Raw genomic sequence first — 57091 nt, forward strand, 5'->3', positions numbered from 1 at the left:
TTCATGCCGGCCAGTTGCTTGGTCTGGTCGAAGCGGCCGCACATGATGGCTGGCTTGGCCAGCATGGCCTGGATCTGCGCCACCGGCGCGGCCGCCTGCGCGGGATTGAACAACGCCAGCGCGGCGGCCAGCAAAACGGTTTTCACATTCTTCATACAGGCTCGATTCCAAGTTTTTCAAACAGCACCGGCGGCGACACGAAGCACATTTCCCTGGTGGCGATATCGACGGCGACCATCGTGGTGCTGGCGCGGTTGAGGCGCTTGCCGGTTTCGGCGTCGGTGATCAGATAATTGATCTTTAAACGGTTTTCCCACTCGACGATATCGGCGCGCAGCTTGAGTTTCTGGCCGAAGGTGGCCGAGCCAACGTAGCGCAGCTGCATGTCGATCACCGGCCAGGCGTAGCCGGAGGCCTTCATCTGCGGGTAGTTGTAGTCTATCTTGTCCAGCAAAGCGCAGCGCACCACTTCGAGGTACTTGACGTAACGGCCGTGCCAGACGATCTCCATCGGGTCCAGGTCGAAGAACTGCACCTGCATCTCGACCTCGGCGAACCAGCGGCTTTCCCTATTAGGTTTGCGCATACAGCTCCCATGATTTGGCGCGAATGCGTTCGAGCAGCAGCCGCAGGTCCGGTTCCAGGCGGCGATCCTCCTCGACCGCCTCGATATCGGCCGCCAGCGCCTCCTGCATCGCCGCCAGCGCCGCGTGCGGCCGCAGCTCCGGGTTGGCCTGGCAGCGCAGCCAGACGCCCTGGCGCACGGTGATCAGCAGCGCCGCGACCACCTGCTCGGTCAGTTCCAGCACCCGCAGGCAGTCGCGCGCGGCGATGGTGCCCATGCTGACCTTGTCCTGGTTGTGGCATTCGGTCGAGCGGGAGAACACCGACGCCGGCATCGTCAGCTTCAACGCTTCGGCGGTCCACGCCGAGGCGCTAATCTGCAGCGCCTTCAGGCCATGGTTGATCGCCGCGCGCGGGCCGGTGGCGCCGGACAGGTTGGCCGGCAGGCCGTGGTTGTAGCGGCTGTCGACCAGCAGCGCCATCTGGCGGTCCAGCAGGTCGGCCAGGTTGGCGACGGCGTTCTTCATGCCGTCCATGGCGAAGGCGATATGGCCGCCGTAGAAGTGGCCGCCGTGCAGAACGCGCTCGTTGTCGGCGTCGATCAGCGGATTGTCGTTGGCGCTATTGAGTTCGTTTTCGATCGAGGTCCGGAAGAACGGCAGCGCGTCCGCCAGGACACCGATCACGTGCGGGGCGCAGCGGATCGAATAACGGTCCTGCAGGCGCTTGCCGTTGCGTTCCCACTGGTCGGTCGGCAGGTCGGCGCGCAGCCACGCGGCCACCTGCTGCATGCCGCCGTGCGGCTTGACCGAAAACAGCACCTCGTCGAAGTGGTGGGCGTTGCCGTCCAGCGCGAACGACGCCATCGCGGTGATGCGGGTACTTAACCTTGTCAGGTACTCGGCGCGGTCCCAGGCCATGCAGGCCAACGCCGTCATGACGGCGGTGCCGTTCATGATCGCCAGCCCCTCCTTCGGACGCAGGCGCAGCGGCGCGATGTCCGCTTCGCGCAGCGCCTGCGCCGCCGGGACCTGCACGCCTTCGCGCCACACCTCGCGCTCGCCGCACAGCACCGCCGCCACATACGACAGCGGGGTCAGGTCGCCGCTGGCGCCGACCGAGCCTTCGGACGGGATCAGCGGCAGCAGGCCGGCGTCCAGCAGGCGCGTGATCTGCAACAGCAGCTCGACGCTGACGCCGGAATAGCCTTTGCTCAGCGATGCCAGGCGCGAGGCCAGGATGGCGCGCGTCTGCTGCGGCGTGAAGTACTCGCCCAGGCCGACGCCATGGTAGGTGTAAAGATGGTGCGGCAACTCGGCCACCAGTTCCGGCGGCACGGTGACGGTGCAGGAATCGCCATAGCCGGTGGTCACGCCGTAAATAGTGCCGTCCTCGCGCAACAACCGGTCGAGGAAATCGGCGCCCCGCGCGATCGCGGCGCGGAAGGCGGGATCGCCGGACAGCGCGGCGGCCGCCCGTCCCTGCGCGATATCGACGATGTCTTCGATCGACAGGCGCTGCCGATCGAAGCTGACGACGCGCATGTCGCCGCGCGATTGGGGCGTATCAGCCATGTGCATTGGAACGCTCCACCTCGGGTAAATGCCAAAAATCGTAAAAATTAAACCACTGCAGCGGCGCGCGCACGCAGTGGTGCTCCAGCCGTTTCGCATAGTCGACGGCAAGCGCCGACAGCGCGGCGTCGCGCTCTTTGCGCGGAATTCGCACAACCTCGCGGAAGGCCTCGAAATACACGTCCGAGCGGCGCCCGCGTGTCGTCGAGAACAGCAGGTAGACCGGGCATTGCAGCACGCCGGCCAGCACGTAGGGGCCGACCGGAAAAGCGGCCGGCTCGCCGAGGAAATCGGTCACCGCGACCCGTGGATTGGGCGACACCGGCACGCGGTCGCCGGCGATGACGACGAATTCGCCGCGCGCCACCCGCTCTGACAGCAGCATCGCCGTGGCCGGGTTCATCTCCGTCACCTGCAGCAGGTTGAACTGGCTGGCCGGATTCAGGCTGCCCATCATCTGGTTGAAGGCCTGCGCGTGCTTGGTGTGCACCAGCACCGTGAGCTTGATGTCCTGCCTGCGGCGCGAGAGCACGCGGCACAGTTCCATGTTCCCCAGGTGCGAACAGATCAACAGGCCTCCGCGTCCCGCGCGCAGCGCCTCGGTCATCACTTCCTTGCCGTGTAGTTCGACGCTATCGAATTTGAACAGGCCTCCCCACAGCAGCATCTTGTCCAGGATGCTTTCGCCAAAGGCGCCGAAGTGGCGCATCACGCCAGGCTGGGCGTGGCCGGTGAAGCGCGCCATGCGGCGCAGGTAGTCGCGCGACGCCTTGCGCGGCAAAGGCTTGGTCAACGCATACCAGGCCAGCACCGGATACAGCACGATGCGGAACGGCCAGCGGCCGAACACCCGGCAGATCCAGAACATGAAACGCATGCCGGCGACGAAACTGAATTCGTTGATCGCGGCCCAGTGCAAAGCGCGCCCGCTCACGGTGTCCGCCACTTCCGCGCCAGCAGTTTGGGAATACGCGGCAGCATGCCGAAAAAGAGCTTGGTGTGCATCCACGTGATCAGCACATTGTCGCCCCACATGCGGAAATGCGAAACGCCGTCGGCCGGATACGATACCCGCGTTGGCAGGTTGACCACTTGCAGGCCGTTCCAGAACAGCCGCACCAGAATGTCGGTGTCGAAGTTCATGCGCGAGCCGATGGGCTGGCGCGCCGCCAGCGCCTGTACCGGCGCGACCGGATAGACGCGGAAGCCGCACATCGAGTCCCTGATGTCGAACGACAGCGTATTGATCCACACCCAGATGTGCGTCAGGTAGCGGCCGTACAGGCGCGCCTTCGGCACCGACTCGTCGTAGATCGGGCAGCCGGCGATGACGGCCTCCGGATGCGCCCGCGCGCGCGCCAGGAACAGCGGCACGTCGGCAGTCCGGTGCTGGCCGTCGGCATCGATTTGCAGCACGTGGCTGAAGCCCATGTCCGCCGCGCGGCGGAAGCCGGCCAGCACCGCCGCGCCCTTGCCCTGGTTGTGCGGCAAGCGCACCAGGGTGACGCGATCGGGATGGGCCAGCGCCAGCGCGTCGAGCGCGGCGGCGCACTCCGCGCTGCTGCCGTCATCGACCAGCATGCACGGCGCGTCGTGGCGCAGCAGGCCATCAACCACCGCGCCGATCGCGTGTTCGTGGTTGTATACCGGTACCACAATGCAGGGATTGAAGGCTTCAGTCATCGCCGCTCCCCGCCAGCAGCACCACGCGGCCGCTGGAATGCTGGCCGGCGTCGGACGAGAAGCGGAAATTCAGGGCGCCCTTGACCGTGTCGTGCAGCAGTTCCAGATGCACCGGCTGCTCCGGCAGTATCACCTGCTGGAACTTGAGCGCGTTGATGCCCTTGAAGACCGACGGCAGCGCGAAGTATTCACGACCGTAGTGGATCGCCCATTCGACCTGCACCACACCCGGCAGGATCGGCGCGACATCGAAGTGGCCGTCGAAGTAGCGCAATTCGATCGGCGCGGTCAGCTCCAACAGCACGCGCGTGGGCGCGCGTTCCAGCTCGCGCACGCGCGGAAGGCGCGGCCGCAGATCGGCATCGGCGGCATCGGCGGCATCGGCGGCATCGGCAGAATCGGCGTTCGCCACGCCATCCCTGTCCAACAGCGCCAGCAACGCCGCCACCGTGGTCTTGCCCTGCGCGTTCACCGGCAGTTGATCGAGGTAGCGCCAGCGACGCGGCAGCGCGACCGGTTCCACCGTGGCGCCCAGCGCCGCGCGCAGACGCGCATTCAGCGCTGCCTTGCCGTCGGACTCCAGCACGGCGCGCCCGGCGGCGGTCGGCACGACAAAGGCGGCCAGCCGCTGGCGTTCGCCCGCCACGGGATCGCAGACGACCACGCGCGCCTCGGCGGCCAGGCCGCCGGCGGTCAGCGCGGCTTCCATCGCCGTCAGCGAGACGCGTTTTTCCTCTATCTTGACGATACGGTCGCCGCGGCCGCGCAATAAGAAGCGCCCATCGCCGCTACGCTGCCCGCGGTCGGCAAGCGCGAACCAGCCATCATCGGGAAGGTGCGGCGAGCGCACTTCCAGTCCGTCGTCGCCGCCGAGGCGCCATTCCACCGTCGGGAAAGGCTGCCACGCGTCGTCGGTCGCATTGGCGCGCTGGCGCCAGGCCACGCCGCCGGTCTCGGAGCTGCCGTAGACTTCCACCGGCACCCTGCCCAACAAATCCCGCATCGCCAGCGCCGTTTCCGGCGCCAGCGGACCGCCGGACGAAAACACCACGCGCAGCATGTGCGCGGCGCCGCGCCAGTCCAGATGATCGGGGAGGCGTTTCAAATGCGCCGGGCTGGCGATCAGCACGCAGGGGCCGGCCGCCAGCGCCGGCGCCAGCGCCTCGGGAAACGCGATGCTCACCGCGTGGATGGCGAGACCGGACGTCAGCGGCCACAAGACCTTGAACAGCAGGCCATAGATATGCTGGTGCGACACCGTCGCCAGCACCGCCGCGCCGCCGGCCGCCGCGCCGAACAAGCGATCGAGCGTCGCCACCTCGCTGGCCAGCTGCGACAGCTTTTTCGGAATCGCCTGCGCCGCGCCGGTGCTGCCGGAGGTGAACACCACGAGCGCCGGGAGATCACCATCCAGCGCACCATCAAGCGTGCCATCCACCGCCGCGCCGGCGGCATCCATGACATTGGACACCGGCCACGCCGGCGCCAGCGACGCGGGGAACTCGCCAAGGAAGCCGTCGACCGAGGCTCGCAGCGAGTCGCACGTCGCCGCCAGCGTATCGGCGCTGAGCCAGATGGTTTTTCCGGCATGCCAGGCGCCCAGCAGGGCCGCGCCGAATTCGACGCTGTCCTCGAGATAGAGCGCGTAATCGCGCCCCGGCAGCGCGCGCAGCAGCCCATGCCATTCGCGCGCGCGGGCCATGAACCGCTCGTTGGAGACTTGCGCACCCTCTCTCCAGCCAACGATGCCGGCGGGCGGCCGCGCGCGCAGCGCGGCCCACAGATGTTCGAGGCGGTCAGGCATGGTGCAGCCGCTTGAAACGCATCCGCACCAGATACTCGGCACTGAACAGGATCGCCATCAAGGCATAGGAAACGACGCCGGTGTAGAGCGACCACACGGCCTCCGACGCCCACAGCGCGGTGGCCATCGCGATGGCGCCGTTGACCACGAAGAAACCACACCACACCTTGGTGACCGTGCGCATATAGGCCAGGGCCGGCGGCGGGAAATCGCCGCCGCGCAGGCGCGCCATGCGTTCGACCGCCGACACCGGCGTGCCCAGGCTCCAGGCGAAACCGGCCAGCAGCGCGGCGTTCACCAGCACCGGATAAAGCTTCAGCGGCAGCAGCAGATTGGCCCAGATGGCGCAGCCGGCCAGCGCCAGGCCGCCCGCCACCGACCAGCGCGCGATGCCGCTCATTTTCAACGAAGGCAGGCGCGTGGCCACCGTCAGCAACAGCAGACAAGCGAGCCAACGCGGCTCCACCCGGCCATGTCCGAACCAGATCACCAACGGATACAGCAGCGTCAACGCCGCCGTCAATACAGTCATCGGCATCGTGCTTAAGCCGCCTGCTCCGTCATGCCGGCCAGCGCGTCGACGACGTCGCCGACGGTGCGGATGTTCTTGAACACTTCCGGCAGCAGGCGCTTGCCGGTCAGCTGTTTGAGCTTTACGGCCAGGTCGACCGCGTCGATGCTGTCGATATCGAGGTCGGCGTACAAATTCGACTGGGCGCTCAGTTGCGCCTTATCGAGTTCGAACATCTCGGCCAGCAGGTCGATCACCCAGGCTTGCAGCTGGTCCTTGCTCATGGTGTTCAGATCAATCATGTCGCTCCCCTTATTTCTTGCGATGCGTCTCGATCATCGTCGCCAGCGCCTGCACCGACGCGAAATGGCGACGGGTGTCTTCCGAATCGGCCGACAGCGAAATGCCGTACTTCTTTTGCAAGGCGACGCCCAGTTCCAGCGCGTCGATCGAATCGAGGCCGAGGCCTTCGACGAACAACGGCGCGGCGCTGTCGATATCGTCCGGCGTGATGTCTTCCAGCTGCAGCACTTCGATGATCAGTTGTTTCACTTCCAGTTCAAGCATGGCGTTGGCACTTCCCGATAAAATAGTCTTGTAAAAATTCAGTCAAACGGCGCGCCGCCATCACATCGCTGGCGCTCCCGGTAAAGGGTTCGATCGCCAGGTCGTCCTGGACGTCGAGTTGTATCAGCACCCGGCGCGGCGGCACGCGCCACCACCTAGCGCCCTTGCCCAAGGTCGCCGGCTCGCAGCGGATCAGCACCGGCGTCATGGCGCGCAAACCGCGCACCGCGATGTTGGCGGCGCCGCGCTTCAGGCTGATGACGCCATCGGCCGGCGTACGGGTCCCTTCCGGGAAGACGATCAAATTGTTCCCGCGCCGCAGGGAGGCGATGCAATCGTCCACCAGCGCCGGCCCGCCCTGGTTATTGATATACCCCGCCGCCCGCACCGTGCCGCCGGTGAACGGGTTGTTCCACAATTCGCCCTTGACGATGCAGTCCGCGTTTTTGACGAACGCCATCAGAAACACGGTATCGATCAAGGTCGGATGGTTGGCCAATATCAGCAGGCCGTCCCGCTCCAGCTTATCGAGTCCGCGTATCTCGTAGCGCAGCACGCCCAACACGCGCATCATCTCCACATACATGCGAAACGCGCGGCGCAGCATTGCGCGCGTAGCCGCCTGCCGCCGTTCCCCATCCCGCACCACCACCTGCATCGCCGGCAACAGCACCAGGCGCATCGCCAGCCCGCCGACGCCGAACACCGCGAAACTCAGGCCCGTGGCGAACACGCGCCAGGCGCGCGATGCCGACCGCCACGCGGCCCGCGCCGCATCAAGCATCGCGGCTCCAATACCAGCGCATGCGGCCGTCGCAGCGTTCCAACGCGCTCGCGCCGCCCAGGTAAAACGCCGCCACGTCCAACGCGCCCGGCATGCGCGACGACGGCGCCTCGCCGCTGGCGCTCCAGCGCAGGGCGATGGCGTCGCCGGCGGCCGGTGTCATCAGCCAGGCCCACGCGTGCGGCTGTTCGTCGCGGTCCTGGTACGCCAGGAACAGGTCGGGTAGCCGGCAATCGGAGGCCACCAGCAATACCATCGGCGCGCCATCGTCGAGCAGGCCGCAGGCTTCGATCACTGCGTGCTCGATGGTCGACGCGCCGGCAGCCAGCGCGATGTGGTTGGCGCGGTCGGCGCGCGCGATGGTCAGCAGGCCGGCGGTGGCGTTATGCACCGACATGCTGAACGCGGTCGGCGACAGCGCCTCGCCTTGCGCCAAATCGCTCAGTAATTCCAGCGCGCGTGACACCTCGCCGTGGCGCGAACAAAAAACCGTCGGGATGTCCGCCCCGCCGTCCGCGCGACCGTCGAGGCACTGATAGGCCACCTCCAGCGCCATCTTGCCCAGGAAGCCAGCGCGCCGGCGCAGCATCGCCGGCATCGCCTTGACCCCCGGCTCGGCGCCTGCGACGATGGGGTGCGGCGCACGCGCCCATTGCGCCCAAGCGGCGGGCGTAGCCAGACCAGGCGCCCATTCGGCATGCCCAGCGATCGAAAAAGTAACGCCATGACTACGCATATTGACAAATAATCCAGAGCTTTGAGATGAGAAAAATGCGAACTCGCGCTCACGCGCTGCGAAAAATGCCAGCCGGCGTCCTTTTAAAATTATAAACGACAGCCGCTTGCATTCCACTCAAGTAATATCTTCGTGGCAACTATATTATCGATTGGGCCGGCATTTTGTGCATGCAAGCGCGGAATCTTATGCTAAATGCCACTATTCCGGCGCGACGGCAAAAGGGCGGGGCGCATCGCTGCGGCCCCGCCCTATCCTCATCGCAAAAACAATTTACATTATTGCCGCGCCGCTTAGAACACCCACAGCTTGTCGACAGGCAACTGCAACCAGTACCTCCCCGCCTCCAGCTTGTACTTGGAATAGGCGCGCAGGCCGAACTCGGGGCCGCCCGCCGGGCTCTTGAACAGGCATTCGAAGCGGTCGCCCAGGGACATGCAGGTCAGCAGCGGCAGCTCGATGGCGTTGTCCACCGGCGTCGGGCTGATCTTCACTTCCTCGACGCGGATGATGGTCGACGGCTCGCCGCCGCCGGCGCCACGCGCGGTGCCGGTTACTGCGGTGCCGTTGACGTCGAGCCGCACCAGCGCGCCGTCGCGCTGCACGACCTTGGCCGGCAGGCGGTTGTTACTGCCCATGAACTCCGCCGTGAACAGCGTCTCCGGCGTCTCGTACATGCTTTGCGGCGTTCCTTGCTGCTCGATCTTGCCGTTATTGAGCAGCAGGATGCGGTCCGAGATCGCCATGGCCTCGGCCTGGTCGTGGGTCACCATCAGCGCCGACAGGCCCAGTCGCACGATCAATTCGCGCAGGAAGGCGCGCGCCTCCTCGCGCAGCTTGGCGTCCAGGTTCGACAGCGGTTCGTCGAGCAGGATCACCGGCGGGTTGTAGACCAGCGCGCGGGCGATCGCCACGCGCTGCTGCTGGCCGCCGGACAACTGGTGCGGATAGCGCTCGGCCAGATGGCCCAGGCCCAGGTTTTTCAGCACGTCGGCGACTTTGTCCTTGATGTCGCTGGCGCCCATCTTGCGCAGCTTGAGGCCATAGGCGACGTTCTCGAACACCGTCTTGTGCGGCCACAGCGCGTAGGACTGGAACACCAGGCCCAGGTTGCGGTGCTCGGCCGGCATCTCGAAGTTCTTCGAGCCGTCGTAGACATTGCGGTCGCCGATGGCGATGGTGCCCTGCTTGGCGCTTTCCAGGCCGGCCACGGCGCGCAGCAAGGTGGTCTTGCCGCTGCCCGAAGGCCCGAGCAGCGCCACCACTTCGCCCTTCTGAAGGTGCATCGACACACCCTTCAGAATTTGATTGGCATGGGCGCCGGTGCCGTAGTCCAGGTGCAGATCGTTGACGGTAAGTTCATTCATGGTGGTGTCTCGTTTCATATTTTTTAATTAATTATGGAGCTTCACGCCGAAGCGCAAGGCGATGCCCAGGCCGATGGCCACCAGCGAGATATTGATGAACGATAGCGCCGCCACCAGATCCGTGGAGCCGCTCGCCCACAGCGACACGATCATCGCCCCGATCACCTCCGTGCCGGGCGTGAGCAGGTACACGCCGGTCGAGTATTCGCGTTCGAAGATCAGGAACACCATCAGCCAGGCGCCGAGCAAGCCGTATTTGACCAGCGGCAGCGTGACGTCGCGCGTGACCTGGCCGCGCCGTGCGCCGACCGCGCGCGCCGCCTCCTCCAGCTCCGGGCCCACCTGCAGCAGCGCGGTCGAGATCAGGCGCATGCCGTAGGCCAGCCACACCACCGAATACGCCAGCCACAGGGCGAAGATGGTCGAGCGCACGGAACGCAGCAGGGGTATCGCGTGCTCGCTGAGCCACAGCGCCACGCCGTTGTCCATGCCCTTCAACATGCCATCGAGCCAGCTCGGCACGAACAGGAACACCCACAGGAACGACAGGCCGGCCAGCAGGCCGGGCACGGCGCGCGGCACCAGCACGCTGTAGTCGAGGAAGCGGGTGATGGCGTCCGGCTTGCGGTGCATCGCCAGCGCGATGGCGCTGTAGCAGATCACCGCCAGCGCGCCGCCGATCACGCCGATCAGCACCGTGTTGACGATGCCGCGCACCAGCGCCGGCTGCTCGAGGATCTCGCGGAAGTGCTGCAAGGTCAGCACCTCGGCCAGCTTGACGCCCTCGCCCCAGTACTGGACGAAGGAGCGCAGCACGATGCCCGACAGCGGCATGATGATGGTGAACATCAGCCAGGCGAAGATCAGCGCGAAGGCCAGCCACTTCCAGCTACCGAGCGGCATCGGCTTCGAGCGCGCGCCCTTGCCCTTGATCGAGACGAACTTGTTGGCCGATTTGAGCAGGTGGCGCTGCACCATCACCAGCGGCATCGTCACCATCACCAGGCAGACGGCGACGGCGGCCATCAGGTGGTAGGACGGCGTGCCCATTTTGTTGGTCAACTTGTACAGGTAGGTGGCCAGCACCATGTGGCCCTCCGGGTCGCCCAGCACCAGCACCAGGCCGAACACCTCGAAGCCGAGGAAGAACACCAGCACGCCGGCATACGCCAGCGCCGGCGTGATCATCGGCAGCGAGACGTTGAACATCACCTGCAGCGGCGAGGCGCCGGCGACGCGCGCGGCTTCCTCCACGTCCGAGCCCAGGCTCTTGAGCGCGGACGAGGCGTACAGGTACACGTGCGGCACGTGGGTCAGGCCGGCGATCACCACGATGCTGGTGAACGAGTAGATATTCCACGGCACCATGCCGAGGATGTCCTTGGCCCACAGCGAATAGAAACCGACGGGTCCCATCGAGACGACGTAGCCGAAGCCCATCACCATCGGCGAGACGAAGATCGGCACCAGCAGCAGCGGCGCGATGAAGCCTTTGGCCGGCAGGTCGGTGCGGATCATCAGGAAGGCCAGCATGCCGCCCAGCGGCACGGCGATGGCGGCCAGGCCGACGGCCAGTAAGAAGGCGTTCTTGAACGCCATCGTGAAATCGGGATCGTCGAAGATGAAGCGGTAGGCGTCGAGGCCCAGCTCCTTGACCGGCATGAAGAACGGCGCGCTCAAAAAGCTTTGATAGAAGATCAGGAACAGCGGCAGGAAGATGGCGATGGAGGCGAGTACCACCACCACGCCGCGCGGCCAGTTCAGGCTGCGCCGGCCGGAGCCGGGGAGTGTCATAGTTTGCATAGGAATTCCGTTTTTCAGACGCGTGCGGGCACCCAACCCCGCCTCAATGCGGCGTTGGGTGGACCTAAGGTGACGCTTACTTCAGAGGTTTGCTTCGGCGGCTTACTTCTTACCGGCCGATTCTTTCCACTGCTTGAGGAAAGCCATGCGCTTGGCCGGTCCGAGGAACTGCAGCACCATCGGATGCACCGGCACCGGCTTGACGTTGTCCTTGCCGATTTGCTTGATCAGTTCCGCCGAGGTGGTCTCGCCGGTGACGTCGGCGCGGATCGCGAACAGCTTGGAATCGTTGGCGATGATGGTCTGGCCGCGGTGGGACAGCATGTAGTCCAGCCACAGCTTGGCGGCGTTCGGATTCTTGGCGGCCTTGTTGATGAACAGGACGCGCGACATCACCAGCGTATAGTCCTTCGGCAGCACCACGCCGAGCGACGGATCAGTCTTGGCGCGCACCAGCGCGTAGGAGCCGACCACGTTGTAGCCGATCAGGTTCTCGCCCGAGGAAATCCGCTCCATCATGGTGCCGGTCGACGACTGCACGCGCACCTTGGCGGCGCCGAAGGCGTTGAGCATGTCGAGGAACTTCGGATTCTCACGCGCGTCCTGCGTCATGAACATGAAGCCGACGCCCGATTTTTCGATATCGTAGGTGGTGACCTTGTCCTTGAACTTCGGCGTCTGAATCAGCTTGGCGAAGTCGGCGTGCGTGTACGGCACTTCCTTGGCGTCGACCAGGCGCTTGTTGTAGACGATGGCGGCCGGCTCGAAGGTGGTGCCGTAGGCCTGGTCGTCCCACATCGCCCATGCCGGCAGTTTGGGCGCCTCGACCGATTTGTACTTCATCGCGTAGCCGTCGGAGGCCAGGCGCATCTGCAGGTCCATCGCCGACGACCACACCGCGTCGGCGGTGTTGCCGCCTGCCGCCACCTCGGAGATGAAGCGGTTGTACACTTCGGTCGAATTCATGTCGTTGTATTCGACGGTGATGCCGGGGAACTGGGCGCTGAAGTCCTTGATCAGCGGCGCGGTGGCCTTGCTGTCGGTGGCACCGTAGACCACCAGCTTGCCCTCTTTCTTGGCGCCGTCGATGATCTTCTGGTAGTCGGCCGGATAGCCGGCCGGCACTTGCGCCAGGGCGGCGGTGGAGCTAGCGAACAGCGCGAACGAGAGGGACGCGCATGCGGCGGCCACTGAGGTCTTGAACATCATTTTTTAGTCTCCAATTGTTTTATTAGTTTTTTTGTGATCAGCGCACCAGACCGAGTTCGGCGGCGTGCCTGCCGTAATCGTCTACGGCCTTTGTTACATAAGCTTTCAATGCGTCGCCCGTCAGCCCGAACGGATACAACCCCAACGCCACGCGGGTCTGCGCGAACCCCGGATCGGCCAGCACGCGGTCGAAGGTCGCCACCCACTGCCGGTAAACCGCATCGGGCACCTGGGGGCCCATCCACAAACCACGGATGACCGGCCACACCACGTCCACACCCTGCTCGCGCGCGGTCGGCACACCGGCCAGCACGCCCGGCAGGCGCTTCTCCGACAGCACCGCCAGCACGCGGGTGTTGCCGTCGGCCGCGTACAGCGTCGCCTCGCTGGCGTCGCCCGACACCACCTGCACATAATTGGCATGCATCGCCGTGAAGGCCTCGCCGCCGCCCTCCAGCGCCACGAAGCGCAGCACCTTCGGATCCAGCCCGGCGGTCTTGAACACCATCGCCATCTTCAGCCAATCCTGGCTGCCGATGGTGCCGGAGACGCCGATCAGCACCTTCTGCGGATTCTTCTTCAACGCCGCCAGCAGTTCCGCCAGCGTCTTGTAGGGCGAATCGGCGCGCACCGCGATCATGCCGTAATCCGTTCCCAGCGCGGCCACCCAGCGCACATCGTTCGCGGTGGCCTTGCCGAACTTGCCCTGCGCCAGATTGAGCAGCGAGCCGCCGGAAAACACCACCAGCGTGTTCGGCTCGGCACGGCGCCGCTGCGACACCAGCGAATGCCAGGCCACCGCGCCGATACCGCCCGGCAGATAGGAGATCCGCATATCCGACGGCGGCGGCTTGGGCGCATTGGGCAAACCCTGCAAGCCCTGCAGGCCCTTTTGCGCCAGCTTGCAAGTGAGGTCCATCGCGCCGCCCGGTTTGGAGGGGACGATGCACTCCACGCTTGCCGCCCGCGCCACCGCGCATAGTAAAAACAGCGCGGCAATCAAAGCCTGCAAAACTTTAGTCATCTTGTATAGTTATCTTAGAGCGGTGAAGCTTTCAAAGCGCTTTCAGGCCGCGTCGACTTTCAGAAAAATATCGACGCGGCCCGGTCTTCGTTGCGAAGCGGCTTAGAAGCGGTGCTGCATGCCGGCGGTGATGCCGCGCTGGCTGTTGGCAAAGCCGGCGTCGTCGCGCGACAAGCCGGTGAGCTGGCCGTTCTTGGCCTTGGCGTAAGCGCCCGACACATGCAGGTCGGTGCGCTTGGACAGCGCATAGCGGTAGCGCAGCACGTACATGGTCGGATCGGCATCGCGGCCGGCGGCGACGTTCTTGACGTTGATGTGGTAGACCGCCGCGGTCAGCGTGGTGACTTCGTTAGGCTTGAAAGCGACGCCGCCCCAGGTGGTGGTGGCTTCGACATCGGCGGTCGCGGCGCGGCCGGCCGTCAGGTTGTAGTCGCGCATGACGGCCCAGAATTTCAGCGGACCGGTTTCGTAGTTGGCGCCGATGTGCCACACGGTGTTTTCATCGCGGTTGCCGGTGGCCGCCACGGTGTTGCCGTTGTTGCGCTCATACGTGGCCATCACGTTGGCCGGGCCGAACTTGTAGGCGACGGTGGCGCCCATCTTGGCGCTGTCGGCCACGCCGGTGGTTTGCTCGCCGGCGGCGTAGTTGGCGCCGAAGCGCCAATCGCCGAAGGTGCCGCTGTACTTGATCAGGTTATCGTAGCCGGTCGTGAAACCATATTTGCTCGGACCCGTGGCCGGTCCCGTGGTCGCCCACGAATAATACGGTGCGAAGCCCATCGGATCGTAGCTGATCACCGTGTCGTAGACACTGGTGAAGGAGCGGCCGACGACCAAGCGGCCGAAGGCGCCTTCCAGGCCCACGTAGGCCTGGCGGCGGAACAGCGCGCCGTCCTGGGCGCCGGTGTCCATCAGGATCCCGCCTTCCAGATTGAACACGGCTTTGAGGCCGCCGCCCAGATCCTCGGTGCCGCGGATGCCCCAGCGCGACGTATTCATGCCGCCCGAGATGACGCTGGTCTTGCTGCCGCCGGTGGCGCTGGCGTTGTTCACATTTTCGACGCCGACGTCCAGCAAACCATAGACTTGCACATTCGATTGGGCCTGGGCGGCACCGCCGGCGGCGGCTGCCAATGCCAGGATGGCAAGGCTGAATGGGGATTTTTTCATTGTGTCTCCAGTGGATATAGTTATTCGTGATGCCTGATATTTGCGATCAGGGTGCCACTATAGAAGTCGCATCCTTTCAATTACCTTTCACCTAGCTTTCACTACCTCAGGAAGGGTATTTCCTGTCGTCCTCGCACCACAAAGCCGATAGGCCTTCCCTTTTAACGCGCGGGCGACGATGATTCTGGCCTTACACTGAACCCATTTTTACGCCATGGCAAGAATTTATGCGCATACTGTTAGTTGAAGACCACACCGAGCTATCGCACTGGCTGGCCAAAGCGCTGCGCGACGCCCACCTGACCGTTGAATGCGCGGACAACGGCGCCGACGCCGACGCCCTGCTGCACACGCAGGATTACGCGCTGCTGATCCTGGACCTGACCTTGCCGCGCATGGACGGCCTGGAGGTGCTCAAGCGCCTGCGCGCGCGCGCCGCGCCGCGCGGCCAGACGCCGGTGCTGATCCTCACCGCGCGCGGCGGACTGGAAGAACGGGTGCAGGGCCTGAACCTGGGCGCCGACGATTATCTCGCCAAGCCGTTCGAACTGGCGGAACTGGAGGCGCGCGTCAAGGCGCTGCTGCGCCGCAGCGTCGGCAACGAGGCCCTGGTGCACCACTGCGGCGCGCTCAGTTTCGACACCGTCACGCGCATGTTCACCTACGCCGGCAGCGCGCTGGCGCTGACGCCGCGCGAGCACGCGGTGCTCGAAACGCTGATCACGCGCGCCGGCCGCGCCGTCTCGAAGGAAAAACTGTTCGACGAAGTGTTCGCGCTGGCCGACGACGCCAACATCGACGCCATCGAGCTGTATATCCACCGGGTGCGCAAAAAACTCGACATCGCCGCGCCGGACGCCGCCATCATCACCACCCTGCGCGGCATCGGCTACCTGCTGCAACCGCGTCCGGCGCTGGCCGCCGACTGACGCGCGGAGCCCCACACCGATGCCGCTCTTGACCAGGCTTGCCAAACGCTTCGGCCCCGGCGCCACCTTGGGCAGCCTGCGCGGCCAGTTGCTGCGCTGGTTGCTGGGCCCCTTGCTGGCACTGGTCACGCTCAACACCGTCTCGGTCTACCACAACGCGCTGGACGCGGCCGATGTCGCCTACGACCGCTCGCTGCTGGCGTCGACGCGGGCGCTGGCCGAACGCGTCTCCATCGTCGGCGGCAAGGTGGTGGCCGACGTGCCCTACGTCGCGCTCGACAGCTTCGAGACCGACACGCTGGGGCGCATCTACTACAAGGTCACCGGCATCAACGGCGAAACGGTGTCCGGCTACGGCGACCTGCCGGCGGTGCCGGCCAACGTGCCGCGCTCGGAGGCCTATCCGGCGCTGGTGCGCTTCTATCACGCCAACTACAACGGCCAGCCGGTGCGCATCGCCGCGCTGCTGCAGCCGGTGTACGACGACTCGATGCGCGGCATCGCGCTGATCCAGGTCGGCGAAACGCTGGAGGCGCGGCGCGGCCTGTCGAACCAGATCCTGTTCGACACGCTGACGTGGCAGGCCTTGCTGCTGCTGGCGCTCGCGCTGCTGGTGTGGTTCGCGGTGCGGCTGGTGCTGCAGCCGCTGATGCGCTTGAAGATCGCGGTGGAAACGCGCAGCCTGAACGATTCATCGGACGTCGATCCGGCGCTGGTGCACAAGGAGGTGCGGCCGCTGGTGGCGGCGATGAACAGTTCGCGCTCGCGCCTGCAGCTGTTAATCAGCAGCCAGCGCCGCTTCATCGCCGACGCCTCGCACCAATTGCGCACGCCGCTCACCGTGCTCAAGACGCAGGCCGAACTGGCGCTGCGCGAATGCGACCGCGCCGGCGTGGCGCCCGAAGAGACCAAGGCGGCGCTGCGCCACATCGTCCACAGCATCGCCGCCACCACCGACTCCACCGTCAACCTGGCCAATCGGCTGCTGACGTTGGCGCGCATCGAGCATGGCGGCGACGCCGATGGCGCGGCTTCGCAGGCGGAGCCGGTCTCGTTGCGCGACGTCGCGCGCCAAGTCGGGCTGGAGATGGCGATGGCGGCGGTGGCCAAGAACATCGACCTGTCGCTGGAGGCGGAGCGCGACTGCGTCGTCAGCGGCCAGGCCTTGCTGCTGCACGAGATGATCGCCAACCTGGTCGACAACGCGCTGCGCTACACGCCGGCCGGCGGCCAGGTGGCGCTGCGCGTGACCGAGGGCCCGAACGCCGGCGACATCGCGCTGGAGGTCGAGGACAGCGGCCCCGGGATCCCGGCGGCCGAGCGCGAGCGCGTGTTCGCGCCCTTCTACCGCGCCGCCGCCACGCTGGAGCGCAACCCCGGCGGCGCCGGCCTCGGCCTGGCCATCGTGCGCGACATCGCCAGCCTGCACAGCGCCACCATCGCGCTCGACGAAGCGGCCGGCGGCAAGGGGTTGAAGGTGACGGTCTTGTTTAGCCGCCGCTAAGGTGCTCACGGACGCCGGCGTCCGGTACACGCGGTAAAATAGCGGTCCCTCCCTGTCACCAGGATCGCACATGATCACCAAAGAAGAAATGGTCGAGCTATTCGCCGACATGAAACAGAACGCCCCGTGGGACAGCAACAAGCCGCTGTTGTGGGGCTACTTTTTCGCCGATGCCGACAAGGCCAAGCTGGAGGCCGTCCAGGCGCCGCTGAAAGCCCAGGGCTACCAGATCGTCGGCATCTACGACTCCAAACCCGACGGCGACGCGCCGGCGCTGTGGTGGCTGCACATCGAGAAGGTCGAGAAGCACACGGTCGACACATTGCACGCCCGCAACCAGCAGTTCTACAAGTTCGCCGAAGAGCACGGTCTCGAATCCTACGACGGCATGGACGTCGGCCCGGCGGCATGACGGCGGCGCCCTCGAACATTCTGACCACCGCGCGCCTGCGGCTGGAGCCGGTGGACGACCACCACTTCGACGGCTTGCGCTCGATTAACGGCGATGCGGAGGTGATGCGCTACATCACCGGGCGGCCGGAAACGCCCGAGGATACCGCCACCTTCATCGCCCGCAACAAGGCCAAGTGGACAGAGCTGGGGCACGCCTGGTGGGTTTTCATCGCCCGCGACAGCGGCGAGACCGTCGGCACCGGCGCCGTGCAACATATCGAACGCGACCCGCGCAATCCGCTGGAGCTGGGCTGGCGCCTGCGCGCCGACCAGCAGGGCAAAGGCTACGCCACCGAGGCGGCGCTGGCCATGGCAAGGTTCGCCTTCGAGCGCCTGGGCGCCAGCGAGCTGTGTGCGGTCTGCCGCCAGGAAAACCTGCCCTCGTCGGCCGTCATGCGGCGCATCGGCATGCGCTTCAGGGGCATCGAGCGCTGGTACGAGACCGATGTGGCCACCTTCGAGATGGCGCCCGGCGACCTGGCGGAAGCGACGACACATACCAAGGCCCCTTAACCGGTGGCGGCCGGCGCTCGCGCGCGCCGCGCCCGCCCCCGCAATATTTCCAATTAAACACACCTCGGGCGCGGTTTGGCCTATCATTCAGCATTTCTCCCATACGACCAACGATGCTCTCGAAACTCTCGTTTCGCCAGTTACTGCTGGGCGTCTTCCTGTTGATTGCTGTATTGCTGAGTGCCGCCTCCCTGCACGCGCTGTGGACGCTGGACCGTCTCGCCTTCCACAGCCGCGACAGCGGACACCACGCGCTGGCGCTCACCGAAAACACCCAGCAGCTGGCCGAGCGCAGCGTGGCGATGACGCGCAGCGCCCGCCAATACCTGGTGCTGGACGATCCCGCCTTCCGCATGCGCTACGCCGACGCCTGGCGCGAGGCCCGCGCGGCGCTCGACGCCGTCCAGCGCGGCCTGCCCCATGCTCCCAACATCGCCTTCGACACCTGGCGCCAGGCCGGCGAGCAAGCCTGGGACATCCTGCAAATGCCGACCCGCGCGCGCACCAGCGCCCGCCGGCAGGCGCTGGAAAAAGTACTGGCGCTGTTGCCACGTATAAACACCCAGCTGGCTGAAGAGGTCAAACAGGAGGTCGAACTGCGCAACACCGAACTGCTTGCCGAGCTCGACCAGCGGCGCGCCGTGCTCAAGGCGCAAGTGATCGCCTCCATCGTGGTGGCCGCGCTGCTGGCCGGCGGCTTCGGCCTGTGGCTGTCGCGTCCGCTGGCGCAGATCGAGTCGGCGATCGACCGGCTCGGCGAAAACCGCTTCGACGAGGCGATCGAGGTGCGCGGCCCGGCCGACCTGCAGCGCGTCGGCCAGCAGCTCAACTGGCTGCGCCAGCGCCTCTCGAACCTGGAGGAGGACAAGTCCCGCTTCCTGCGCCACATCTCGCACGAACTGAAGACCCCGCTCGCGGCGCTGCGCGAAGGCGTTGCCCTGCTGGAAGATGGCGTGGCCGGGGCGTTATCGCCCAACCAGCGCGAAATCGCCGGTATACTGAATCAAAACACCGCGGCGCTGCAGTCGCAGATCGAAGCGCTGCTGCGCTACAACGAAGCCACCTTCGACGCCCACCACCTGCACCTGGAGCAGACCGACATGTCGGCCCTGCTCGCGCGCGCCATCGACAGCCAGCGCCTGCAATGGCAGGCGGCCAAGCTGACCGTCAACACCGAGGGCAAGGCGCGGCCGATCACGGTCGACGCCGACAAGATGGGAGTGGCGATCGGCAACCTGCTGTCGAACGCCCTGCGGTTCAGCCCCCAGGGCGGCGTGATCAGCTTCCAGCTCGAGGAACGCAACGACCGGCTGCTGATCGACTGCGCCGACCAGGGACCCGGCGTGGCGCCGAACGACGCCGCGCGCATCTTCGAGCCGTTTTACCAGGGCCAGCGCCAGCCGCCCGGCGCGCGCCGCGGCAACGGCATTGGCCTGTCGATCGTGCAGGAATACATCGCCGCGCACCATGGCGTGTTGCAACTGCTGCCGTCCGACCAGGGCGCCCGTTTCCGAATTGAACTACCTTACTGAAGTCCGCCCACGATGGTGAATATGATGCCTTACGCAAAATCCGCTTCCTCCCGCGCGCCGGCGCGCCTGCTGTGCGTGCTGCTATGCCTGGTGCTGGCCGCCTGCACCCAAATCCAGCCCAAGCCGGCGCCTGCGCCGCAGCCGCCCCCACCGCCGCCGCCGGTGGTGGAACTGGCGCCGCCGCCGCCACCGCTTGACGAGGTGGGGCCGCTGCTGAGCTATCACCAGTCGCTGCGGCGCATGAGCCAGGGCGAGCTGCTCAAGGAGCTCAGCGGCCTGACCCAGCAACCGCGCAGCCCGCGCCTGTCCATGCAGATGGGCATGGTGCTGATGCTCACGCGCGGCGGCGGCGACCTGGCCCGCGCGCAGACGCTGTTCGACGGCGTCGGCAACTCCACCGACAGCGAGGCGGCGGCCTTCAAGCCGCTGGCGCTGGTACTGTCGAGCAATTGCGCCGAGGCGCGCCGGCTGGCCGAGCATGTGGACCGGCTGGCGGCGCAGCAAAAGGATAGCCAGCGCCGCATCGACCAGCTCAACGACATGGTGGAGGGCTTGAAAAACATCGAGCGCACCTTGCCGGTCCGTCCGGCCGCCAGCGCGCCGCAGGGGATCATCAAATGAGCGCGGCCGACGACCAACTGGCCGCCGCCGGCGCCGCCCGCAACCCGGCCGGCAAGGGCGCCCACTTATTGGTGGTGGACGACGACGCCGACCTGCTGCGCCTGCTGTCGATGCGGCTGACCGCCAACGGCTACCGGGTCACCGGCGTCGGCAGCGCGGAGGCGGCGCTGGCGCGCATGTCGATCGAGCTGCCTCGTCTGGTCATCAGCGACATCCGCCTGCCGGACCGCGACGGCATGTCGCTGTTCCAGGAAATCCGCCACAACTACCCGGCCCTGCCGGTCATCCTGCTGACCGCCCACGGCACCATTCCGGACGCGATCGAGGCGACCACCCTGGGCGCTTACGCCTACCTGACCAAGCCGTTCGACGCCAAGCTGCTGCTGGACCGCATCGCCCAAGCGCTGAGCCTGTCGGCGCCGGCCGCCAGTCCGTCCAACGGCGACGAGGCCTGGCGCGCCGGCCTGATCAGCCGCAGCCAGCGCATGGACGAGCTCCTGGCCGAGGCCCGGCTGGTGGCCGCGTCCGACGCCAGCATCCTGATCCGCGGCGAAAGCGGCACCGGCAAGGAACTGCTGGCCAACGCCATCCACCGCGCCAGCCGCCGCGCCAAGGCGCCCTTCATCGCCGTCAACTGCGGCGCCATTCCCGAGGCGCTGCTCGAATCGGAGCTGTTCGGCCACGTCAAGGGCGCCTATACCGGCGCAGTCAGCGCCCGCGAGGGGCTGGTGCAGGCGGCCGACGGCGGCACCCTGTTCCTCGACGAGATCGGCGATATGCCGCTACTGCTGCAAGTAAAGCTGTTGCGCGTACTGCAAGAGCGCGTGGTGCGCCAGCTGGGCTCGGATGTTCCACGGCCGGTCGATGTGCGCATCCTGTCGGCCACCCACCGCGACCTCGACACGGCCATGCTGGAAGGCCAGTTCCGCGAGGATTTGTATTACCGGCTCAACGTCATCACCCTGACCTTGCCGCCGCTGTCGCAGCGGCGCGAGGACATCACGCCGATGGCGACCCAGTTCCTGCACACGCTGGCGGCGAAATACGGCAAGACAGTGCGCGGCTACGCCCCGGACGCGCTGGAGGCGCTGACCACCGCCTCGTGGCCGGGCAATGTGCGGCAACTGTATAACGTGGTGGAACACGTGTGCGCACTGGCGACGGCGCCGCTGATTCCGTTGTCGCTGGTGCAGCGGGCGCTGCGCGTGCCGTCGCTGGAAGTGCTCAGCTATACGGAGGCCAAGCAACGCTTCGAGCGCAACTATCTGGTCCAGCTGCTGAAACTCACCGACGGCAACGTGGCCGACGCCGCCCGGCTGGCGGAACGCAACAGGACCGAGTTCTACCGTCTGTTACAGAAATACGACCTCGACGCCAGCCTTTTCCGCACCGACCCGACCGTTGTCGCCACCGAGCGACAGGACGATCCCTTTAAAAATCAATGACTTAGCAAATGGCGGCAGCAGGCTGTCGCCATTTCACGACAAAATCGGTGGAATGTAGACGTATACGTCACGATTTGACAATTAATTCCAGGAAATATCTTCATAAGCTCATGATTTTAAAAAGCTTTTAATAGCTGGCACGCCGATTGCTAAGGATAGGATTACGTCACAGACGTTTCACCTAAACTTGAGTAAAGGAAGCAAATCATGATGACTACCAAACTGATCGCCCGCCTGATGGTTGCAGCTACCCTCACCGCTGCAGCAGCTACTGGTACCGCCTTCGCAGCGGGTCAGCAAGAAGGTGCTATGGCTGGAGCCGCCAAGACTGGCACCGCCACCAATGACGATGCAATCACCAGCAAGATCAAGGCTTCCCTGGCCGATCAAAAACAAATTGGCGTGACCACCACCGACGGTGTGGTTGTGCTGAGCGGCGCCGTCCCGAGCACTGAAGTTGGCACCAAAGCCATTCAGGTCGCATCGGCCGTCCCTGGCGTTAAGGAAGTAAAAAGCGAACTGACCGTCGCTTCGAAGTAAGCAGTACCACCGCATTTGAGCAGTAAGAGTTTCCCGCAGTAAAAACCTTGCAGTAGAAGTATCCGTAGTACCGCAACACCACCCTAGTAACTGACCCTTTTCCGGGTAGCGTTCGTAGACGCTACCCGGACTTTTTTGCCTAAAGAGTTGCCAGATAATCAACCTGCATCGATTATCCGGACACCCTCTCCTCCTTCGCGCTCCTAGCTCAGGTTTTCCAAACGAATCTTCGTCACGCTGCCGCAGACGGTCGACAGGCCTTCCATCTTGGCGATGGCCGCCGTCACGTTTTTTTCCTGCGTCTGGTGTGTCAGGAAAATGATGTCGGTCTTGGTTTCGCCGTCGGCCGGTTCCTTTTGCAGCATGGCGTCGATCGAGATGGTCGCGTCGGCCAGGATGCGGGTCAGGTCGGCCAGCACGCCGGGCTGGTCGCTGACATTCATGCGCAGGTAATAGCTGGTGGTGATTTCCGACATCGGCAGGATCTCGATGTTGGTCATCGCGTTCGGCTGGAACGCCAGGTGCGGCACGCGGTGTTCCGGATCGGCCGTGGCCAGGCGTGTGATGTCGACCAGGTCGGCGATCACTGCCGAGGCGGTCGGCTCGGCGCCGGCGCCTTTGCCGTAGTACAAGGTCGCGCCGACGGCGTCGCCCTGCACCAGCACGGCGTTCATCGCGCCTTCGACGTTGGCAATCAGACGCTTGCTCGGGATCAGGGTCGGATGCACGCGCAGTTCCACGCCCTCGACGCCGTTGACCTTGGCGCGCTTGGCGATGCCCAGCAGCTTGATGCGGTAGCCCAGTTGCTCGGCGTAGCGGATGTCGATCGCATTGAGTTTCGAAATGCCCTCGACGTGCGCCTTGTCGAACTGCACCGGAATGCCGAAGGCGATGGCCGACATGATGGTGGCCTTGTGCGCCGCGTCCACGCCCTCGATGTCGAAGGTCGGGTCGGCTTCAGCGTAGCCCAGTTCCTGCGCCTGCTTAAGCACGGTGGCGAAGTCCAGGCCCTTGTCGCGCATCTCGGACAGGATGAAGTTGGTGGTGCCGTTGATGATGCCGGCCAGCCAGTCGATGCGGTTGGCGGTCAAGCCTTCGCGCAGCGCCTTGATGATCGGGATGCCGCCGGCCACCGCCGCTTCGAAGGCGACCATGACGCCCTTTTCCTGCGCGGCAGCAAAGATTTCGTTGCCGTGCACGGCCAGCAGCGCCTTGTTGGCGGTGACCACGTGCTTGCCGTTGGCGATGGCTTGCAGCACCAGCGCCTTGGCCTCGTCGTAGCCGCCGATCAGCTCGACGACGATGTCGATGTCCGGATCGTTGACGATGTCGAACGGGTTGGCGACCACTTTGACCTTGCCGCCGGTGCGCTCCTTGGCGCGCTCGAGGTTGCGGGCCGAGACGGCGACCACTTCGATGCCGCGACCGGCGCGGCGGCGGATTTCTTCCTGGTTGCGTTCCAACACGTTGAACGTTCCGGAGCCGACGTTGCCGACGCCTAACAAGCCTACTTTGATGGGTTTCATATGATTCGTTTCTATTGATCTGCGGTTCGGTGGAGCGTGGAGGCTAGAAGCTGGCGCCGTGGCGTTTGCGGTAGCCTTCCATGAATTTGGCGATACGGCCAAAGGCTTCCGTCATATCGTCCGAGTTCGGCAGGAACACGACGCGGAAGTGATCCGGCGCGATCCAGTTGAAGCCGCTGCCCTGGACGATGAGCACTTTCGTTTCTGCCAGCAATTCGTAGGCGAACTGCTGGTCGTCCGCAATCGGATAGATTTTCGGATCGAGGCGCGGGAACATGTACAGCGCCGCTTTCGGCTTGACACAAGTGACGCCCGGAATATCGGTCAGCAGCTTGTAGGCCAGATCGCGTTGCTTCAACAGGCGCCCGCCCGGTCCCACCAGGTCTTGTATCGACTGGTAGCCGCCGAGCGCAGTCTGGATCGCAAACTGCCCCGGTGCGTTGGCGCACAAGCGCATCGAGGCCAGCATGTTGAGGCCCTCGATATAGTCTTTCGCATGGGATTTTTCGCCCGACACCACCATCCAGCCGGAACGGTAGCCACAGGCGCGGTAGTTCTTCGACAGGCCGTTGAAGGTGACGAACAGCACGTCGTCGGCCAGCGAGGCGATCGAGACGTGCTCGGCCTCGTCGTACAGCACCTTGTCGTAGATCTCGTCGGCGTAGATGATCAGCTGGTGCTGGCGCGCCAGCTCGATGATCTGTTGCAGCAGCTCGACCGGATACAACGCGCCGGTCGGGTTGTTCGGGTTGATGACGACAATAGCGCGCGTGTTCGAGTTGATTTTGCGGCGGATGTCCTCAATGTCCGGGAACCAATCCTGTTGCTCGTCGCAGATATAGTGCACCGGCGTGCCGCCGGACAGGCTGACGGCGGCGGTCCACAGCGGATAGTCGGGCGCCGGCACCAGCACCTCGTCGCCGGTGTTGAGCAGCGCGTTCATCGACATCACGATCAGTTCGGACGCGCCGTTGCCCAGGTAAATGTCGTCGATCGACACGCCGGCGATGTTCTTGCCTTGCGTGTAGTGCATGACCGCCTTGCGCGGCGCGAACATGCCCTTGGAATCGGTGTAGCCAGCCGCGTTGGACAGGTTGATTTTCATATCCTGGACGATCTCGTCCGGGGGATCGAAACCGAACACGGCGAGGTTGCCGATATTCAACTTGGTGATCTTGTGGCCTTCTTCTTCCATTTGCCGGGCTTTTTCCGGCACCGGGCCGCGGATCTCGTAGCAGACTTCCGCCAGTTTGTTCGATTTTTGAATCGGTCGCAAAATAAAATCCTGTCTTGGTGAGGCAAACCGCTGTGGCCTGCCAAAAACGCGATGGCGGCCTGTGCTGCAATGCGAAAAGAACCATTCTGCCGAAAGCCACCCGTTTAATCAACCTCTGGCGGGGCGAAACGGCGAAGCGCCCCTTGAAAAAGGCTACAATGCCACTAATAACGCTTAGACAAGCCATCAAATAGCAGATACCACCATGAAGCTCCACGCAAGCGATACCAAAAAGTACCAAACCGTCACCGGCTACGATGAAACCGGGGTCGAGATCAACGCCCAGCGCTACAACTACAGCCTGATCGTGCTGCCGGAAACCGAGCCGCGCGCCTGGCCGGCGCCGACCTTCGAATCCCTCACGGCCGAGCATTTCGACATCATCGGCGCCGATGCGCCGGACGTCGTCATCCTCGGCACCGGCGTCAAACAGCGCTTCATCCACCCGCGCCTGACGGCCGCGCTGACGATGCGCCGCATCGGCGTCGAATGCATGGACAGCCAGGCCGCCTGCCGCACCTACAACATCCTGATGGGCGAAGGCCGCAAGGTCACCCTGGCGCTGATCATTGACAACACCGACAAGGCGGGCGCCTGAGCCGCCTGAAACCACAAGGCGCGCGGCCATGAGCGACGCAGCCGGCGACACGAACGACCACGACCGCCGTCAACGCGCGGTCGTCTTCGCGCACCGCAAGCTCGGCGTACGTTGCATCAAGGTGCTGCTGGCGGGCGGCGTCGACGTCGCGCTGGTGGTCGCCCACCGTGACGCCCCCGGCGTAAACGACCACGACGAATCGGTGCGCTCGCTGTGCCGTGAAGAACGCATCCCCTGCACCACCCCCGACGACATCGCCTCGCCCGAGTTGCTGGAAGAGGTGCGCGACGCCATGCCGGATCTGATGTTCAGCTTTGACTACGGCCGCACGCTGCCGGCGGAGTTGCTCGCGGTCGCCCCGGCCTACAATATGCACGGCTCGCTGCTGCCGGAGTTTCCTGGCGCCGCGCCGGTCGAGTGGGCGGTGCTGCACGACGCCACCGTCACCGGCGCCAGCCTGCACGAGTTGACGTCCGAGCCCTTTGCCGGCGCCATCGTGTCGCAAGTGGAGGTGCCGATCCTGCCCGACGACACCGCCTTCGACGTGTCCGTCAAGGTCACCGTGGCGGCCGAGCAGACCCTGTGGCGCGTGCTGCCGTCGCTGCTCGACGGCACGGCGCCGCGCCTGCATAACAGTGCGAGAGCGGACGTCAAAGCGGCCGGCGGCTTAGGCCCGCGCACACCCGAGGACGGCCGCATCGACTGGCGCCAGCCGGCGCGGCAGGTCTACAACCTGCACCGCGCCGCCGCGCCGCCCTACCCCGGCGCGTTCACCGACATCGCCGGCGTGCGTTACGTGATCGCGCGCGCCCGCCTGTCCGGCAATTTCGGCAACGTCGTCGCCGTCGGTTTGCCACCGGGCTTGACCGTAGTGGATAATTGCATCTTTGGCGTTTGCGGCGACGGCCGCATGCTGACGATTTCCAGCCTGACCGCCGATGGCGCGTCCATCACGGCCGAGCAGCTGCAAGCGCGCCTGCGGGCGCGGTCCTAGGCCAGGTTGGACAATATTTACTTTGCCCGCCCGTCTTGAAGGGTGAAAACTCGCCCTCATATTGTCGATGTCCATCTCCAGGAGAAAACCAGTGGCTGATAGCCAACCCGTAGTTACCGACTTTTCCGCCCCCATGACGAGCGGCCGGACGTTCCAGTTGTCGGGCCGGCCAGCGCGCCATACCGTGCTGTTTTTCTACCCGAAAGACAATACCCCCGGCTGCACCACCGAGAACATGGCGTTCCGCGATCTGTACGAACAATTCCAGGCCGCCGGCACCGAAATCTACGGCATCAGCCGCGATTCGCTGCGCTCGCACGAAGGCTTCAAAGCCAAGCTGGGCCTGCCTTTCGAGCTCATTTCCGATCCCGACGAGGCGGTCTGCGCGCAGTTCAACGTCATGAAAATGAAGCAAATGTACGGCAAGACCGTCCGTGGCGTCGAGCGCAGCACGTTTGTCATTGACGCTAGCGGTCAATTGGTGAAAGAATGGAGAGGCGTGAAGGTAGCGGGTCACGTCGATGAAGTGCTGGAATTTGTGGCGCGTCAGGCTTAACAGGTTTGCGCGTTGCCTTTCAGAGTTGCTCAACCGTAGCAGAATCATGCGCATCCAGCCATTTTGTTAACCATTTTGAGTCATCACTGTCACTCTTCCCACCCTACATGGTGGCCAGCCGGCCACCACGCGGTACTTTCTCCGGGCAGGATGTGCGCCCGTCGGCAGTCTACTATTCTGTTCCACCCAGCATCCACCCCATCCGGCACTAACGTTTCCTCCATTGGAAGCGTGCGCTTGTCCCATGGGCGGATTCCTCCAGTTATTTTTCAATTGAGATCCTGATGCCACTGCCAAAATTACCTAGTAAGCCAGCGACTTTACTGTTGGCAAAAGATTATCCAAAAGCGACAGGGCCGCGCCCGGTTTCCGCCATTGCGGCGGTCGCCGAGATCGCGCCGGCACCCGCGCCGAAGAAGGCGGCGCCCGTCAAAGCAGTACCCGTAGCGAAATCCAAAGCGGCGGCGCCGGTCGCCGTCCAAGCCGCGCCGGCAGCACCTGCGGCGCCAGCGAAAACCACCGCCAAATCGAAGGCCGTGGCCGCTGTGCTGAAGGCCGCGCCGGCCGTGTTGAAAGCCGCCCAAGCAACGCCGACACCTGCCCCGGCACCGGTGGCCGCCAAGCCGGCCGCGAAGGCCAAGGCCATTCCCGCCGCGCCTGCCGCGCGCGGCAAGGTCACGCCGATCACCGCCGAGGCGCCACACCCGGCCAAGCACAAGGCCAATGAAGTGGCGATCAAGTCGTCGACCAGCCGTCACGCCGACCAGACCGGCACCACCAAGCTGTTCGTGCTCGACACGAACGTGCTGATGCACGATCCATCGTCGCTGTTCCGCTTCGAGGAGCACGACGTCTACCTGCCGATGATGACGCTGGAGGAGTTGGACAACCACAAGAAGGGCATGACCGAGGTGGCGCGCAACGCCCGCCAGGTGTCGCGCACCCTCGACGCGCTGGTGTCCAACACCGACGACGACGCCATCGAGAACGGCATCCCGCTGTCCAAGCTGGGCAACAAGGACGCCAAGGGCCGGCTGTACTTCCAGACCCGCATGCAAACGGCGGACCTGCCGGTGGGCCTGCCGGTCGGCAAGGCCGACAACCAGATCCTGTCCGTGGTGCGCTCGCTCGAGGCCGAACAGGAAGGCCGTCCGGTGGTGCTGGTGTCGAAAGACATCAACATGCGCATCAAGGCGCGCGCGCTGGGCCTGCCGGCCGAGGATTACTTCAACGACCACGTGATGGAAGATACCGACCTGCTGTACTCGGGTATCGTCCAGCTGCCGGACGACTTCTGGACCAAGCACGGCAAGGACCTGGAATCGTGGCAGGAAAATAAAAACGGCCAGAGCGCGACGTTCTACCGCGTCACCGGTCCGTTCGTGCCGTCGCTGCTGGTCAACCAGTTCATCTTCCTGGAGCCGAAAAATGGCGAAGCGCCGTTCTACGGCCAGGTCAAGCAGATCAACGGCAAGACCGCCGTGCTGCAAACCCTGCGCGACTTCAGCCACAACAAGAACAATGTGTGGGGTGTGACCGCCCGCAACCGCGAGCAGAACTTCGCCTTGAACTTGCTGATGAATCCGGAATGCGACTTCGTCACCCTGCTCGGCCAGGCCGGCACCGGCAAGACCCTGCTGGCCCTGGCGGCCGGTCTGGCGCAAGTGCTGGAGACCAAGCTCTACAACGAAATCATCGTCACCCGCGTGACGGTGCCGGTCGGCGAGGACATCGGTTTCCTGCCGGGCACCGAGGAAGAAAAGATGTCGCCGTGGATGGGCGCCTTCGACGACAACCTCGAAGTGCTCAACAAGTCCGATTCGGACGGTGGCGAATGGGGCCGCGCGGCAACGCAGGACCTGATCCGCTCGCGCATCAAGATCAAGTCGCTCAACTTCATGCGCGGCCGCACCTTCGTCAACAAGTTCCTGATCATCGACGAAGCACAGAACTTGACGCCGAAACAGGTCAAGACGCTGGTCACGCGCGCCGGTCCGGGCACCAAGATCCTCTGCCTGGGCAACATCGCGCAGATCGACACGCCGTACCTGACCGAAGGCTCCAGCGGCCTGACGTACGTGGTCGACCGCTTCAAGGGTTGGTCGCACAGCGGCCACGTGACCCTGGCGCGCGGCGAACGCTCGCGCCTGGCCGATCACGCCAGCGACGTGCTGTAATGTAGTAGAATAAACAGGTACCTGTTAGCCCCGCCCGCAGCAATGCCGGCGGGGCTTCTTTTTCCGCAAACAGTTTCTGTCACCCAACCTATGCACAAGTTGGCACAAGTAAGCGTGTTGATCCACGAAAGTTCTTGAATCCTGTGGCATCCTGTATAACACTGACATCCAAGTCATTGATTTCGCCCGCCTTTTCCGACCACAGCTGAGGTAAGACCATGGACATTCCTATCCTGATCCAGAAGCGTGAAGGCAGCCGATACGGGGTGACCGTCCCGGACATCCCGGGCTGCGTGACCACCGGTGAGACGGTGGACAAAGCGATGAGCAACGCCACCAAGGCCATCTACGGCCACGTCGGCCAGCTGGTCGAGCAGGGCAAATCGTTTGAAATCAGACCGTCCGAAGTGGAGCACCTGTCGCGCGAGCCCGATTACGCCGACGGCATCTGGGCCATGGTCAGCCTCGACCTGGCCAGGCTGGACGATCCGCCGGAGGGTTGACTCTTAGCGTTCCCGGGAACACGCGTCGATCTAAACCACGTAGGGCGGATTAGCGCAGCGTAATCCGCCAGGCTCCGTTCGCGGCTCATCGAGAAACGGACGTTGAGAGGTGGTGGAACCATGAAAACGGCTATCCTTAGAATTCAATCGCTCGACGAGAGCCTGACCGATTTCGCGCGAGCCTGGAAATCAGGCATACCAGACACCGCAGCCATTATCGCCTTTGCGACGCCCGAATTGGCGCGGGACATCCTCACACCAGAGCGCTGGCAGATCCTAAAGTCGCTCTGCGGCGCAGGCGCTGTATCAACCGGCGACATCGCTCGCCGTGTGGGCCGCGAAGCCGACAGCGTCAACGCCGATGTCGCCGCGCTGCTCTCCGCCGGCGTACTGGAGGGCACCCAAGGCGGCGTGATTTTTCCCTACGACGACGTTTCCCTTGACCTTCCCACGATTGGAAGGCATACAGTATGATCATCGAAACCGAGAAGGAGAAGTCGATGTATCAGCTACAAGTGGAAAACATGAGTTGCGGTCACTGCGTGGGCGCGGTGACCAAGGCGGTGCAGGCGATCGACGCCGCCGCCAAGGTCGAAGTCGATCTGGCCACCAAGACCGTCAAAATCGACAGCGCCACGGCGCTGGCGCCGCTGAAATCAGCCATCGCGGACGCCGGCTACCCGGTCACCGCCGCCTGATTCGGCATGCCCCGCCCGCCGCGGGTTACTCCAACTCGGGGTAGTGGCGGAAGATGCCGTCCTCGTTGAACGGGATGCGCCGCTTCGAGCCCACATAGGCGGCGATATTGGGACGCGCCGCCACCTTGTCGCGCAAGGCCACCAGGCCGGGATACGACGGTTCGAGCTTCGCCATCGTCTTCGGAAACGCATAGCGCAAACCCTCGATAAGCTGGAACAGCGACAGATCGACATACGACAGGCGGGAGCCGATGGCCCAGCCGCCACGTCCCGGATTGCGCCGCACCACACCTTCGAAATAGTCCAGGAACTTCGGTATGCGCGTCTCCCTGAAGTCCTTGGCGCGCGCCTTGGCTTCCTTCTTCTGGTCTTCGTAGTACTTGTTTGTGGAGATCGGATGATGCGTGTCGTGCGCCTCGGCGACGATGTCGGAGATGGTCAGCTGCAGCTGGTTGGCCCACAAACGCCCCGCTTCCGCGCGCGGCGCCAGTCCATGCCGCGCGCCGAGGAACAGCAGGATATTGGACGTCTGCCCGATCAGCAGCTCGCCCGCGCGCAGCACCGGCGGCGCGAACGACGGATGATCGACCTTGTCGCCGTCCAGGCTTGCCATCAACGCCGGCATGCCCTTCTTGCGCCGCGCCACATCGTCGTAGGGGATGCCCGCCTCCTCCAGCGCCAGCCGCACGAATTCGCCGCGGCCTTGCAGGCCGTCCCAGTAATAGAGTTGGTATGGTGTCGTCATGCGAAATATCGTAGCACCACCGGCGCGCGCCCGGCGCACGAACCCGGCGCCCGGAAAGCTTTTGCGGCCACGGTTATAATCGATCGGAAACTGCTACTCCGCCCGATCCCACATCAACCATGTCTGTCTCCCGCCCATGCCGCCAGTCCCACCGCTTGAACTGCACATCGTCCTGATGGTCGCCGCCGCCGGATTCTTCGCCGGCGTGCAAAACGCGCTCGCCGGCGGCGGCTCGTTCATCACCTTCCCCGCCCTGCTGCTGGCCGGATTGAATCCGCTGGCCGCCAACATGACGTCGACCATCGCGCTGTTCCCCAGCCAGATCACTTCCGCCTACGCGGGACGAAAGCTGGTGGGCGACGTCGGCCCGCTGACGTTCCGCCAGATGCTGATCATCAGCGCCATCGGCGGCGTGTTCGGCGCGGTGCTGCTGCTGAATACCCCGGCGTCGTTCTTCGAGCGGCTGGTGCCTTGGCTGGTGCTGTTCGCCACCAGCGTGTTCGCGTGGGGGAGTTTCCGCAAAAAGCCGCTGCACGCGGCTGGTGCGATGCCGCGCTGGGTGCTGGTGCTGGCGCAGGGATGTATCGCGATTTATGGCGGTTACTTCGGCGGCGGCATCGGCTTCCTGATGCTGGCGGCGCTGACCGTCGCGGGGCAGCAAGTGCGCATGGCGGCGGCCACCAAGAACGTCCTGGCGATGGCCATGAACGCGGTGGCGGCCATGATATTCGCCACCTCAGGTTTGATTAGCTGGCCGGCGGCGCTGGCGCTGTGCGTCGGCGGGATCGCCGGCGGCTTGTGCGGCGGGTGGTTGATCCACCGCCTGCCGGAAAAGGTGATGCGTGGTTTCGTGGTGGTGGTCGGCGCGGCGTTGACGGTTTGGATGTTTGTCCGTTGATGTCCTTAGCCGCCACCGCTCAGAGCATTTCCTTTAGCTTGGCCAGCTTCTTGCGCCGTCCGATGTAGCCGGCGCCCACCAACCCGGCGGCCAGCGCCAGCAAGGCCAGCGTCCCCACCGTCTTCTGCGCCGGACTCAGATCGGCCAGCGTCTGCATCTCAAATCCGCTTACCTTGGCGTCGGCCGGCTCGGTTTTCGCAAACGATGCCGGCGCCGGATCGGCCGGTTTGGCTTTGGCGCGCGGCGCCGGTACCGGTTGCAGTTCCTGCGACTTCGCTTGCAGCACTTGCAGGTCAGCCAGCGCGGCCTGCATCGCGGCGTCGTTGGCCTGCTGCTGCCCCGGCGCTGGCGCCACCGGCTGCGCCGACGGCGCCGAACCGCCTGCGCGGCCGGCAGCCGCCGCCCCGCGTACGATCGCCGGATTCGAGCCGACGTTCGGCACGAACTGGCCGGTGAACTGCGGCGCGATCTTCAACGTCGCCTTGCTGCACGAATCCGCGCTGCACGACACGCCCGCGTCCTTGATCGCCCGCGCGTTCTGCCGCGTGAGGTTGTCGCGCACCGCGTCGCCCGGTTTCCAGTATCCACGCTCGATGGCGCTCAGCATGCGGTCGGTCACGGCCTGGTACGCGCGCAGGTTGCCGCTGGCGGCAAAGCGCTCACGCACTTTCAGGCCATTGCGGTCGGCCACGTAGGTGTCGTACATGCGCTGCCACTTGCTGCCGTCGACCACTTCCGGGACCGTCACCTGCCACGCCCACAGGTAGTCGACCACGCGGTTGATGTAGCGCGCGCCGGAATACCCTTCCTTCAGCATGCTGTCGGCCCACTTTGGATTGAGATAGCGCGACTGCATTTCCTGGCCCATGTACTGCTCCAGCGTCTTGTGGCCCGGCTTGCGCGGATTGGACAGATCGCTCACCACCACCTCCGGCGTCTTGCCGTCCACGCTGCGGATCGCCATCGCGGTGCCACCCAGGTATTGGAAGAAGTCGTCGTTGTCCAATGTCGCGAACAGGTTGCTGGACCGGCTGTGCAGCGCGATCTTGCTGCCGCTGATGGCCTGCTTGAACAACTCGCGCCGCTGTGCGGGGTTTGCCTGGCTGGCCTTGTCGTCGCCCCAGTAGCCGGCGCCGAAAGGATGGCTCATGCGGTTGATGAACACGTCCGCCACTTCCTTTTCGTTCTTCCAGGCGTTCGTCAGCGGGATCAGTTTTTCGATCTGCGTGCCATAAGCGCCGCTCGGCACGCCGAAAATGCGCACCGACGCCATGCGCCACGCCTCGTCGGCGGAGATGCCGCTCGCCTGCAACGCGGCGGCGGTCTTGCGGCTATGCGCCTGCATCACGTTGCCCGACGGGCCGGCGTCGGCAGCCGCGCCCAGATCGTCCTGTTGTTGTGCCAACTGTGCCGCCTTGTCCATCAACGCCAGCAGGTTGCCGAACAGGTCGCGGAACAGGCCCGAAGAAATCAAGGTGACGTCGACACGCGGACGTCCGAGTTCCTTTCGAGTCAGCGCTTCGACGCCAGTCACGCGACCGCGTTCATCCCAGGTCGGACGCACGCCCATCAGCGCCATCGCCTGCGCCTCCATGATGCCCTCGTGGCGCGAGGTCTCCACGCCCCACAGGTTCATGCTCAATTTGTCCGGGTACACGCCATGGCGTTTGCGGTAGTCGTCGACCAGTTGCAGCGCGAGCTTGGCGCCCGCCTCGTAGGTGGTCTTGCTGGGAATGCGCGACGGATCGAGGCCGAAGAAATTGCGGCCGGTCGGCAGCGCGTCCGGATTGCGCACCAGGTCCGCGCTGGCGCCGGCCGGGATGTAGCGGCCCGATAGCGCCTGCATCAACCGGTCCAGCTCCAGCGCCGCGCTACGCTCGATATCGCTCTCCAGCTGCGCGATGCGTTTGGCTTTCTGCTCGACGGTGGCGCCGGCATCAAGGCTGACGACCGCGCGCGCGGTGGCGTTGCGCCGCTCCGCAGTCGGCGCCACGCCGAAGGTGTGCAGGCCGAAAGGCGTCAGCTTGTTGCCGGTATCGTCCAGATACTCTTCCAGCGCCTCCATATCGGCTTCGGTTTTGAGCTCGGTCTTTTTCATGTCCTTCAATACGCCGCTTTTGGACGCGACGCGGTTCAGCGCCAGCAGATGGCTGCGCGCCAGCAGCGGGCTTTTTTGTTCGGCCACGCGGTAGTCGTTGAGCAGCGCGCCAAGCTCGCGCAGATCCGGATTGAGGCCGGCGATATCGAACGGTGGCGTCATGTGGTCGATGATGGTGGCCATGCCGCGCCGCTTGGCCTGTATGCCCTCGCCCACGTCATCCATCACATACGGATAGATATTCGGCATGGCGCCGATCAGCGCTTCGGTCGGGTCGTCCTCGGACAGGCCGGCCTCTTTACCGGTCAGCCATTCCTGCGTGCCGTGGGTACCGATGTGCATCACCGCGTTGGCCTGGAAGCCCTTTTGCAGCCATAAATAGAAGGCGATGTACTCGTGGCTCGGCGGCATGCTCACTTCGTTGTGCAGCTTCTCCAGGTTCTGCTCCCAGGCGCGGCCCGGCTGCGGCGCCATCAGCACATTGCCGAAGCGGCGCGCCGGATAGACGAAGAAAGCCTCGCCCTTGGCGTCGCGCCACAGCACCGGCGCGCTTTCAGGCTTGCCCCATGACGCCAGGATGGAATCGCGCAGCGTTTGCGGCATTTTGGCGAACCATGCCTGGTAGTCTGACAGCGGCACCAGCAGCGCCTGGCCGCTCTCGGCCAGATGCTTCAGGCCCGTCATGTAGTCGCCTTTGGACTTGCCGGGGTAATTGCCCCACTGCTGGATCTCTCCTTGCAGCTCGCCCTCGCCGGCCGGCAGCGCATCACCCATTTGATAGCCGTCGCGTTTCAGGCGCTGGACGATCTGCCACAGACTCTCCGGCAGCACGTTCAGATACGCCGCACCGATGGTCTCGGAACCGTGCGGGTAGTTAAAGTAGATCATGGCGATGCGCTTGTCGCCGTTGGCCTTTTGGCGCAAGGCCAGCCAGGCGGCCGCGCGCTCGTTCAGGCGTTCGATCCGTTCCGGGATCGGCGTCTCCTCGACGTAGGCCAGGCCGGTCTGCGCATCGCTGATGCGCTCACGGCTGGCGACCACCGTCGGCTGTATCAGTCCGGCCATCTCGGCGCCGGCCAACTGCCAGGTGCGTTCGATGATATCGAGGCCGATCTTCGATTCGCGCCATTGCGCCGCCGTGTGCTGGCTCAAGGTGATGGCGTTGATTGCCGGGACGCCGATCTTGTCGAGCAGCGCGCCCGTGTTGGCGGTGCCGCCGACCTTCATTCCCAGCGCGACGATCAGCTCCACGCGGCTCTTGCCGTTTTCATCGAGCAGGAAGCGCAGCGGCACGTCGTACGGATAGCCGAACACCGGCAGCACGTTGTAGCCACTCGCTTCGAGCCGGGCGACGATGGCCGCCAGTGGCAAGGTTTGCCCCGCCACCAGGCTGGCGCGATAGAACGGCACCGCGATCCACGGCGCGCCGGTCTTGTAGTTGGCATAGCCCTGTAAATAGTGCTCATAGCTGCTGTAGGTGCGGTTGGCCGCAACGTCGTACAGGCCGACGTCCGGCATCGCGTGCACCGGCGCCACGGCCAGCGTCGCGCCGAAATGCTGGCGCAAGATATAGCGCAGCAGGTTGCCCATGTTCTCGATGCCGCCCTCGCTGTGATACTGCTGGATGGTCTTGTCGTCCTGGACGCCCATCTCGCGGATGCTGTCGTCGATGGCGCCGCCGACGGCGAAAACCGGATGGCGCGACTTCCTCAGCGCCTGCAATTCATCCTTGAGTCCCGCCATCGCCAGCCTGCCCTTGGCGTTGACGATCGCGACATCGGCGCTGGCCAGCGCATTGCGGTCGGCCTGCGTCATGCCGTTGTTGGGAATGATACGGATGACGACATTGAGCTCCTTGAGCTCCGCCTGCAGACCGCGCACCGCCAGCACCGCCGGCCGCGACTCGACGTCACCGAGCATCAGCGCCAGCGTGCGCGGCGCCTGCGCCGAATGCACGTAGCCGACGATGAAGAAGGAGATCAGCAGCAGTAAAACAACTTCCAGTGTCCCAAAACGCTTATTCCGGAACATATACTACCTTCCCGTCCGGCAGCTGGTAAGCGGTGCCCAGGCGTTTGCCGGAACCGGACAACGGCTTGTCGCTGACGCGGCTCACTGTGATCTCGGCGCCCTTCTTGGTCAGCACCTCGACGCGGCCGTCCGCGCTCTTCTTGGCGATGGTGACTTCGGAATTGGGGTCCAGCAGGTCCATCATGTTCCAGGCCGAGAACAGCGCCAGCATCATGGCGACGATGAAGACGATGCTGGCGTCGAACAGGTTGGCGACGCCGGCCAGCGGGTCCTCGGTGTGCTCGCCGATGCGGCTGTAGCGGTGGCGGTTCATAAATCGCATCGCCATATCAGGCCTCCACGCGCATCAGGTGCGGTTTGTTCGCGTGCGTCGCCAGCATGGTTTCGGCGGCGTAGGCGATGTCGGTCAGGTCGCTGCGCAGCCAATGCTCGCGCACCAGGCTCAGAACATAGGCGCATACGCTGCACGCCAGGCCGACCACGGTGGCGGTGAAGGCGGTGGTCATCGATTCGGCCATCTTCGGCAAATTGCCCTGCGCCAGACCTGCCAGTGAAATACCCATCGGGATCAGGGTGCCCATCAGACCGAGCGCCGGGCCGACCCGCACCACGAAACGCACGCCGTCCAGGCGGCGCACGCCGGCGGCGTCGGCGCGCTGCACCACGCGCTCGAGCCGCGCATCGAGTCCCGGCTCGCCCTCTTGCGCGGTCAGCACGGCCGCCATGTCGTGGCGGGCGGTCGCCACCAGCATGCGCACGCCGCGCCGGCGCTCGATCCATTCCGCGCCGAAGGTGCCGAAGCACACCAGCATGTACAAGGTCAGCGCGGCGATCCCCGCCAGCACGGGCAGATACAGCACGTTGGAAATGGAGTACAGCAGCGTCTCGATCGAGCGGATGACCGCGTCGGCAGGCAGGTTAGGCATTGAATGATCCAGCGACAGAAACAAGCCACTCACCTCCCCGTGAGCGGATTGAAAGGAAGCGCCGGGGCGCTTCCACCTCTTTGGCCGGTATCCGGGCTCGCAAGCAAATCCACCTGACCTTCCCATGCAAAAGCACAGTGGTGTAGCGAGGCGGATAGTCGTCGGCGACGACGCTTGTTTACCGTTGCGGGGGCAGCACATGTTGGCTGGCTGGGCCAGCGCCATGTTTCCCGTTTAACTGCGCATCCAGACGGACGCGCGGGCACCAAAACGTGGCGATTATACGTGGTTCCGGGACGGCCGGACAGATACGCCGGGATGCCCAGGCTATTTCGGATCGGCGAGGCTTTGGAGAATCGGACAATCGGGCCGGTCATTGCCCTTGCAACAGCGCGCCAGGGTTTGCAGCGTGTCGCGCATTTCGGTCAGTTCGGCGATGCGCTGGTTAAGCTCATCGACGTGTCCGAGGGCGATTCTTTTCACGTCGGCGCTGGCGCGTTCCTTGTTCTGCCACAGCGACAGCAGGTCGCGGATCTGGTCGAGCGAGAAGCCCAGCGTGCGAGCGCGCTTGACGAAGCGCAGCGCGTGCAGGTCGTTCTCGCCATAGATGCGGTAGCCCGATTCGCTGCGCCGCCCCGGCGGAATCAGCGCGATGCTTTCGTAGTAGCGGATCATCTTGGCCGAGACGCCGGTGGCGCTCGCCGCTTGTCCGATATTCATACCTTCCCTCCTTCATCAGCCGGTTGCGCCTGCGGCTTCCAGCGGCGCAGCAGCAGCGCGTTGCTGATCACGCTCACGGAGCTGAGCGCCATCGCGGCGCCGGCAACCATCGGGTTGAGCAGGCCGAAGGCGGCCAGCGGAATGCCGACCAGGTTATAGATAAACGCCCAGAATAGATTCTGGCGGATCTTGCCGTAGCTACGGCGGGAGATCGAGATGGCGGCCGCCACCAGCGCCGGATCGCCGCGCATCAGCGTGATGCCGGCGGCATGCATGGCGACGTCGGTGCCGCTGGACATGGCGATGCCGACATCGGCGGCGGCCAGCGCCGGCGCGTCGTTGATGCCGTCGCCGACCATCGCGATGCACTTGTCCTGCCCCTTCATGGCGCCGATGGCGGCCGCTTTATCGGCCGGCAGCATGTTGGCGATCACGCGCTGGATGCCGAGCGTCGCGCCCACGTGATCGGCGCTGCCCTGGTTGTCCCCGGTGAGCAGCACGGTCTCGATATTCAACGCGTGCAGCGCGTCGATCGCGGCGCGGGCCTGCGGCTTGATACGGTCGCCGAAAGCCAGCAAACCCAGTAAGCGGGCCGGCTGCGGCGACTGCGCGGCAAGCCACGAGACGGTCAATCCTTGCTGTTCCAGTTCGGCGGCGCGCGCCGCCAGCGCGGCGAGCGTGACGCCCTGCTCCTCCATCAGGCGCGTGCTGCCGAGGATCAGCCGCATGCCGTCGACCGTCGCGGCGACGCCGCGTCCGGGCAAGGCGCTGATGTCGGCGGCGGTCATCGCATCGGCCGATGCTCCCTCGGCGGCTTGCTGCACCGCGCGGGCCAGCGCGTGTTCGCTGCCCCGTTGCACCGCCGCCGCCAGCTGCAGCAGCCGCGCATTATCGATGGCGCCAGGCGCCGGCTCGCACGCCGCCAGCGACGGTTTGCCTTCGGTCAGCGTGCCGGTTTTATCGAAGGCCACGGTGGTGATGCGGTGCGCCAGCTCCAGCGCCTCCGCATCCTTGATCAGGATGCCGTGGCGCGCGGCCACGCCGGTGCCGGCCATGATGGCGGCGGGCGTGGCCAGTCCCAGCGCGCACGGACAGGCGATCACCAGCACCGCCACCGCGTTGATGATGGCAATCTCGCCATCGCCGGACGCCAGCCACCAGCCCACCAACGTCAACAGCGCCAGTACCAGCACCACCGGCACGAACACCGCGCTGACGCGGTCCACCAGATGCTGCACCGGCGCCTTGGCCGCCTGCGCGTCCTCCACCAGGCGGATAATGCGCGCCAGGGTGCTTTCGGCGCCGACCGCCGTCACGCGCACCAGCAGCATGCCCTCGCCGTTGATCGCGCCCCCGGTCACGTGCTCGCCGGCGTGGCGCGCCACCGGCAGGCTCTCGCCGGTGATCAGCGCTTCGTCCACGTGGCTGGCGCCTTCGACCACCACGCCGTCGACGGCGATGCGTTCGCCCGGCCGCACCACCACCATCTCGCCGGGGAGCACCTGCGCGATCGGCACATCGACATCCTGGTCGCCGCGCCGCACACGCGCCGATTCCGGCCGCAGCACCTGCAGCGCGCGGATCGCCGACGTGGTCTGCCGCTTGGCGCGCGCCTCCAGCCATTTACCGAGCAACACCAGCGTGATGACGACGGCCGACGCCTCGAAATACAGATGCGGCATGGCGGAGGTGGCGGTCAGCAATTGGTAGACGCTCAAACCGTAGGCGGCGCTGGTGCCGATCGCCACCAGCAAATCCATATTGCCGCTGCGGGCGCGCGCGGCCAGCCAGCCGGCCCGGTAAAAGCGCGCGCCGAGCCAGAACTGCACCGGCGTCGCCAGCAGAAATTGAAGCCGGCCGTCGAGCATCCAGTGGATGCCGGCCAGTTCGAGCAGCATCGGCAGGATCAGCGGCAGCGACAGCAGCGCGGCCAAGAGCACGGCGTAGCCGCTGGTGCCAGGGGCGATCGCTACCGGGGCGGCGGGAGCGAAAGGCGCCGGTGCGGGCTTGGCCTGGTAGCCGGCCTTGTCGATCGCCTGTTGCAGCACGCCGAAATCGATCGGATGCGCCGACTCCACGCGCGCCATCTCGGTGGCCAGGTTGACGCTGACCTGGTCGACGCCCTCCACGGCGGCGAGCACGCGCTCCACGCGTCCGACACAGGAGGCGCAACTCATGCCCTCGATTTTGATCGATTGCGAGACTGTTTTTTCAACGGTTGAAGTCATGATGGTCACTCGAATGGCAGGCTATGGACGCTAGCTTCAAGTATCCCACGATTGGAAGGTCAAGCACTTTTTCGCGGTACGCGTCCGGTCGCGCACGGAAACCGCCGGGATTGCCGCTACAATCGGCATATCAACATGATACGAAAGATCGATGTGGCGCTGGGCGGAATGTTAAAACGCGATCTGCTGTGGCTTTGGACGGCCATCGCGGCCATGGTCCTGCTATTGGTATGGTTGCTGCTGCAACTGGGCCGCCAGGGCGCCGACTGGCAGATTCCGGCGGCCCGCGCGCGCGCCGCCGTGCTGTGCCAGATCATGCGCGCCGGCGGCGAACGCATCGACGTCGGCGCCACGGGCGACACCGCGACGGCGCGCGCCATCGTCGACATGGCCTTGCGCGAGGACGCCGGCGTCGAGGGCGGCCTGTGGGACCGGCAGCGCGGCGTGTTCGCCTACGCCTTCCCGACCTACGACGGCAGCGGCGCCAAGACCGACGTGCCGGCGGCCGAATCGCCCCGGCTGGCGGCGCTGTCGGAGCAGGCGCTGGCCGCCCGCGCCGCCGTCGACGAGGTGCGGCCGGGATTGCGCGAGGCGGTCGTCTACAGCGCCTGCCCGGTGGCCGCCAACGTCGCCGGCTGGACCCTGACCCGGGTGGCGACCATCGCCGATGGCGCGCTCCGGCATCTGATCCTGGCCCTCAGCTTGTTATTGGGCTCATTGGTGCTGGCCGGCGCCGGCTTCGCCCTGCTGCTAACAAGGTGGGGACGCGAGGCGCAACGCCTGTCGGCGCTGCTGGTGGCCAGCGAGCGCATGGCCGCGCTGGGCGGCCTGGCGGCCGGCCTGGCGCATGAGATCCGCAACCCGCTCGGCACCATCCGCATGAAGGTGGACAACGCGCTGGCGGCGCCGCCGGAGCGGCGCCAGGCGCGCACGGAGGCGGCGCTGCACACCACGCTGGCGCAAGTACAGCGGCTCGAAACGCTGGTGGCCAGCCTGCTGGCCCTGACGCGCTCCTTCCATCCGCAACGCGCGCCTGTGGCGCTGGAGGACTGGCTCGCACAGCGCGTCCGGCAGCACGCAGAAGCGGCGGCCGATCTTGGCGTAACGCTCAGCCTCGACCTGCAGCCAGGCCTCGACGAGGCCACGCGCGCCGCGGCGCTGTTCGACCCGGGGCAGATGGAACGCGTGATCGACAACCTGGTATTGAACGCGCTGGCCCACACCGCCGCCGGTGGCCATATCCAGCTTGGCGCGGCGCGCGATGGCGCGGTGCTGCGCCTGTGGGTGGCCGACGACGGCAGCGGCGTGCCGCCCGCGCTGCGCGCCACGCTGTTCGATCCGCTCGTCACCGGCCGCGATGGCGGCACCGGGCTGGGACTTGCCGTGGTGCGCGAAGTGATCCAGGCCCACGGCGGCCAGGTAGCGCTTGGCGACCAGCAGGCCAGCGGTACCCGCATCGAACTGGAACTGCCATGGCCATGATCCTGATCGTCGACGACGACGCCGCATTCCGCGCCACCCTGGCCGAGACGCTGGAAGACCTGGGCCACGGCGTGCGCCAGGCCGCCAGTTGCGAGGCCGGGCTGCGCGCCTTGGCCGAAGGCGGGATAGCCGCCGCCATCGTCGATTTGCGCCTGCCCGGCGACGACGGCCTGGCCTTCCTGCGCGCGGCGCCGTCCATCGCGCCGGGCGTGCCGTGCTTGATGCTGACGGCCTACGCCAGCGGCTCCAACACCATCGAGGCGATGCGCCTGGGCGCTTTCGACCATTTGACCAAGCCACTCGGACGCGACGCGCTGACCGTGGCGCTGGGCCGGGCGCTCAAGGCCGGCGCGCAGGCATCGCGTGGGGCGCCTGGCACGCCGGCGGACGACGGCATCCAGGCCGACGACCAGATGCTCAGTAACAGCGAGGAAATGCGCGCCATTTTCAAGCGCATCGGCCTGGTCGCCGACAGCGACAACTCGGTGCTGGTGCTGGGCGAGACCGGCACCGGCAAGGAGCTGGTGGCGCAGGCATTGCATCAGAACAGCGCCAGGGCCGCAGGACCGTTCGTCGCCGTCAACTGCGCGGCGATCCCCGCCGAGCTGCTCGAGAGTGAACTGTTCGGCCATGTGAAAGGCGCGTTCTCCGGCGCCACCGGCGACAGGCCCGGGCGCTTTCGGGAAGCCGACGGCGGCACCCTCTTCCTCGACGAGATCGGCGACATGGCGCTGCCGACCCAGGCCAAGATCCTGCGCGTGCTGCAGGAGCGCGAGGTGACGCCGCTGGGCGCGCGCCACAGCGAGCGGGTCGACCTGCGGGTGGTCGCCGCCACGCACCGCGACCTGGAGGCCGAGGTGGCCGCCGGCACGTTCCGCGCCGACCTGTGGTACCGGCTGCAGGTCATCACGATCACGCTGCCGCCGCTGCGCGAACGCGCGGGCGATGTCACCCTGCTGGCCGCGCATTTTTTGCGTGGACGGGCCGCCGGCCACGCAAAACGCCTGAGCGAGGCTGCAGTACGCGCACTGGAGGCGCACGACTGGCCGGGCAACGTGCGTGAACTGCGCAACACGATACAACGCGCCATCGCCCTGAGCGAAGGTGACCTGATCGAGATCGAACACCTCGGTCTGGGCGCCGGCCGCCCGCCCGGCAAGCCAGCCGACACGATCGCCGCCACCGCCACCGACATCGACTGGGATGGCACGCTCGAAAGCGCGCTGGCGCAGGTCGAACTGGCCATGCTGCGCCGCGCGCTGGACGCGGCGGCGGGCAATCGCAGCGAAGCCGCGCGGCGCCTCGGCCTGTCGCGCCAGCAGTTGTACCGCAAGCTGGCGCAATATCGGATGGAGTAGCGCTGCCGGACACCTGTCCGTTCCATTGACACCCGGGTGTAACACCAGCGGACACCCCGGGTACGCGGCCGCGCAAACAGCGGCTCGCGGGGTTGGCACGCTATCTGCATAGTCATGACTACCACCCCTCGACATCACACAAGGAGATAGTCATGAATGTTCTTAAATACCCGATGATGGTCATCGCGCTGTCGCTGGCTGCGGCCGCATCCGCCGCCCCGCCGCAAACCGATCCGGCCCCACCGCCGCCACCAGCCGGCCAACCCGCACCACCGCCACCACCACCGTCGGCGCCTCCGGCGCCACCACCGGGAGCACCCTTGCCGCCACCGCCGGGCGCGGACGCGCCACCGCCACCGCCACCACCGGCGGAGGCCCGCCGGGGCAACGCCGCCAAGCCTGTACCGCCACCCAAGCCGCGCGGTCCGGCGGGTAAAAGGCCGCTCGACACGCCGTCGCCACCACCGGCGCCGGGAACCCAGGCACCGCCGCCTGTCGGCCAGCCGTAACACCATCGTGACAATGCCACCGTCTTCGCTGACACGGTCCATGGCGCTGGCGGTGGCGCTGTCCGGCTTTTGCCTCGGCGAGGCCCGGGCAGCGCCACCACCGCCACCGCGCGCTCCTTCGGCCACCGCCCCCGCGCCGGTGGCCGAAGGCGTCATCGCGCGCTATCTGAACACCCCTTACGGCGATCCGAACGGCCTGCGCCTGGCCGACGGCACGGTGGTGCTGTTCGCGCCGCACGTGGCCGCGCGAATCGGCGGCGCCGCCGTGCCGGGCGACCGGGTGCGCGTCATCGGCCAGGTCGCCGACGGTGGCGTGATCCGTGCCGCCGCCCTGGTCAACCTGTCTTCGGGCGCCAGCGTCGGCGACGAGCCTGCGGGCCCGCCCGCCCCGCCGGCGACGCGACTACCGCTGCAAAGGCTGGAATCGGCGGGTACCATCGATGTGCTGTTGCGCGGACCGCGCGGCGAGGCCAATGGCGTCATCCTCACCAATGGCGACATCATCTACTTCCGCCCGGACCTGGTCCGCACACGGCTGGCGCCCGCCCAGCCATTCGCCGCCACCGGCATCGGCACGCGCGGCGCCGCCGGCATCTCCCTCGAAGCGATCACGGTCGGCGCCAACCTGTCGATGGCGCGCGCGGCGACCCGCGACATGCTGGCGCCCCCTTCACCACCCGGCGCACCGCCGGCCAATCAACCGTAACCGGAGTACCCACCGCGTGGCGACTGAAAATATATTGTGGATCATCACAGGCTTGACGATGGCCGGCATCGTGCTGCGACCCTGGCGCGTGCCCGAAGCGGTTTGGGCGGCATTGGCCGTGCTGGCGCTGGCGCTGTTCCAGCTGATCGCCCCGGCGAGCATCGTCAGCGGCGCCGCGCGCGGCTGGGACGTGTATCTGTTTTTGGCCGGTATGATGCTGCTGGCCGAAATGGGACGCCGCCACGGCGTCTTCAACTGGCTGGCGGCGCACACCGCGCGCGCCGCCGCCGGCTCCGGCCACCGCCTGTTTTTACTGGTCTACCTGGCCGGCACCGTGGTCACGGTGCTGCTGTCGAACGACGCCACCGCCGTGGTGCTGACACCGGCGGTGTACGCGGTCGCGCGCGCGGTAGACGCCCCACCCCTGCCGTATCTGTTCATCTGCGCCTTCGTCGCCAACGCCGCCAGCTTCGTGCTGCCGGTCTCCAACCCCGCCAACCTGGTGATGTTCGGCGAGCATATGCCCGCGCTGGGACAATGGCTGTCGCTCTTCCTGCTGCCATCGCTTGGCGCGATCGTCGCCACCGGCGTCGCCCTGTATTTGCTGCTGCGCGGCGAGCTGACGACAACGATCCGGCGCGACATCGAGGTGCCGCACCTGACAACGGCCGGCCGCCTGACGGTTGGCGCGCTGGCCGGCACGGCGCTGCTGCTGGCGGTGGCGTCGTCACTCGGCCTGGCGCTCGGTCCCTTCACGCTGGCCGCGGCGGTGGTCGCGCTGTCGCTGGTCAGCGTCAGTGCCCGTGCCATGCCGACGGCCACCTTGCGCGCGCTGTCGTGGGACGTGCTGCTGATGGTGGCCGGCCTGTTCGTATTGATCGAGGCCTTGCAGCAGCACGGCGTGGTGGAGGCGCTGGCCGGTCAGCTCCAGGCGCTGCAAGCGCGCTGGCCGGATCAAGCCGGCAATGCCACCGGCGCGCTGCTCGCCGTCGCGTGCAACCTGTTTAACAACCTGCCCGCCGGGCTGCTGGGCGCCGCCACCCTGGACCATGTGGCCGCCGATGGCGCGCTGCGCGCGGCGGCCCTGATCGGCATCGACCTTGGACCGAATCTATCGGTGAGCGGCTCGCTGGCGACGATCTTGTGGCTGACGGCCCTCCGGCGCGAAGGCCTCCACGTGGGCGCATGGCGCTTCCTGAGGCTGGGCATGGTCGTGATGCCGGCCGGTCTGGCGGCGGCGCTGGCGCTGCTGTGGGTGCGGTCATGACGGCGCCACGCGCCCTGTCCGCCGACGCGGCCAGCAACGCGGCGGGCACCGCGACCACGGGCAACGCGCCGTCGGGCGCCAGCCTGATGGCTTTGGCGATGTTGAACTTCTTCCTGGCCGACGCGCGCGACGGCCTCGGTCCGTTCCTGGACGCCTATCTGAGCACCAAGGGCTGGCGTCCGATGGACCTGGGCCTGCTGGCGACGGCGTGCGGCGTGATCGGTCTGCTGGCCGGCCTGCCCGCAGGCGCACTGGCCGATCGCAGCCGCCAGAAGCGCGCGATGATCGTGCTGCCCGTGGCGTTCATCACGCTGGGCGCTTTCCTGTGTATCGCCTGGCCGGAGCGCTGGGTGGTGTTCGGCAGCCAGGCGCTGGCGGCGGTAGCGGGTGTACTGATCATGCCGGCGCTGGTCGGCATCACGCTGGGCGTGGTGGGTCCCGACCGTTTCGGCGCTCAACTCGGCAAGAACGAGGCCTACAACCACGCCGGCAATATCGTTCTGCTGGGCGGCACCTGGGCCGCGAGCGTCTGGTTCGGCCTGCCCGGCGTGGCGGCGCTGATGCTGGTCACGACGGTGGCCGCCATTGCCGCAACGCTGGCGATCGCGCCGGGGGCGATCGATCACGCGGCCGCGCGCGGCCTGGCGGCCGGCGGTGAGACCGTCGGCGAACAAGCCGGCGGCAAGGCGCCGCCGCTACGCACGCTGTATCGCAACAAGCCGCTGTTGCTGTTAAGCGTGTCGCTGCTGCTGTTCCACTTCGGGAACGCGCCGCTGGCGCGGCTGATCGCGCAGCAGTTCGCAGTGCAGATGCAAAAACCGTTCGAGACCACGGCGGTGATCACCATGGTGTCGCAACTGGCGGCGCTCGCCGCCGCGCTGGCGGCGCCTTGGATCATCCGGCGCGATGTGGTCCGGTTGGCGGTGGTGCTGGCCATGCTCAGCCTGCCGCTGCGTGGCATGCTGGCCTGGGCCTACGCCGACTTCGCCATGATTTATCCGGTGCAGCTGCTCGACGGCGTGGGCGTCGGCCTGCTCGGCATCCTAACGCCTTTCCTGGTCGAGCGCCTGACGCGCGGCAGCGGCCACTTCAACCTGGCGTTGGCGGCGGTGATGATGGTGCAGGGTTTGGGCGCGGCCTCCAGCAACGTAGTGGCAGGCTACCTGGTGACGCGCTATGGCTATCCGGTCACTTATCTGTTGCACGGCGCGGTCGCGCTGGCGGCGCTGGCGGCGTTCATGCCGGTGCAGCGCGGCGACGGCGGGCGCTAGCGGCCCCCCCGTTCCTGCGGCGCGCTGGCCTACCGGACTTCGCAGTCGACCGCCGCCGATTTGGTGGCGCTGGCGCCGGGACCGGAGGTGGTCGTGCTGCTGGTGAAGGTAGATGGCGGCGTGAACCTGATTCCTGGATTGTTCGGCACCATCACCGGCGGCACCACCGTGTTACGTGTGTAGCCGAACTGGCCGGCGCTGAAATTCAGCGAGCCGCCGGTATTGCTCACATTGATCATGCCGTCGATAACACTGACATACAGGCCCGGCGGCAGCGCGGTACTCGGCCGCGACGGCGGCATCGGTCCCTGCGCCAACATCAGCGGCTTGAGCGGCGCCGCCAGCGCGTCCAGCGACGCCGTGCTGGCCATCAAATAGGCCTCGCGCGCGACCAGCGCCACGGCCACCTCTTCAGCCGACGGCTCGACCAGGTCGGCGATGAACGTGGTGCCGCGTATGCCGATGGTGGCGCTTGGCGTCTTCATCGAGAATTTTTCCTTGTTGCGCTTGCCCAGCAGGCCTGTGACCGAGCGCAGTCCCCCTTTGACCAGGCTGAACGAAGCCTGGTCGCCGTCGGGCTTGCCGGCGTCGAAGGCGAAGTTCTCGACCTTGAATGTGGTTCCCGGCTTGAGCGTGATCTCGCTGTTATCGATGAACTTGACCAAGGCGTAGGTGTTTTTCTCCGTCATCAGCGTGTCGCCGCTATCCACTTCCGAGCGCAGCGACAGCACGCGCACCGCGCCATCGGCCTTCTTGGCGAGCAAGGGGCCGCTGAGCTGGGTGATGGTCCCGGCCACCTGCGCGGCCCAACCGGCGCTGACCACGCCGCAGAGCACCAGCAGCATCAGACCCTGGAGCAGGGTTTGGGTTGCAACACGCCTAGTTGCAGTAGGTTTTCTTGGCAGGGACATTTTGTTTTCCGGTGTTTTCGGTGGTGGTGGTGCTGCTGCTTTGCGACTTCGGTTCGCTCGACAAAGGTTCGTCGGTTTTATCGTCCGGCCCTGGCGACGGGGTCGCTGCGGCGCGCGTGACCGTCTTGATGACTTCTGTACTCGCCAGCAACACTGGCTTGACCGGCTCGCTCGCGCTGGGCGGCGACAATACCTGGCATAGCGCGGAGTTTGGCGCGATGGTGCAGATATCCGCCGACACTGGCGTTGGCGTTGGCGTTGGCGTTGGTGTAGGCGTCGGCTCTGGCGTCGGTGTTGGCGTAGGCGTTGGCGTTGGCGTCGGCGTTGGTGTAGGCGTCGGCTCTGGCGTCGGCGTCGGCGTCGGTGTTGGCGTAGGCGTTGGCGTTGGCGTTGGTGTCGGCGTTGGCGTTGGCGTCGGTGTCGGCGTTGGCGTCGGCGTCGGTGTCGGCGTCGGTGTCGGCGTCGGTGTCGGTGTCGGTGTCGGCGTTGGCGTCGGTGTCGGCGTTGGCGTCGGTGTCGGTGTCGGAGTTGGCGTCGGCGTCGGCGTCGGTGTCGGTGTCGGAGTCGGTGTCGGTGTCGGAGTCGGAGTTGGCGTTGGCGTCGGTGTCGGAGTTGGCGTCGGCGCCATATGAGTATTCTGCGTGTAGCCGCCATTCGAGCCGTGGACCGTGCTGCCGCCAAGCGCGAAAGTGGTCGCTGTCATCGTCACCGAGCCGCCAAACGAGATCACACTGGCCGCGTCACCGAAGGTCATCGTATTACTCGGATCATAGCTGTCGCCAGCCGCCAGGCTGATATCGCCGGAGAAGGAATGTACCGTCCCCTCGATGGTCAACGGGCTATGGGTTTGCAGCGTAATGGCGCCGCTATTGGTCCTGACGCCATACAAGCCCTCCTCCAGCGGCGACGGCGCGGCGGCGATCAGCATCGCACCGGTGTTAACGATGTTGATCGCGCCGTTGTTGTCGCCGAGGAAGGAAAACTGCTGCGCCTTCGTCACCGTCAACGCCTCCGCATGCGCCGTGTTGTTGACATTGGCGATGTTGATCGCCGCCGTGCTGCCGCCGCCGGCGCGGTTGACCGCCGACAGTTGCGAAACCTTGGTCAGCAGTGGCGCGGCCGACGAGCCGATGCCACCCGTGGCGTTCATCGTAAGGTGGTTGGCGGTGATGGCCGTGCCATTCATGCCGCCGGCCGTGGTGATGGCGCCGTTGACGTCCAGCGTCACGTCGCCATCGGTATCGATGCCGCTGATGCTGTACAGATCACCACCGCGCAACGTGGCGATAGCCGTGCTGAAGCTGTTCTTCAACTCAAAATCGTTGCCGGCGCCCCGTTGCGAGACCGCAAGGTTGACCACCCGGTTGCCCGCGTTGTTCAGCGAGATGTCTCCCGCGTTGGCGACAGCCAGGTTCTCAACGTTGATGGCGCCGGTTTGCGTGATGGCGCCGCGGTTGCTCAACAGGGCGATGCTGGTGGTGGCGGGGTTGAGCTGCGCCTCTGCCGCGCCGCTGGTGCCGATGCCCGCGACGGCAATCCCGGCCACGTCATGCTCCGCGTTTTGGCTGCCGATCACCAAGGTCGGCACCTTCAGATTGTGGATATCGCGGACCAGCAGGCAGTTAGTCGCAGTGATGCAAGAGGCACCACCCAGTTCGATGTGATAGCCCCCGGAGGCCGGCCGCACGCTGGCCAGGTTCGCCGTGACGTTGGCGTCCAAAACCAGGGTGTTGGCGGCGATCGCCACCGTGTCGGCGCGCGTCGCCGCGTTAACGTTCACCTCCAGGGCGCTCAACGTCAGCGCGCCATTGACCCGCGTGGAGGCGTCGATCAGCACGTTGCCGGTGCGGCCCGACCCCAGGGTCAGGTTGCGGACGTACCCGCTCGAGCCGGTCAAGTTGAGTGAACCGGTCACCGCGACCACGCCGTCGGCCCTGGCGCTGGCGATGGTGACGTCGGCGTTGTCGATTTGCTTGAGCGTGTCCTCGCTCACGGCCATCGCATCGCTGCCGTTGCCGTTGCCATTCGCGCCGGTGCCGACGTTGACATCGCGGGCTGCCGTAATCAACACCTGGGCCCCGCTGCCCTGGCCGCTGATGCGGGCGCCGCCGCCAACTGCCAGGCTATTGGCCTTGATACCGATATCGCCGCCGGTGACGGTGGCATTGGTTCCCAGCGCCACGTTGGCCGCCTCGAGTGTCAGGTTGCCGGCGGCGCCGGAATCGACCTTGCCGTCGACATTGATGGCGCGCCCGGCCAGCGAGATGGCATAGCCACGGCTGTCAAGCGTCGTCGTGGCGCCGCCCAGCGAGGCGATCGTCACGGCGCCGCTGCCGCTAGCGGTGCCGGCGCCGTCGTCATTGGCCGTCAGCCGGATATCGCCGGTCATCGCCAGCACGGCGTTGACGTGGATGTCGTTGCCAGCCCGCGCCGTCAGGCTAACGCCGCTGTTGGCGTTGTGGACGGCCGCGCCGAACGTGATGTCGTGCTGCGCCTGCAACACCACGTTGGCGGTGGCGCCGCTCAAGGCGCCGGAGTCGACCTCGGTCACGCCGCTGGTGGCCTGGTCGAAGGAGGCCACATCCGACAGCGGGGTCTGGAGGTTGGAATCCTTGATGATGGCGATGTCGAAGGGATCGAGCAGCCAGGTGCCGTTCTTGCCGCCCTGGCCGGCCGCGGCGCCGGCGTCCACGCGCGCGCCCGCCACATCAAGGTAATGGCCGGAGGTTTCAATCAGGCCCCCATTGCCGCCCCGTGCGCCGCCGCGCGCCGACAGGGAGCCGTGCATGCGGGTCGCCTCGTCGCTCCACACCACCACCTTGCCGCCGTCGCCGCTGGCGCCGGCGTCAGCGCTGATGGTCACGTCCCGCCCGACGAAGGTTTGCAGCGCGTTCGGCAGCGCCGCGCTGTTGCCGTCGCCCTTGCCCTGGTAGTCGCCGCCCGCCAGCACCGTGCCGCCGCCGGCCGCGCCGCCGGCGTCGACCACGGCGTTGCCGGTCAGGCCGACCCGCGCGCCCAGCAAGCGGATGTCGCCGCCCGTGTTGAGATTGCCCCCGACCGCGCTGGTGACGCTGCCCGCCTCCAGCATGGTGGTGCCGGCCGCCTTGAGGATGATCTGGCCGCGTTCGCCCCGCACGGCGCTGTCGGCATTGATGGTGCCGCGCTGGTTGACCAGCGCGCCGTACACGCCGACGCGCCCGCCCCGCGCCACGATGCTGCCCAGGTTGAGCGCCTGGTCGGCCGGCGCCGACACCACCACCTGCACGTTAGGATCGCGCGAATCGAACAATTGCACGCTGTGGCCGGCCGCCAGCACCACGTCGCCGTTGGGCGACGAGATCACGCCGCTGTTCTCCACCGCCGGCGCGATCAGGAAAATTTGTCCGCCGCCGGGCGTGGTGAGCGCGCCCTGGTTGACCACCTTGCCCGCGTTGGCGCCGCCGGCGAAAGTGTTTTTACCGGCCAGGAAGTCGGCGTTGGAGATCGCCAGGCTGGAGGCGACCAGGCCGTTGACATCGACCCGCGAACCGGCGCCGAACAGCACGCCGTTCGGATTGATCAGGAACACCTTGCCGTTCGATTGCAGCGAGCCCAGGATACGGCTAGGGTCCTGGCCGGTGATGCGGTTCAGGACCTTGCTGTCGGCACTTTGCTGGATGAAACGCGTGACCTCGCCCGCGTTCACCGAAAAACTGCGCCAGTCGATGATGGTGTTGGGCGTGTTGGTGATCGAGTACAGGTTGCCCTGCTGATTGAAGCTCGCCGCGCCGTGCACCACGGTCGGCGCGACGGGATTGGCCAGCGCCGTGCCGAAGGCGGACGCCACCAGCACGGCCAGCGCCTTGCGGCGCAGTTTCGCGGACGACGGCTGGCGGCTGATACGGCGGCTGGAGCGGGTGCGGTAACTGTTCATTGTGGTCTCTCGGGGCGTTCAGTAAGCAAGACCCAAACGCAGGTGCAAGCGGTTGGCGTCGGCGCGGCCGGTGGCGCCGGCGCGCAGCACGTGGCCATAATCGAGTTGCAGGTTGACGTAGGTCGACAGCAGCAAACGCGCGCCCACGCCGGCGCTGCCGATGGACGTGCTTTCCAGTTCGCCCGGCAGCGCATGGTTGCGCTTGATGTAGGCGTTGTCGACGAAGCCGAGCAGGCGGCAGTTCCAGGCCTGGCGGCCGCACAGGTTGGGGGTGTAAGCCTCCAGGTTGACCGCGACCCCGCTATCATTGGAGATTTCGCGTTCGATGAAGCCGCGCACCGAGGTGGCGCCGCCGGCGCCGAACTGCTCGCCCGGGATCAGCGCATCGCGGCTGTATTGGCCGTTGGCGATGGCGCGCAGCTGCCAGTCGTTGGCCAGCGCCCGCGTCACGCTGCCGCCCAGGCGCAGCACGGTGTAGTCGGCCTTGGCGCCGATGCGCGCCAGCGTAAAGTCGCGCTGGCCGCCCTTGGAGCCGCCGGAGATATTGCGCAGCAAGGTGACCTGGCCGCCGATCTCGCCCGATGCCAACGGCAGGTTGCCGGTGTAGGCGATGCTGAGCGGGTGCACGGTGACGTCATTGCCGAGGTTGCCCATTTGCTGCCCCACCAGTTCGACGTTGTTCTTGAAGGCCTTGACATCGACGCCGTAGGTCAGGCGCGCGTCGAACTCGCCGCGCTTGGCCAGCGACTGGTTGTAGCGCGCGCCGTAGACCGCGCCCCGGCCGCTGACGGCCAGGTTGAACAGCCCGGCCGACACGGTGCCCGAATCGACGTTGGAATAGCTGGCGAAGAAGTCCAGCGAATCGCCCAGCACGTACAGCGGAATGTGGTAGCCCGCGCCGTAGACCTTGACCCGGCCCGGCTCCTCGGCCGAGGTGGTGTATTGCAGCGAGGCCACATGATCGAGGCCGAACAGGTTGGCGTTTTGCAGGATGAAGCCCAGATGGGTCTTGCCGGTCTGCGCGGTGCCGGTGTTGTCGGCGTTGGCCATCGCCTTCCAGACGGGCTGGTCCTTAACCTCCAGCATGGCGTCGACTTCATCGTCCTTCTCGCCGCCCTGCAGCTTGAGCGTGACCTGCTTGGATGGATTCTCGTTGCCTTGCTTGAGGTTGGCCGACACGGCCTGCAGGTTCGGCGTGCGCCCTTCCTGCAGCGCCGGCAGGCTGCGGCGGATGTTGGCTTCGTCGAAGTACTGGTTGTTCTTGACGCCGACCCGGCCGATTTTGGTCTCCACCACCCGCAACCGCACCACGCCACGGTTCAGTTCCTGTTCGGGCAGCTCGACGGTGACGACATTGTAGCCCTGCGCATGGTAGGCCCCCTCCAGCGCCTCGAGCGCGCGCTGGACATCGCCGAAATCGCGCGTCTTGCCGGTGAACGGCGCCAGCAACGGCTCGATCCGGCCCGGCGGCAGCAGCGTATTGCCCTGCACGTCGAAGCGGGAAATATCGAAACGAATGGCGGCGCTGTCGCTCGCAGGCTCCTCCGCCCAGGCCGTTGGCACGGTCAAGGCAAGCAGGGCGCTGGCTAGCAAGCAGGGAAAACGATCGGTCATTATTGGCTCTTTGAATTTTTGTCGCTGTCAGTCGCAGGAAATGTTAATTGTTCGACACGCCACGACTGGGTTACCACCCCGATGTTAACATGTTCGGCCAGAGAATGATGCTGATTTGCAAGTATCAACTGTTAAATCACCGTGGCGGGTGTTGGATTTCAGGCCGCATTAGTTGCAATACATTTTCTTGGCCACGTCGATCTTCTCGCCGGCCGTGACGGCGGCGCCGCTGCGGACGGCCAGCTCCTTGTCGGGCGCGGTACCGCCATTTTTGGTGTCCGACGCCTGGTCCGTGTCGCGGCCGGTGCCTCCCGGCCGGGACTGGGTGGCGGCGACCGTATTGATTACATTGACCGTGGCGTTGAGCGCCTGCCCCACCGGCTCGCCTGGACGTCCCTGGGTCGCCGCCACCACGGCGGCCGCTTCGGCGGCTGCCTTGGCGGCGGCGTCCGCTGCCGCCTTGGCCGCGGCGTCGGCGGCGGCTTGGGCGGCCGCATCGGCGTCCGCTTTGGCGGCGGCATCGATTGCGGCTTTGGCGGCCGCGTCGGCGGCGGCCTTTGCGGCTGCGGCGTCGGCTGCAGCCTTAGCGGCTGCCGCGTCGGCTGCGGCCTTGGCGGCTGCGGCGTCGGCTGCAGCCTTGGCGGCTGCGGCGTCGGCTGCAGCCTTGGCGGCTGCGGCGTCGGCTGCGGCCTTGGCGGCTGCGGCGTCGGCTGCGGCCTTCGCGGCGGCGGCATCGGCTGCGGCCTTGGCGGCGGCATCGGCTGCGGCCTTGGCGGCGGCAGCCGCCGCAGCGGCGGCGCCGTCATTCAGCGTGGCCGTCGTCTGGCCGACAAATATGTGGGATGGCACGTCGATCGAACCTTGTACGGTGGTCAAGGTCACCGGCGCGCCGTTGCTGTTGATGTTGGTGCCCTCCAGGGAGGTGATATCGCCCCTGGCGGCCGTGGCGGTGATGCGTCCGCTTGAGGGCACCCTCAACCTGCCGCCCAGCACGATGCCGTCGCCGGCGCTCAGGCCGATCGCCCCGCCCGCGTTCAGCGCCGACGTATTGGCCAGCCTGATGTCGCTGCTGGCGTCGAGCACGATGTTGACGGCGCTGATCTCGTTGTTGACCGTGATCGGGCTGTGCGCGGTGATCGACACCAGGCCGCCGGTGCCGGCGATGTCGCCGGTGGTGTGGATGCCGCCGTGGTTGTCGATGATGATGTTGCCGCTGGTACTGATGGTGCCCAGCGCCAGCTCGCCGCCGGACACCGTATTGTTGAGCGCGATATTGCCGTTGCCGTTGACGATAGCCTCGAAGGCGCCGACCTGATTGCCGGCGTTGGTCAGCGCGATGCCGTTGGCCGCGAGCGCGTGCAGGCTGTCGGTCACCAGCGCGCCGGTCTGGGTAATCCCGCCCTGCGCGGCATTGAGCGTGATGCCGGCCTGCGCGCGCGCGTTGCCGATGGCGATATCGCCGCCGTTGCCCACCGTGAGCGTGCCGTCGATATCGATGGCGCCGCCGCTCTGCGACAAGGTGCCGATGCCCAGTTGGGTGGCGCCGCCGGTGCCGGACAGCACACCGCCGCTCAACGCCAGATTGCTGATCTGCATGTGGCCGTTGAGCACCAGCGCGCCGCCGCCCAGCAGCAGGCCGCCGCCATTGGCGTACGAGGCGTCGGCGCCGGTGCCGTTCAGGGTCAGCGCGCCACCGGTCAGGCTCAGGCCCTGCCCGTTCGCGCGCAGCGACGTCAACGTGGTGGCGCCGGCGCCGATGTCGTAGGTGACCATGCCGCCGGCGTTGTTCAGCGCCGCCGACAGCACGTTGGCGGCCGACGGCGCCACGCCGTCCTGCCAGTTGGCGGCGTCGCTCCACAAGCCGCCGCCGGTCGCCGTCCAGGTGGCCAGCGCGCGTGGCGTGATGGTGCCCTTGGCCGCCGTCACGATGTAGTTACCGGCGTCGTAGCCGAACAGGGGCGCGCCGCCCAACATGACCGTCTTGTCGGCGCCGGCGTTCTTGTCGGCGTAGCTCGCCGTGGCGCCGCTGGACGCCGGCGACACGATGTCGGCGGCGCCGCCGGGGGTGCTCAGCACGCCGCTCAGGGTGGCGCCGGCCAAGGTGCCCGCCGCGCTGTTGTTGTAGTCGCGCGGGGCCAGCGTCAGCGTCAGCGCGGCCGGTGTGATGTCGGCCGTCAGTCCGGTCGGCAGGTTGCCCACCACGTAGTTGCCACTGTCGGCGCCGCTCAAGGTGATGCCGTGGACCGTCACGCTCTTGCCGGTCCCGACGTTCTTGTTGGCGAAGCTGGCGCTGGTGCCGCCGATGGCGACCAGGTCGCCGCCGATCACGCCGCCCAGCACGCCGTTGCCGAGGGTGGCGCGGCGTCCCCAGGATTGCGTCGCGCTGTCGTAGTCGAGGTTGTAGACGCGGTTGTTGGCCGTAAAACCGGACGCCGTCAGCGTGGCCGGCGTGATGTCGGCACTCAAGTCCGACGGCGCGACCAGCAGATAGTTGGCGGCGTCGGCCCCCGTCAGGCTCAGGCCGCCGGTGTTGACCGTGACCGGTTTATTGGTGCCGACGTTCTTGTTGTTGAAGGTCGCGGTCCCGCCGGCCACGCCGGCCAGCGCGACATCGTCGCCGTTGATGCCGGTCACCGACGCGCTGCCGACGACCAGTGCCGCGGAGGTGCCGTCGTACTGGCGCGACACGGCGCTCAGGCCCGACAACGCCAGCGGTGCCTTGGTGATGCTGCCGCTGCCGCCGACGGCGCCGCCCAGCACATAGTTGCCGAAGTCATTGTTGGTGAGGGTGGGATTGGCCACGCTCATCGCCTTGCCGCTGCCGGCGTTCTTGTCGCTGAAGCTGACCAGCCCGGACACGCCCAAGGTGTCGCCGCCGACCAGGTTGCCGAAGCTGTAGGTCGCCGCTTGCTCCATGTAGGCGACGCCGTCGTAGGTCTTGGTGCCGGTGACGGTGGCCGTGACCGTGCGCGGCTGGATGACCAGGCGCGGACTGGCGCCGGTGTAGGTGATGTCGTATTGGGTCGACCACAGGCCGCCCAGGTCGTAGCTGCCGACATTGACGGCGCCGTCGTAGCCCAGGGTGCCGTTGATGCCCGCGACCACGCCGGTGGCGCTGCCGGCGAACGCGGCGGAGGCGCCGTCGTAGGTCTTGGTGACGCCGCTCCCGCCGCTGACCGCGATCGTTTTCGGAGTCAGGAAACTTTTGAGCATCGGCGCGGTGTGGCCGTCGTAATTGCGCCAGATGGTGGAAAAGTCGAAGCCGGCGTAATTCGATTGCTGACGGTTCTGCTTGCCGGTCAGCCCGATGCCGGCGCTGTCATAAGGCAGGCCGGCCGTATCGGCGTTGAAGTAGCCGTTGCTCATGCTGCCCGTGCCCAAAGTCCCGACCATGGCGCCGACACCGGAGAACCCGCTGTCGCTGACAACGCCGCTGCTGTAGCCGTTGCTGACCGTGCCGGAGAACAGCTCGCCCAGCAGCCCGCCGATGTTGGCGTGGCTCAGGTTATAGTCCAGCAAATTGCCGCTGACATTGCCGCTGGCGTAGACGTTGGCGATGCTGCCGCCGGTCCCGTTGAGGAGGTTGTTGCGGCCGGCCAAGCCGCCGACGTTGCGCCCGCCCTGCACATTGCCGCTGGCGTAGGCGATGCCGATGACGCCGCCGTTGTTGTCGCCCACCAGGCCGCCGACGATCTCGCCGGTCGACGTCACGTTGCCGCTGGCGTGCGAGGTGGTGATGCTGCCGACGCGGCT

General features: G+C 66.1%; 50 protein-coding genes and 1 riboswitch (2 of these 51 only partly in view). Of the genes, 22 read left to right on the top strand and 28 right to left on the bottom strand.

What is annotated here, in order from left to right; translation table 11 throughout:
• The 16 genes from AC0IYS_RS22840 to AC0IYS_RS22915 all read right to left on the bottom strand — a co-directional run.
• On the bottom strand, positions 1 to 155 hold the 5' end (the start) of the coding sequence (locus AC0IYS_RS22840; protein ID WP_471707332.1) for an outer membrane lipoprotein carrier protein LolA. The gene continues 454 nt to the left of window position 1, outside the view; only the first 155 of its 609 coding nucleotides appear in the window; its start codon is at positions 153 to 155; its stop codon lies beyond the left edge, outside the window.
• Positions 152 to 586: an acyl-CoA thioesterase gene (locus AC0IYS_RS22845; RefSeq protein WP_471707333.1), complete on the bottom strand. Its 435-nt coding sequence runs from the start codon at positions 584 to 586 to the stop codon at positions 152 to 154. Before AC0IYS_RS22845 ends, AC0IYS_RS22840 begins: the two co-directional genes overlap by 4 nt.
• Positions 573 to 2144, bottom strand: a complete 1572-nt coding sequence (locus AC0IYS_RS22850; RefSeq protein WP_471707334.1) for an HAL/PAL/TAL family ammonia-lyase — start codon at positions 2142 to 2144, stop codon at positions 573 to 575. The genes AC0IYS_RS22845 and AC0IYS_RS22850 overlap by 14 nt, the downstream gene beginning before the upstream one ends.
• Positions 2131 to 3072, bottom strand: a complete 942-nt coding sequence (locus tag AC0IYS_RS22855; RefSeq protein ID WP_471707335.1) for an LpxL/LpxP family acyltransferase — start codon at positions 3070 to 3072, stop codon at positions 2131 to 2133. The genes AC0IYS_RS22850 and AC0IYS_RS22855 overlap by 14 nt, the downstream gene beginning before the upstream one ends.
• On the bottom strand, positions 3069 to 3821 hold the full coding sequence (locus AC0IYS_RS22860; RefSeq protein ID WP_471707336.1) for a glycosyltransferase family 2 protein: 753 nt from the start codon (positions 3819 to 3821) through the stop codon (positions 3069 to 3071). The genes AC0IYS_RS22855 and AC0IYS_RS22860 overlap by 4 nt, the downstream gene beginning before the upstream one ends.
• Positions 3814 to 5625, bottom strand: coding sequence for an ApeI family dehydratase (locus tag AC0IYS_RS22865; RefSeq protein WP_471707337.1), 1812 nt, complete (start codon positions 5623 to 5625; stop codon positions 3814 to 3816). The genes AC0IYS_RS22860 and AC0IYS_RS22865 overlap by 8 nt, the downstream gene beginning before the upstream one ends.
• Positions 5618 to 6163: a COG4648 family protein gene (locus tag AC0IYS_RS22870; RefSeq protein ID WP_471707338.1), complete on the bottom strand. Its 546-nt coding sequence runs from the start codon at positions 6161 to 6163 to the stop codon at positions 5618 to 5620. The genes AC0IYS_RS22865 and AC0IYS_RS22870 overlap by 8 nt, the downstream gene beginning before the upstream one ends.
• A gap of 5 nt (positions 6164 to 6168) precedes the next feature.
• The gene (locus AC0IYS_RS22875; RefSeq protein ID WP_471707339.1) at positions 6169 to 6438 is read right to left on the bottom strand and encodes an acyl carrier protein; all 270 of its coding nucleotides are present in this window, start codon (positions 6436 to 6438) and stop codon (positions 6169 to 6171) included.
• Between the two features lie 10 nt (positions 6439 to 6448).
• Positions 6449 to 6703: a phosphopantetheine-binding protein gene (locus AC0IYS_RS22880; protein WP_471707340.1), complete on the bottom strand. Its 255-nt coding sequence runs from the start codon at positions 6701 to 6703 to the stop codon at positions 6449 to 6451.
• Positions 6696 to 7487 (bottom strand): lysophospholipid acyltransferase family protein, encoded by a 792-nt coding sequence (locus AC0IYS_RS22885; protein WP_471707341.1) that lies wholly within the window; start codon positions 7485 to 7487, stop codon positions 6696 to 6698. Before AC0IYS_RS22885 ends, AC0IYS_RS22880 begins: the two co-directional genes overlap by 8 nt.
• Positions 7480 to 8223 (bottom strand): beta-ketoacyl synthase chain length factor, encoded by a 744-nt coding sequence (locus tag AC0IYS_RS22890; protein WP_471707342.1) that lies wholly within the window; start codon positions 8221 to 8223, stop codon positions 7480 to 7482. The genes AC0IYS_RS22885 and AC0IYS_RS22890 overlap by 8 nt, the downstream gene beginning before the upstream one ends.
• Before the next feature lie 293 nt (positions 8224 to 8516).
• Complete coding sequence (locus AC0IYS_RS22895; RefSeq protein WP_471707343.1) at positions 8517 to 9590, bottom strand: ABC transporter ATP-binding protein; 1074 nt, start codon at positions 9588 to 9590, stop codon at positions 8517 to 8519.
• A 27-nt stretch (positions 9591 to 9617) separates the two neighbouring features.
• Positions 9618 to 11393 (bottom strand): ABC transporter permease, encoded by a 1776-nt coding sequence (locus tag AC0IYS_RS22900; RefSeq protein ID WP_471707344.1) that lies wholly within the window; start codon positions 11391 to 11393, stop codon positions 9618 to 9620.
• A gap of 102 nt (positions 11394 to 11495) precedes the next feature.
• On the bottom strand, positions 11496 to 12602 hold the full coding sequence (locus tag AC0IYS_RS22905; protein ID WP_471707345.1) for an ABC transporter substrate-binding protein: 1107 nt from the start codon (positions 12600 to 12602) through the stop codon (positions 11496 to 11498).
• 37 nt (positions 12603 to 12639) lie between these two features.
• Positions 12640 to 13626 (bottom strand): Bug family tripartite tricarboxylate transporter substrate binding protein, encoded by a 987-nt coding sequence (locus tag AC0IYS_RS22910; RefSeq protein WP_471707346.1) that lies wholly within the window; start codon positions 13624 to 13626, stop codon positions 12640 to 12642.
• A gap of 102 nt (positions 13627 to 13728) precedes the next feature.
• Complete coding sequence (locus AC0IYS_RS22915) at positions 13729 to 14796, bottom strand: porin (protein WP_471707347.1); 1068 nt, start codon at positions 14794 to 14796, stop codon at positions 13729 to 13731.
• A gap of 227 nt (positions 14797 to 15023) precedes the next feature.
• On the opposite strand from AC0IYS_RS22915, the gene AC0IYS_RS22920 reads away from it, so the two are divergent.
• The 8 genes from AC0IYS_RS22920 to AC0IYS_RS22955 all read left to right on the top strand — a co-directional run bounded on the left by AC0IYS_RS22920 (position 15024) and on the right by AC0IYS_RS22955 (position 22333).
• Entirely contained in the window at positions 15024 to 15725 is a 702-nt protein-coding gene (locus AC0IYS_RS22920) for a response regulator (RefSeq protein WP_471707348.1), read from the top strand.
• Between the two features lie 19 nt (positions 15726 to 15744).
• Positions 15745 to 17229, top strand: coding sequence for a sensor histidine kinase (locus AC0IYS_RS22925; RefSeq protein WP_471707349.1), 1485 nt, complete (start codon positions 15745 to 15747; stop codon positions 17227 to 17229).
• 70 nt (positions 17230 to 17299) lie between these two features.
• Positions 17300 to 17641, top strand: a complete 342-nt coding sequence (locus AC0IYS_RS22930; protein WP_471707350.1) for a ribonuclease E inhibitor RraB — start codon at positions 17300 to 17302, stop codon at positions 17639 to 17641.
• Entirely contained in the window at positions 17638 to 18195 is a 558-nt protein-coding gene (locus AC0IYS_RS22935; RefSeq protein WP_471707351.1) for a GNAT family N-acetyltransferase, read from the top strand. The genes AC0IYS_RS22930 and AC0IYS_RS22935 overlap by 4 nt, the downstream gene beginning before the upstream one ends.
• Before the next feature lie 113 nt (positions 18196 to 18308).
• Complete coding sequence (locus AC0IYS_RS22940) at positions 18309 to 19727, top strand: HAMP domain-containing sensor histidine kinase (protein ID WP_471707352.1); 1419 nt, start codon at positions 18309 to 18311, stop codon at positions 19725 to 19727.
• 21 nt (positions 19728 to 19748) lie between these two features.
• Positions 19749 to 20348 (top strand): hypothetical protein, encoded by a 600-nt coding sequence (locus AC0IYS_RS22945; protein WP_471707353.1) that lies wholly within the window; start codon positions 19749 to 19751, stop codon positions 20346 to 20348.
• Entirely contained in the window at positions 20345 to 21793 is a 1449-nt protein-coding gene (locus tag AC0IYS_RS22950; protein ID WP_471707354.1) for a sigma 54-interacting transcriptional regulator, read from the top strand. Before AC0IYS_RS22945 ends, AC0IYS_RS22950 begins: the two co-directional genes overlap by 4 nt.
• A gap of 207 nt (positions 21794 to 22000) precedes the next feature.
• The gene (locus AC0IYS_RS22955) at positions 22001 to 22333 is read left to right on the top strand and encodes a BON domain-containing protein (RefSeq protein WP_471707355.1); all 333 of its coding nucleotides are present in this window, start codon (positions 22001 to 22003) and stop codon (positions 22331 to 22333) included.
• Between the two features lie 203 nt (positions 22334 to 22536).
• On the opposite strand, the gene AC0IYS_RS22960 is transcribed toward AC0IYS_RS22955, so the two are convergent.
• Complete coding sequence (locus tag AC0IYS_RS22960) at positions 22537 to 23859, bottom strand: homoserine dehydrogenase (RefSeq protein WP_471707356.1); 1323 nt, start codon at positions 23857 to 23859, stop codon at positions 22537 to 22539.
• Positions 23860 to 23902: 43 nt separating this feature from the next.
• A complete protein-coding gene (locus tag AC0IYS_RS22965) occupies positions 23903 to 25135 on the bottom strand; it encodes a pyridoxal phosphate-dependent aminotransferase (RefSeq protein WP_471707357.1) in 1233 nt (410 codons plus the stop codon).
• 205 nt (positions 25136 to 25340) lie between these two features.
• On the opposite strand from AC0IYS_RS22965, the gene AC0IYS_RS22970 reads away from it, so the two are divergent.
• From AC0IYS_RS22970 to AC0IYS_RS23000, 7 genes are all read left to right on the top strand, one after another.
• Positions 25341 to 25733: an Mth938-like domain-containing protein gene (locus AC0IYS_RS22970; protein ID WP_471707358.1), complete on the top strand. Its 393-nt coding sequence runs from the start codon at positions 25341 to 25343 to the stop codon at positions 25731 to 25733.
• A gap of 28 nt (positions 25734 to 25761) precedes the next feature.
• The gene (locus AC0IYS_RS22975; RefSeq protein ID WP_471707359.1) at positions 25762 to 26727 is read left to right on the top strand and encodes a formyltransferase; all 966 of its coding nucleotides are present in this window, start codon (positions 25762 to 25764) and stop codon (positions 26725 to 26727) included.
• 67 nt (positions 26728 to 26794) lie between these two features.
• On the top strand, positions 26795 to 27283 hold the full coding sequence (locus AC0IYS_RS22980) for a peroxiredoxin (protein ID WP_471707360.1): 489 nt from the start codon (positions 26795 to 26797) through the stop codon (positions 27281 to 27283).
• 284 nt (positions 27284 to 27567) lie between these two features.
• The gene (locus AC0IYS_RS22985; protein ID WP_471707361.1) at positions 27568 to 29460 is read left to right on the top strand and encodes a PhoH family protein; all 1893 of its coding nucleotides are present in this window, start codon (positions 27568 to 27570) and stop codon (positions 29458 to 29460) included.
• Between the two features lie 218 nt (positions 29461 to 29678).
• Entirely contained in the window at positions 29679 to 29963 is a 285-nt protein-coding gene (locus AC0IYS_RS22990) for a type II toxin-antitoxin system HicB family antitoxin (protein ID WP_471707362.1), read from the top strand.
• A 120-nt stretch (positions 29964 to 30083) separates the two neighbouring features.
• Positions 30084 to 30437, top strand: a complete 354-nt coding sequence (locus tag AC0IYS_RS22995; protein WP_471707363.1) for an HVO_A0114 family putative DNA-binding protein — start codon at positions 30084 to 30086, stop codon at positions 30435 to 30437.
• A gap of 26 nt (positions 30438 to 30463) precedes the next feature.
• Positions 30464 to 30661 (top strand): heavy-metal-associated domain-containing protein, encoded by a 198-nt coding sequence (locus tag AC0IYS_RS23000; RefSeq protein WP_471708923.1) that lies wholly within the window; start codon positions 30464 to 30466, stop codon positions 30659 to 30661.
• 25 nt (positions 30662 to 30686) lie between these two features.
• Here AC0IYS_RS23000 and AC0IYS_RS23005 read toward each other — a convergent pair whose 3' ends face one another.
• Positions 30687 to 31406 (bottom strand): glutathione S-transferase, encoded by a 720-nt coding sequence (locus AC0IYS_RS23005; RefSeq protein ID WP_471707364.1) that lies wholly within the window; start codon positions 31404 to 31406, stop codon positions 30687 to 30689.
• A gap of 136 nt (positions 31407 to 31542) precedes the next feature.
• Here AC0IYS_RS23005 and AC0IYS_RS23010 point away from each other — a divergent pair, with 136 nt between their 5' ends.
• Entirely contained in the window at positions 31543 to 32304 is a 762-nt protein-coding gene (locus AC0IYS_RS23010; protein ID WP_471707365.1) for a sulfite exporter TauE/SafE family protein, read from the top strand.
• 19 nt (positions 32305 to 32323) lie between these two features.
• Here the strand turns inward: AC0IYS_RS23010 and AC0IYS_RS23015 are convergent, their stop codons facing one another.
• From AC0IYS_RS23015 to AC0IYS_RS23035, 5 genes are all read right to left on the bottom strand, one after another.
• A complete protein-coding gene (locus AC0IYS_RS23015) occupies positions 32324 to 36433 on the bottom strand; it encodes a cobaltochelatase subunit CobN (RefSeq protein ID WP_471707366.1) in 4110 nt (1369 codons plus the stop codon).
• On the bottom strand, positions 36420 to 36761 hold the full coding sequence (locus AC0IYS_RS23020; protein WP_229210296.1) for a DUF2149 domain-containing protein: 342 nt from the start codon (positions 36759 to 36761) through the stop codon (positions 36420 to 36422). Before AC0IYS_RS23020 ends, AC0IYS_RS23015 begins: the two co-directional genes overlap by 14 nt.
• A 1-nt stretch (position 36762) precedes the next feature.
• On the bottom strand, positions 36763 to 37359 hold the full coding sequence (locus AC0IYS_RS23025) for a MotA/TolQ/ExbB proton channel family protein (protein ID WP_471707367.1): 597 nt from the start codon (positions 37357 to 37359) through the stop codon (positions 36763 to 36765).
• Positions 37360 to 37424: 65 nt separating this feature from the next.
• A riboswitch (cobalamin riboswitch) is annotated at positions 37425 to 37643 on the bottom strand.
• 43 nt (positions 37644 to 37686) lie between these two features.
• On the bottom strand, positions 37687 to 38079 hold the full coding sequence (gene cueR / locus AC0IYS_RS23030) for a Cu(I)-responsive transcriptional regulator (RefSeq protein WP_471707368.1): 393 nt from the start codon (positions 38077 to 38079) through the stop codon (positions 37687 to 37689).
• The gene (locus tag AC0IYS_RS23035) at positions 38076 to 40307 is read right to left on the bottom strand and encodes a heavy metal translocating P-type ATPase (RefSeq protein WP_471707369.1); all 2232 of its coding nucleotides are present in this window, start codon (positions 40305 to 40307) and stop codon (positions 38076 to 38078) included. Before AC0IYS_RS23035 ends, cueR begins: the two co-directional genes overlap by 4 nt.
• A 168-nt stretch (positions 40308 to 40475) precedes the next feature.
• Here AC0IYS_RS23035 and AC0IYS_RS23040 point away from each other — a divergent pair, with 168 nt between their 5' ends.
• From AC0IYS_RS23040 to AC0IYS_RS23065, 6 genes are all read left to right on the top strand, one after another.
• Positions 40476 to 41789 carry a sensor histidine kinase gene (locus tag AC0IYS_RS23040; RefSeq protein ID WP_471707370.1) on the top strand — a complete coding sequence of 438 codons (1314 nt, stop codon included), beginning with the start codon at positions 40476 to 40478 and terminating at the stop codon, positions 41787 to 41789.
• A complete protein-coding gene (locus tag AC0IYS_RS23045; RefSeq protein ID WP_471707371.1) occupies positions 41780 to 43147 on the top strand; it encodes a sigma-54-dependent transcriptional regulator in 1368 nt (455 codons plus the stop codon). Before AC0IYS_RS23040 ends, AC0IYS_RS23045 begins: the two co-directional genes overlap by 10 nt.
• A gap of 152 nt (positions 43148 to 43299) precedes the next feature.
• Positions 43300 to 43656, top strand: coding sequence for a hypothetical protein (locus AC0IYS_RS23050; protein ID WP_471707372.1), 357 nt, complete (start codon positions 43300 to 43302; stop codon positions 43654 to 43656).
• A 13-nt stretch (positions 43657 to 43669) separates the two neighbouring features.
• The gene (locus AC0IYS_RS23055; RefSeq protein WP_471707373.1) at positions 43670 to 44362 is read left to right on the top strand and encodes a hypothetical protein; all 693 of its coding nucleotides are present in this window, start codon (positions 43670 to 43672) and stop codon (positions 44360 to 44362) included.
• Between the two features lie 16 nt (positions 44363 to 44378).
• Positions 44379 to 45629 carry an SLC13 family permease gene (locus AC0IYS_RS23060; RefSeq protein WP_471707374.1) on the top strand — a complete coding sequence of 417 codons (1251 nt, stop codon included), beginning with the start codon at positions 44379 to 44381 and terminating at the stop codon, positions 45627 to 45629.
• Positions 45626 to 46900 (top strand): MFS transporter, encoded by a 1275-nt coding sequence (locus AC0IYS_RS23065; RefSeq protein WP_471707375.1) that lies wholly within the window; start codon positions 45626 to 45628, stop codon positions 46898 to 46900. The genes AC0IYS_RS23060 and AC0IYS_RS23065 overlap by 4 nt, the downstream gene beginning before the upstream one ends.
• A 29-nt stretch (positions 46901 to 46929) precedes the next feature.
• Here AC0IYS_RS23065 and AC0IYS_RS23070 read toward each other — a convergent pair whose 3' ends face one another.
• The 4 genes from AC0IYS_RS23070 to AC0IYS_RS23085 form a co-directional block, all read right to left on the bottom strand.
• Complete coding sequence (locus tag AC0IYS_RS23070) at positions 46930 to 47745, bottom strand: FecR family protein (protein WP_471707376.1); 816 nt, start codon at positions 47743 to 47745, stop codon at positions 46930 to 46932.
• A gap of 34 nt (positions 47746 to 47779) precedes the next feature.
• Positions 47780 to 51724: a two-partner secretion domain-containing protein gene (locus AC0IYS_RS23075; protein WP_471707377.1), complete on the bottom strand. Its 3945-nt coding sequence runs from the start codon at positions 51722 to 51724 to the stop codon at positions 47780 to 47782.
• A gap of 18 nt (positions 51725 to 51742) precedes the next feature.
• Positions 51743 to 53338, bottom strand: coding sequence for a ShlB/FhaC/HecB family hemolysin secretion/activation protein (locus tag AC0IYS_RS23080; protein ID WP_471707378.1), 1596 nt, complete (start codon positions 53336 to 53338; stop codon positions 51743 to 51745).
• A gap of 168 nt (positions 53339 to 53506) precedes the next feature.
• On the bottom strand, positions 53507 to 57091 hold the 3' portion of the coding sequence (locus tag AC0IYS_RS23085) for a YDG domain-containing protein (RefSeq protein ID WP_471707379.1). 2481 nt of this gene lie beyond the right edge of the window; 3585 of the gene's 6066 nt are visible here — the last part of the coding sequence; its start codon lies beyond the right edge, outside the window; its stop codon occupies positions 53507 to 53509.

This window comes from Duganella sp. AC237, assembly GCF_979254035.1.

What these genes read in the sequence shown, in the direction of transcription:
- AC0IYS_RS22985 (WP_471707361.1), top strand. Translation starts at nt 27,568, where the DNA reads ATGCCACTGCCAAAATTACCTAGTAAGCCAGCGACTTTACTGTTGGCA.
- AC0IYS_RS23070 (WP_471707376.1), bottom strand. Translation starts at nt 47,745, where the DNA reads ATGCTGCTGGTGCTCTGCGGCGTGGTCAGCGCCGGTTGGGCCGCGCAG.
- AC0IYS_RS23035 (WP_471707369.1), bottom strand. Translation starts at nt 40,307, where the DNA reads ATGACTTCAACCGTTGAAAAAACAGTCTCGCAATCGATCAAAATCGAG.
- cueR (WP_471707368.1), bottom strand. Translation starts at nt 38,079, where the DNA reads ATGAATATCGGACAAGCGGCGAGCGCCACCGGCGTCTCGGCCAAGATG.
- AC0IYS_RS23000 (WP_471708923.1), top strand. Translation starts at nt 30,464, where the DNA reads ATGTATCAGCTACAAGTGGAAAACATGAGTTGCGGTCACTGCGTGGGC.
- AC0IYS_RS22915 (WP_471707347.1), bottom strand. Translation starts at nt 14,796, where the DNA reads ATGAAAAAATCCCCATTCAGCCTTGCCATCCTGGCATTGGCAGCCGCC.
- AC0IYS_RS22970 (WP_471707358.1), top strand. Translation starts at nt 25,341, where the DNA reads ATGAAGCTCCACGCAAGCGATACCAAAAAGTACCAAACCGTCACCGGC.
- AC0IYS_RS22925 (WP_471707349.1), top strand. Translation starts at nt 15,745, where the DNA reads ATGCCGCTCTTGACCAGGCTTGCCAAACGCTTCGGCCCCGGCGCCACC.
- AC0IYS_RS23040 (WP_471707370.1), top strand. Translation starts at nt 40,476, where the DNA reads ATGTTAAAACGCGATCTGCTGTGGCTTTGGACGGCCATCGCGGCCATG.
- AC0IYS_RS22885 (WP_471707341.1), bottom strand. Translation starts at nt 7,487, where the DNA reads ATGCTTGATGCGGCGCGGGCCGCGTGGCGGTCGGCATCGCGCGCCTGG.
- AC0IYS_RS22865 (WP_471707337.1), bottom strand. Translation starts at nt 5,625, where the DNA reads ATGCCTGACCGCCTCGAACATCTGTGGGCCGCGCTGCGCGCGCGGCCG.
- AC0IYS_RS23010 (WP_471707365.1), top strand. Translation starts at nt 31,543, where the DNA reads ATGCCGCCAGTCCCACCGCTTGAACTGCACATCGTCCTGATGGTCGCC.
- AC0IYS_RS22960 (WP_471707356.1), bottom strand. Translation starts at nt 23,859, where the DNA reads ATGAAACCCATCAAAGTAGGCTTGTTAGGCGTCGGCAACGTCGGCTCC.
- AC0IYS_RS23005 (WP_471707364.1), bottom strand. Translation starts at nt 31,406, where the DNA reads ATGACGACACCATACCAACTCTATTACTGGGACGGCCTGCAAGGCCGC.
- AC0IYS_RS22950 (WP_471707354.1), top strand. Translation starts at nt 20,345, where the DNA reads ATGAGCGCGGCCGACGACCAACTGGCCGCCGCCGGCGCCGCCCGCAAC.
- AC0IYS_RS23075 (WP_471707377.1), bottom strand. Translation starts at nt 51,724, where the DNA reads ATGAACAGTTACCGCACCCGCTCCAGCCGCCGTATCAGCCGCCAGCCG.
- AC0IYS_RS22955 (WP_471707355.1), top strand. Translation starts at nt 22,001, where the DNA reads ATGATGACTACCAAACTGATCGCCCGCCTGATGGTTGCAGCTACCCTC.
- AC0IYS_RS23020 (WP_229210296.1), bottom strand. Translation starts at nt 36,761, where the DNA reads ATGGCGATGCGATTTATGAACCGCCACCGCTACAGCCGCATCGGCGAG.
- AC0IYS_RS23025 (WP_471707367.1), bottom strand. Translation starts at nt 37,359, where the DNA reads ATGCCTAACCTGCCTGCCGACGCGGTCATCCGCTCGATCGAGACGCTG.
- AC0IYS_RS22850 (WP_471707334.1), bottom strand. Translation starts at nt 2,144, where the DNA reads ATGCACATGGCTGATACGCCCCAATCGCGCGGCGACATGCGCGTCGTC.
- AC0IYS_RS23045 (WP_471707371.1), top strand. Translation starts at nt 41,780, where the DNA reads ATGGCCATGATCCTGATCGTCGACGACGACGCCGCATTCCGCGCCACC.
- AC0IYS_RS22895 (WP_471707343.1), bottom strand. Translation starts at nt 9,590, where the DNA reads ATGAATGAACTTACCGTCAACGATCTGCACCTGGACTACGGCACCGGC.
- AC0IYS_RS23015 (WP_471707366.1), bottom strand. Translation starts at nt 36,433, where the DNA reads ATGTTCCGGAATAAGCGTTTTGGGACACTGGAAGTTGTTTTACTGCTG.
- AC0IYS_RS23050 (WP_471707372.1), top strand. Translation starts at nt 43,300, where the DNA reads ATGAATGTTCTTAAATACCCGATGATGGTCATCGCGCTGTCGCTGGCT.
- AC0IYS_RS22910 (WP_471707346.1), bottom strand. Translation starts at nt 13,626, where the DNA reads ATGACTAAAGTTTTGCAGGCTTTGATTGCCGCGCTGTTTTTACTATGC.
- AC0IYS_RS22940 (WP_471707352.1), top strand. Translation starts at nt 18,309, where the DNA reads ATGCTCTCGAAACTCTCGTTTCGCCAGTTACTGCTGGGCGTCTTCCTG.
- AC0IYS_RS22930 (WP_471707350.1), top strand. Translation starts at nt 17,300, where the DNA reads ATGATCACCAAAGAAGAAATGGTCGAGCTATTCGCCGACATGAAACAG.
- AC0IYS_RS22995 (WP_471707363.1), top strand. Translation starts at nt 30,084, where the DNA reads ATGAAAACGGCTATCCTTAGAATTCAATCGCTCGACGAGAGCCTGACC.
- AC0IYS_RS22900 (WP_471707344.1), bottom strand. Translation starts at nt 11,393, where the DNA reads ATGCAAACTATGACACTCCCCGGCTCCGGCCGGCGCAGCCTGAACTGG.
- AC0IYS_RS22845 (WP_471707333.1), bottom strand. Translation starts at nt 586, where the DNA reads ATGCGCAAACCTAATAGGGAAAGCCGCTGGTTCGCCGAGGTCGAGATG.
- AC0IYS_RS22980 (WP_471707360.1), top strand. Translation starts at nt 26,795, where the DNA reads ATGTCCATCTCCAGGAGAAAACCAGTGGCTGATAGCCAACCCGTAGTT.
- AC0IYS_RS23080 (WP_471707378.1), bottom strand. Translation starts at nt 53,338, where the DNA reads ATGACCGATCGTTTTCCCTGCTTGCTAGCCAGCGCCCTGCTTGCCTTG.
- AC0IYS_RS22890 (WP_471707342.1), bottom strand. Translation starts at nt 8,223, where the DNA reads ATGCGTAGTCATGGCGTTACTTTTTCGATCGCTGGGCATGCCGAATGG.
- AC0IYS_RS22975 (WP_471707359.1), top strand. Translation starts at nt 25,762, where the DNA reads ATGAGCGACGCAGCCGGCGACACGAACGACCACGACCGCCGTCAACGC.
- AC0IYS_RS22935 (WP_471707351.1), top strand. Translation starts at nt 17,638, where the DNA reads ATGACGGCGGCGCCCTCGAACATTCTGACCACCGCGCGCCTGCGGCTG.
- AC0IYS_RS22880 (WP_471707340.1), bottom strand. Translation starts at nt 6,703, where the DNA reads ATGCTTGAACTGGAAGTGAAACAACTGATCATCGAAGTGCTGCAGCTG.
- AC0IYS_RS22870 (WP_471707338.1), bottom strand. Translation starts at nt 6,163, where the DNA reads ATGCCGATGACTGTATTGACGGCGGCGTTGACGCTGCTGTATCCGTTG.
- AC0IYS_RS22905 (WP_471707345.1), bottom strand. Translation starts at nt 12,602, where the DNA reads ATGATGTTCAAGACCTCAGTGGCCGCCGCATGCGCGTCCCTCTCGTTC.
- AC0IYS_RS22945 (WP_471707353.1), top strand. Translation starts at nt 19,749, where the DNA reads ATGATGCCTTACGCAAAATCCGCTTCCTCCCGCGCGCCGGCGCGCCTG.
- AC0IYS_RS22860 (WP_471707336.1), bottom strand. Translation starts at nt 3,821, where the DNA reads ATGACTGAAGCCTTCAATCCCTGCATTGTGGTACCGGTATACAACCAC.
- AC0IYS_RS23055 (WP_471707373.1), top strand. Translation starts at nt 43,670, where the DNA reads ATGCCACCGTCTTCGCTGACACGGTCCATGGCGCTGGCGGTGGCGCTG.
- AC0IYS_RS22875 (WP_471707339.1), bottom strand. Translation starts at nt 6,438, where the DNA reads ATGATTGATCTGAACACCATGAGCAAGGACCAGCTGCAAGCCTGGGTG.
- AC0IYS_RS23065 (WP_471707375.1), top strand. Translation starts at nt 45,626, where the DNA reads ATGACGGCGCCACGCGCCCTGTCCGCCGACGCGGCCAGCAACGCGGCG.
- AC0IYS_RS22990 (WP_471707362.1), top strand. Translation starts at nt 29,679, where the DNA reads ATGGACATTCCTATCCTGATCCAGAAGCGTGAAGGCAGCCGATACGGG.
- AC0IYS_RS22920 (WP_471707348.1), top strand. Translation starts at nt 15,024, where the DNA reads ATGCGCATACTGTTAGTTGAAGACCACACCGAGCTATCGCACTGGCTG.